Source organism: Alicyclobacillus shizuokensis NBRC 103103, assembly GCF_001552255.1.
Lineage (GTDB): Bacteria > Bacillota > Bacilli > Alicyclobacillales > Alicyclobacillaceae > Alicyclobacillus_G > Alicyclobacillus_G shizuokensis.
Genome location: NZ_BCQV01000034.1, coordinates 1 through 52,483, shown reverse-complemented (window position 1 = coordinate 52,483; position 52,483 = coordinate 1). Strand labels below are relative to the sequence as shown.

The 52,483-nt window shown below is 58.7% G+C and carries 52 protein-coding genes and 6 tRNA genes; 18 read left to right on the top strand and 40 right to left on the bottom strand.

Annotated features, from left to right (window positions below):
• Positions 1 to 293: 293 nt before the first annotated feature.
• The 6 genes from ASH01S_RS13180 to ASH01S_RS13150 all read right to left on the bottom strand — a co-directional run bounded on the left by ASH01S_RS13180 (position 294) and on the right by ASH01S_RS13150 (position 4,215).
• On the bottom strand, positions 294 to 1,331 hold the full coding sequence (locus tag ASH01S_RS13180; protein ID WP_067928918.1) for a zinc-dependent alcohol dehydrogenase family protein: 1,038 nt from the start codon (positions 1,329 to 1,331) through the stop codon (positions 294 to 296).
• Positions 1,332 to 1,941: 610 nt separating this feature from the next.
• Positions 1,942 to 2,018 (bottom strand) — tRNA-Arg (locus tag ASH01S_RS13170).
• A gap of 6 nt (positions 2,019 to 2,024) precedes the next feature.
• Positions 2,025 to 2,092 (bottom strand) — tRNA-Gly (locus ASH01S_RS13165).
• Positions 2,093 to 2,156: 64 nt separating this feature from the next.
• Positions 2,157 to 2,756 carry an RdgB/HAM1 family non-canonical purine NTP pyrophosphatase gene (rdgB, locus tag ASH01S_RS13160; protein ID WP_067928923.1) on the bottom strand — a complete coding sequence of 200 codons (600 nt, stop codon included), beginning with the start codon at positions 2,754 to 2,756 and terminating at the stop codon, positions 2,157 to 2,159.
• 90 nt (positions 2,757 to 2,846) lie between these two features.
• Positions 2,847 to 3,677, bottom strand: a complete 831-nt coding sequence (gene murI, locus ASH01S_RS13155) for a glutamate racemase (RefSeq protein WP_067928916.1) — start codon at positions 3,675 to 3,677, stop codon at positions 2,847 to 2,849.
• 100 nt (positions 3,678 to 3,777) lie between these two features.
• On the bottom strand, positions 3,778 to 4,215 hold the full coding sequence (locus tag ASH01S_RS13150; RefSeq protein ID WP_245629070.1) for a MarR family winged helix-turn-helix transcriptional regulator: 438 nt from the start codon (positions 4,213 to 4,215) through the stop codon (positions 3,778 to 3,780).
• 251 nt (positions 4,216 to 4,466) lie between these two features.
• Here ASH01S_RS13150 and ASH01S_RS13145 point away from each other — a divergent pair, with 251 nt between their 5' ends.
• Positions 4,467 to 4,694, top strand: a complete 228-nt coding sequence (locus tag ASH01S_RS13145; protein ID WP_026961157.1) for a helix-turn-helix domain-containing protein — start codon at positions 4,467 to 4,469, stop codon at positions 4,692 to 4,694.
• 132 nt (positions 4,695 to 4,826) lie between these two features.
• A complete protein-coding gene (locus ASH01S_RS13140) occupies positions 4,827 to 5,108 on the top strand; it encodes a DUF1292 domain-containing protein (RefSeq protein WP_157067134.1) in 282 nt (93 codons plus the stop codon).
• 98 nt (positions 5,109 to 5,206) lie between these two features.
• Here the strand turns inward: ASH01S_RS13140 and ASH01S_RS13135 are convergent, their stop codons facing one another.
• From ASH01S_RS13135 to gltX, 12 genes are all read right to left on the bottom strand, one after another.
• On the bottom strand, positions 5,207 to 6,190 hold the full coding sequence (locus ASH01S_RS13135) for an inorganic phosphate transporter (protein ID WP_067928914.1): 984 nt from the start codon (positions 6,188 to 6,190) through the stop codon (positions 5,207 to 5,209).
• Positions 6,191 to 6,201: 11 nt separating this feature from the next.
• Positions 6,202 to 6,813, bottom strand: coding sequence for a DUF47 domain-containing protein (locus ASH01S_RS13130; RefSeq protein WP_067928913.1), 612 nt, complete (start codon positions 6,811 to 6,813; stop codon positions 6,202 to 6,204).
• Between the two features lie 146 nt (positions 6,814 to 6,959).
• Positions 6,960 to 7,517, bottom strand: coding sequence for a hypothetical protein (locus ASH01S_RS13125; RefSeq protein ID WP_067928912.1), 558 nt, complete (start codon positions 7,515 to 7,517; stop codon positions 6,960 to 6,962).
• A gap of 93 nt (positions 7,518 to 7,610) precedes the next feature.
• A complete protein-coding gene (sdhB, locus tag ASH01S_RS13120; protein WP_067928911.1) occupies positions 7,611 to 8,396 on the bottom strand; it encodes a succinate dehydrogenase iron-sulfur subunit in 786 nt (261 codons plus the stop codon).
• Positions 8,396 to 10,153 carry a succinate dehydrogenase flavoprotein subunit gene (sdhA, locus tag ASH01S_RS13115; protein ID WP_067928910.1) on the bottom strand — a complete coding sequence of 586 codons (1,758 nt, stop codon included), beginning with the start codon at positions 10,151 to 10,153 and terminating at the stop codon, positions 8,396 to 8,398. The genes sdhB and sdhA overlap by 1 nt, the downstream gene beginning before the upstream one ends.
• 20 nt (positions 10,154 to 10,173) lie before the next feature.
• The gene (locus ASH01S_RS13110; protein WP_067928909.1) at positions 10,174 to 10,797 is read right to left on the bottom strand and encodes a succinate dehydrogenase cytochrome b558 subunit; all 624 of its coding nucleotides are present in this window, start codon (positions 10,795 to 10,797) and stop codon (positions 10,174 to 10,176) included.
• 162 nt (positions 10,798 to 10,959) lie between these two features.
• Positions 10,960 to 12,756 carry an excinuclease ABC subunit UvrC gene (gene uvrC, locus ASH01S_RS13105; protein WP_067928908.1) on the bottom strand — a complete coding sequence of 599 codons (1,797 nt, stop codon included), beginning with the start codon at positions 12,754 to 12,756 and terminating at the stop codon, positions 10,960 to 10,962.
• Positions 12,753 to 14,264, bottom strand: a complete 1,512-nt coding sequence (locus ASH01S_RS13100) for a hypothetical protein (protein ID WP_067928907.1) — start codon at positions 14,262 to 14,264, stop codon at positions 12,753 to 12,755. The genes uvrC and ASH01S_RS13100 overlap by 4 nt, the downstream gene beginning before the upstream one ends.
• A gap of 113 nt (positions 14,265 to 14,377) precedes the next feature.
• Positions 14,378 to 14,453: transfer RNA gene (locus tag ASH01S_RS13095), tRNA-Lys, on the bottom strand.
• A gap of 3 nt (positions 14,454 to 14,456) precedes the next feature.
• Positions 14,457 to 14,531 (bottom strand) — tRNA-Glu (locus ASH01S_RS13090).
• A gap of 1 nt (position 14,532) precedes the next feature.
• Positions 14,533 to 14,606, bottom strand: a tRNA-Gln gene (locus tag ASH01S_RS13085).
• Between the two features lie 192 nt (positions 14,607 to 14,798).
• On the bottom strand, positions 14,799 to 16,274 hold the full coding sequence (gltX, locus tag ASH01S_RS13080) for a glutamate--tRNA ligase (RefSeq protein WP_067928906.1): 1,476 nt from the start codon (positions 16,272 to 16,274) through the stop codon (positions 14,799 to 14,801).
• A 104-nt stretch (positions 16,275 to 16,378) separates the two neighbouring features.
• Between gltX and ASH01S_RS18965 the strand changes: the two genes are divergently transcribed.
• On the top strand, positions 16,379 to 16,717 hold the full coding sequence (locus tag ASH01S_RS18965; RefSeq protein WP_067928905.1) for a hypothetical protein: 339 nt from the start codon (positions 16,379 to 16,381) through the stop codon (positions 16,715 to 16,717).
• 148 nt (positions 16,718 to 16,865) lie between these two features.
• Positions 16,866 to 17,663, top strand: a complete 798-nt coding sequence (gene lgt, locus ASH01S_RS13070; RefSeq protein WP_067928904.1) for a prolipoprotein diacylglyceryl transferase — start codon at positions 16,866 to 16,868, stop codon at positions 17,661 to 17,663.
• A 110-nt stretch (positions 17,664 to 17,773) separates the two neighbouring features.
• On the opposite strand, the gene hisC is transcribed toward lgt, so the two are convergent.
• Positions 17,774 to 18,889, bottom strand: coding sequence for a histidinol-phosphate transaminase (hisC, locus tag ASH01S_RS13065; protein ID WP_067928903.1), 1,116 nt, complete (start codon positions 18,887 to 18,889; stop codon positions 17,774 to 17,776).
• A gap of 149 nt (positions 18,890 to 19,038) precedes the next feature.
• Between hisC and ilvA the strand changes: the two genes are divergently transcribed.
• A complete protein-coding gene (ilvA, locus tag ASH01S_RS13060; RefSeq protein WP_067928902.1) occupies positions 19,039 to 20,274 on the top strand; it encodes a threonine ammonia-lyase in 1,236 nt (411 codons plus the stop codon).
• Between the two features lie 64 nt (positions 20,275 to 20,338).
• Here ilvA and cax read toward each other — a convergent pair whose 3' ends face one another.
• Positions 20,339 to 21,400 carry a calcium/proton exchanger gene (cax, locus tag ASH01S_RS13055; protein ID WP_067928901.1) on the bottom strand — a complete coding sequence of 354 codons (1,062 nt, stop codon included), beginning with the start codon at positions 21,398 to 21,400 and terminating at the stop codon, positions 20,339 to 20,341.
• 170 nt (positions 21,401 to 21,570) lie between these two features.
• On the opposite strand from cax, the gene ASH01S_RS13050 reads away from it, so the two are divergent.
• Positions 21,571 to 22,062 carry an inorganic diphosphatase gene (locus ASH01S_RS13050; RefSeq protein WP_067928900.1) on the top strand — a complete coding sequence of 164 codons (492 nt, stop codon included), beginning with the start codon at positions 21,571 to 21,573 and terminating at the stop codon, positions 22,060 to 22,062.
• Positions 22,063 to 22,235: 173 nt separating this feature from the next.
• On the opposite strand, the gene ASH01S_RS13045 is transcribed toward ASH01S_RS13050, so the two are convergent.
• From ASH01S_RS13045 to ASH01S_RS13035, 3 genes are all read right to left on the bottom strand, one after another.
• Positions 22,236 to 22,517 (bottom strand): hypothetical protein, encoded by a 282-nt coding sequence (locus tag ASH01S_RS13045; protein WP_067928899.1) that lies wholly within the window; start codon positions 22,515 to 22,517, stop codon positions 22,236 to 22,238.
• A gap of 54 nt (positions 22,518 to 22,571) precedes the next feature.
• Positions 22,572 to 23,348, bottom strand: coding sequence for an enoyl-CoA hydratase/isomerase family protein (locus ASH01S_RS13040; protein ID WP_373278577.1), 777 nt, complete (start codon positions 23,346 to 23,348; stop codon positions 22,572 to 22,574).
• Positions 23,349 to 23,425: 77 nt separating this feature from the next.
• Positions 23,426 to 23,653 (bottom strand): hypothetical protein, encoded by a 228-nt coding sequence (locus ASH01S_RS13035; RefSeq protein ID WP_067928897.1) that lies wholly within the window; start codon positions 23,651 to 23,653, stop codon positions 23,426 to 23,428.
• A 578-nt stretch (positions 23,654 to 24,231) separates the two neighbouring features.
• Here ASH01S_RS13035 and ASH01S_RS13030 point away from each other — a divergent pair.
• Positions 24,232 to 25,608, top strand: a complete 1,377-nt coding sequence (locus ASH01S_RS13030; protein ID WP_067928896.1) for an LCP family protein — start codon at positions 24,232 to 24,234, stop codon at positions 25,606 to 25,608.
• Between the two features lie 97 nt (positions 25,609 to 25,705).
• On the opposite strand, the gene ASH01S_RS13025 is transcribed toward ASH01S_RS13030, so the two are convergent.
• From ASH01S_RS13025 to argJ, 4 genes are all read right to left on the bottom strand, one after another.
• Entirely contained in the window at positions 25,706 to 26,017 is a 312-nt protein-coding gene (locus ASH01S_RS13025; RefSeq protein WP_067928895.1) for a hypothetical protein, read from the bottom strand.
• A gap of 120 nt (positions 26,018 to 26,137) precedes the next feature.
• Complete coding sequence (locus ASH01S_RS13020) at positions 26,138 to 26,632, bottom strand: MarR family winged helix-turn-helix transcriptional regulator (RefSeq protein ID WP_067928894.1); 495 nt, start codon at positions 26,630 to 26,632, stop codon at positions 26,138 to 26,140.
• A 188-nt stretch (positions 26,633 to 26,820) separates the two neighbouring features.
• The gene (locus ASH01S_RS13015) at positions 26,821 to 27,792 is read right to left on the bottom strand and encodes a magnesium transporter CorA family protein (RefSeq protein ID WP_067928893.1); all 972 of its coding nucleotides are present in this window, start codon (positions 27,790 to 27,792) and stop codon (positions 26,821 to 26,823) included.
• 82 nt (positions 27,793 to 27,874) lie between these two features.
• Positions 27,875 to 29,095 (bottom strand): bifunctional glutamate N-acetyltransferase/amino-acid acetyltransferase ArgJ, encoded by a 1,221-nt coding sequence (argJ, locus tag ASH01S_RS13010; protein WP_067928892.1) that lies wholly within the window; start codon positions 29,093 to 29,095, stop codon positions 27,875 to 27,877.
• A gap of 200 nt (positions 29,096 to 29,295) precedes the next feature.
• Between argJ and ASH01S_RS13005 the strand changes: the two genes are divergently transcribed.
• The 7 genes from ASH01S_RS13005 to ASH01S_RS12975 all read left to right on the top strand — a co-directional run bounded on the left by ASH01S_RS13005 (position 29,296) and on the right by ASH01S_RS12975 (position 35,283).
• On the top strand, positions 29,296 to 30,045 hold the full coding sequence (locus tag ASH01S_RS13005) for a polysaccharide deacetylase family protein (protein ID WP_245629069.1): 750 nt from the start codon (positions 29,296 to 29,298) through the stop codon (positions 30,043 to 30,045).
• Between the two features lie 215 nt (positions 30,046 to 30,260).
• Positions 30,261 to 31,055: an enoyl-CoA hydratase/isomerase family protein gene (locus tag ASH01S_RS13000; RefSeq protein ID WP_067928891.1), complete on the top strand. Its 795-nt coding sequence runs from the start codon at positions 30,261 to 30,263 to the stop codon at positions 31,053 to 31,055.
• A gap of 43 nt (positions 31,056 to 31,098) precedes the next feature.
• Entirely contained in the window at positions 31,099 to 31,890 is a 792-nt protein-coding gene (locus ASH01S_RS12995) for an SDR family oxidoreductase (protein WP_067928890.1), read from the top strand.
• Complete coding sequence (locus ASH01S_RS12990; protein WP_067928889.1) at positions 31,887 to 32,684, top strand: SDR family oxidoreductase; 798 nt, start codon at positions 31,887 to 31,889, stop codon at positions 32,682 to 32,684. Before ASH01S_RS12995 ends, ASH01S_RS12990 begins: the two co-directional genes overlap by 4 nt.
• Before the next feature lie 92 nt (positions 32,685 to 32,776).
• Positions 32,777 to 33,640 carry a CoA transferase subunit A gene (locus ASH01S_RS12985; protein WP_217996328.1) on the top strand — a complete coding sequence of 288 codons (864 nt, stop codon included), beginning with the start codon at positions 32,777 to 32,779 and terminating at the stop codon, positions 33,638 to 33,640.
• A gap of 36 nt (positions 33,641 to 33,676) precedes the next feature.
• Positions 33,677 to 34,537: a CoA-transferase gene (locus ASH01S_RS12980; RefSeq protein ID WP_067928888.1), complete on the top strand. Its 861-nt coding sequence runs from the start codon at positions 33,677 to 33,679 to the stop codon at positions 34,535 to 34,537.
• The gene (locus tag ASH01S_RS12975; RefSeq protein ID WP_067928887.1) at positions 34,537 to 35,283 is read left to right on the top strand and encodes an SDR family NAD(P)-dependent oxidoreductase; all 747 of its coding nucleotides are present in this window, start codon (positions 34,537 to 34,539) and stop codon (positions 35,281 to 35,283) included. Before ASH01S_RS12980 ends, ASH01S_RS12975 begins: the two co-directional genes overlap by 1 nt.
• A 72-nt stretch (positions 35,284 to 35,355) precedes the next feature.
• Here the strand turns inward: ASH01S_RS12975 and ASH01S_RS12970 are convergent, their stop codons facing one another.
• The 5 genes from ASH01S_RS12970 to ASH01S_RS12950 all read right to left on the bottom strand — a co-directional run bounded on the left by ASH01S_RS12970 (position 35,356) and on the right by ASH01S_RS12950 (position 42,333).
• A complete protein-coding gene (locus ASH01S_RS12970; protein WP_245629068.1) occupies positions 35,356 to 36,615 on the bottom strand; it encodes a beta-ketoacyl-[acyl-carrier-protein] synthase family protein in 1,260 nt (419 codons plus the stop codon).
• 282 nt (positions 36,616 to 36,897) lie between these two features.
• A complete protein-coding gene (locus ASH01S_RS12965) occupies positions 36,898 to 37,431 on the bottom strand; it encodes a YceI family protein (protein ID WP_067928885.1) in 534 nt (177 codons plus the stop codon).
• Positions 37,432 to 37,583: 152 nt separating this feature from the next.
• Positions 37,584 to 40,799, bottom strand: coding sequence for an adenosylcobalamin-dependent ribonucleoside-diphosphate reductase (locus ASH01S_RS12960; RefSeq protein ID WP_067928884.1), 3,216 nt, complete (start codon positions 40,797 to 40,799; stop codon positions 37,584 to 37,586).
• 31 nt (positions 40,800 to 40,830) lie between these two features.
• Positions 40,831 to 41,331: a transcriptional regulator NrdR gene (gene nrdR / locus ASH01S_RS12955; protein ID WP_067928883.1), complete on the bottom strand. Its 501-nt coding sequence runs from the start codon at positions 41,329 to 41,331 to the stop codon at positions 40,831 to 40,833.
• Positions 41,332 to 41,535: 204 nt separating this feature from the next.
• Positions 41,536 to 42,333, bottom strand: a complete 798-nt coding sequence (locus tag ASH01S_RS12950; RefSeq protein ID WP_067928882.1) for an HAD-IIA family hydrolase — start codon at positions 42,331 to 42,333, stop codon at positions 41,536 to 41,538.
• A 183-nt stretch (positions 42,334 to 42,516) separates the two neighbouring features.
• Here ASH01S_RS12950 and ASH01S_RS12945 point away from each other — a divergent pair, with 183 nt between their 5' ends.
• Together ASH01S_RS12945 and ASH01S_RS12940 are read left to right on the top strand one after the other, a co-directional pair.
• Positions 42,517 to 43,377 carry an MBL fold metallo-hydrolase gene (locus ASH01S_RS12945; RefSeq protein ID WP_067928881.1) on the top strand — a complete coding sequence of 287 codons (861 nt, stop codon included), beginning with the start codon at positions 42,517 to 42,519 and terminating at the stop codon, positions 43,375 to 43,377.
• Between the two features lie 244 nt (positions 43,378 to 43,621).
• The gene (locus tag ASH01S_RS12940; protein ID WP_067928880.1) at positions 43,622 to 44,308 is read left to right on the top strand and encodes a hypothetical protein; all 687 of its coding nucleotides are present in this window, start codon (positions 43,622 to 43,624) and stop codon (positions 44,306 to 44,308) included.
• Here the strand turns inward: ASH01S_RS12940 and dapF are convergent.
• From dapF to ASH01S_RS12920, 4 genes are all read right to left on the bottom strand, one after another.
• Positions 44,270 to 45,190, bottom strand: coding sequence for a diaminopimelate epimerase (gene dapF, locus ASH01S_RS12935; protein ID WP_083517144.1), 921 nt, complete (start codon positions 45,188 to 45,190; stop codon positions 44,270 to 44,272). The genes ASH01S_RS12940 and dapF overlap by 39 nt on opposite strands.
• Positions 45,191 to 45,341: 151 nt before the next feature.
• Positions 45,342 to 45,761 (bottom strand): MaoC/PaaZ C-terminal domain-containing protein, encoded by a 420-nt coding sequence (locus ASH01S_RS12930; protein ID WP_306302865.1) that lies wholly within the window; start codon positions 45,759 to 45,761, stop codon positions 45,342 to 45,344.
• Positions 45,761 to 46,240, bottom strand: a complete 480-nt coding sequence (locus ASH01S_RS12925; RefSeq protein WP_245629067.1) for a MaoC family dehydratase N-terminal domain-containing protein — start codon at positions 46,238 to 46,240, stop codon at positions 45,761 to 45,763. Before ASH01S_RS12925 ends, ASH01S_RS12930 begins: the two co-directional genes overlap by 1 nt.
• A gap of 2 nt (positions 46,241 to 46,242) precedes the next feature.
• Positions 46,243 to 47,010: a beta-ketoacyl-ACP reductase gene (locus ASH01S_RS12920; protein ID WP_444541722.1), complete on the bottom strand. Its 768-nt coding sequence runs from the start codon at positions 47,008 to 47,010 to the stop codon at positions 46,243 to 46,245.
• Between the two features lie 194 nt (positions 47,011 to 47,204).
• Between ASH01S_RS12920 and ASH01S_RS12915 the strand changes: the two genes are divergently transcribed.
• Positions 47,205 to 48,044: a bifunctional 5,10-methylenetetrahydrofolate dehydrogenase/5,10-methenyltetrahydrofolate cyclohydrolase gene (locus ASH01S_RS12915; protein WP_067928873.1), complete on the top strand. Its 840-nt coding sequence runs from the start codon at positions 47,205 to 47,207 to the stop codon at positions 48,042 to 48,044.
• Between the two features lie 29 nt (positions 48,045 to 48,073).
• Here ASH01S_RS12915 and ASH01S_RS12910 read toward each other — a convergent pair whose 3' ends face one another.
• Entirely contained in the window at positions 48,074 to 48,451 is a 378-nt protein-coding gene (locus tag ASH01S_RS12910) for a DODA-type extradiol aromatic ring-opening family dioxygenase (RefSeq protein WP_067928871.1), read from the bottom strand.
• 178 nt (positions 48,452 to 48,629) lie between these two features.
• Between ASH01S_RS12910 and ASH01S_RS12905 the strand changes: the two genes are divergently transcribed.
• Positions 48,630 to 48,716: transfer RNA gene (locus ASH01S_RS12905), tRNA-Leu, on the top strand.
• A gap of 136 nt (positions 48,717 to 48,852) precedes the next feature.
• Here the strand turns inward: ASH01S_RS12905 and ASH01S_RS12900 are convergent.
• From ASH01S_RS12900 to ASH01S_RS12890, 3 genes are all read right to left on the bottom strand, one after another.
• Positions 48,853 to 49,758, bottom strand: a complete 906-nt coding sequence (locus ASH01S_RS12900; protein WP_245629066.1) for a glycosyl transferase family 2 — start codon at positions 49,756 to 49,758, stop codon at positions 48,853 to 48,855.
• 324 nt (positions 49,759 to 50,082) lie between these two features.
• Positions 50,083 to 50,562 (bottom strand): IS66 family transposase, encoded by a 480-nt coding sequence (locus ASH01S_RS19685; RefSeq protein ID WP_083517143.1) that lies wholly within the window; start codon positions 50,560 to 50,562, stop codon positions 50,083 to 50,085.
• Between the two features lie 403 nt (positions 50,563 to 50,965).
• The coding region (locus ASH01S_RS12890) for a glycosyltransferase family 4 protein (protein WP_067928868.1) at positions 50,966 to 52,483 on the bottom strand (1,518 nt) is incomplete at its 5' end.

The window sequence follows — 52,483 nt, the reverse complement described above, 5'->3', positions numbered from 1 at the left end:
AGGGTGGTCAGGCAGGTTTTCACGGGTTTCTTTGTGGACTCTATAGGATAAGCGTTCCCTGCCCCGTACTGCGTTTCGTTCCCAACTCGTTCCCAATTCATTATCGTCCCGATTGTATGAACGAAGTCACCGCAGGGTATGCACTGATGGTACAGTGCGTGACCATGAACCAATATATCACCTTCGTAAAGCTTAGGAATCGAACCCCACTAAGATTGAAAAGACCCCCTTCATGATGTTTGAAGGGGATCTGCATGGCATCTACTGTGCCACAACTCACCACGACTAAGATCTCATTGATACAGAATGACCTTCAGTGCATTCTCTTTCGCGGCGTTTCCGAAGACATCGTATGCCTTTATGATATCAGAGAGTGGAAAACGGTGGGTGATAAGCAGCTTGGGCTCAATCTTTCCGGCAGCTACGGTTTTCAGCAGCATCGGTGTCGAATTGGTATCCACGAGTCCAGTGGTTAAAGTGATATTGTGAATCCACAGTTTCTCGAGGTGGAGATCCACACTCTTTCCGTGCACGCCCACGTTGGCAATGCGGCCGCCCGCAGCCACAACCTCCTGGCAGAGCTCGAACGTGGCTGGTACCCCGACCGCTTCAATTGCAACGTCCACACCCCTGCCGTTCGTCAGGTCCAAAACAGCTTGCACAGCGTTGTCGCTGGAACTGTTAATGGTCTTCGTGGCACCAAACTTCCGCGCAACCTCCAGTCGATTGTCATCCAGGTCAATCGCGATGATTTCAGCGGGAGAATAGAACTGAGCCGTAAGGAGTGCCGCCAACCCGACAGGCCCGGTGCCGACAAGTGCCACAGTATCTCCCGGCTGGACTTTCCCCTTCAGGACACCTACCTCAAAACCAGTGGGCAGGATATCACTTAGCATCACGAGCGCCTCTTCATCGGCGCCGTCCGGTATCGGATACAGACTGGTGTCGGCATATGGAATGCGGACATACTCAGCCTGTGTTCCATCGATGAGATGGCCAAGAATCCATCCGCCGTCTTCACAATGCGAGTACATGCCTTTCCTACAGTTATCACACTTGGCGCAGGACGTAACGCAGGAAATCACAACCCTGTCTCCAGCCTTGAAGTTATGAACGCCAGATCCGACTTCCTCAATAATGCCGACGCCTTCATGGCCAAGCGTCCGGCCCTCGACGACCGCAGGCACATCACCTTTCAAGATGTGCAGGTCCGTACCGCATATGGTGGTCTTCGTGATTCTAACAATCGCATCGGTGGGCGATTGAATGGTTGGCATTGGTTTGTCCGTCCATTCCTTCTTTCCGGGACCACGATACACAAGCGCCTTCAAACCGACCCCTCCTTTTAGTTATAGAAATATTGGAAAAACCAGAATTTAATTTTTCAACATCCTTATTCTTAGGACTTTTATATTTTAACATTCAAGGGCAAGTCATCACAAGGCCATGGGTGTTACATCTTTTTCCAAGTAATAAGACGAGCTATTCTGCTGGGAATTCCCTATTCTCCTCTCGACCTTTCGATGTAACCTGTGGGTAAAGTTTTGTCGATCGAGACCTCGACAGGATATCGCAAGTCCGGTGTCATTGGCCACACCTCCGCCAATGACCATGGCGGCCACCCAGCATGACCTTCCCCACATCCGGCTGTATCACCTTAGATACACCACCGCCATGCTTTTACGCGAGGATGGGGCGGATTTGAAGGCCATCCGCCTACGGCATACCCGGCTATCGACAACCGCGGATTTTTATACCCATGAGTCGGAGTTGATGAGCCGAAAGACAGCGGACCGGCTTAAAAAGCTAAATCCGTTCGGCCGTTCCCAAAGCTCGTGATTTCGTTCCCAATCTGTTCCCAAGGATACTCAATCAGCCTGACACTCATTTTTAGGAAAAAGAAAAATCCCTTGCGGGACAAGGGATTTGGGGAGTTTGTACTGGCGTCTCAGGAGGGATTCGAACCCCCGACCCACAGCTTAGAAGGCTGTTGCTCTATCCAGCTGAGCTACTGAGACACGTGAAGCGGGTGATGGGCTCGAACCCACGCTCCCAGGTGGGAAGGCTGGAGTTCTGCTATGGAACTGCACCCTCGGGGTGCAGGCTAGATAACCTTTGATGACACGCAACAAGTTTACTGCAAGCAGGGGCACAGATCAAGAAACCATAGGGATGTGCGCCGCCAGCTCCAGCAACCTGTCGACCGCCCGCCTGCGATGAGAGTACTGATTCTTCTCCTCGACTGTCATATCGGCGAAGGTGCGTCCGAGTTCGGGCACCCAAAACAGCGGGTCATACCCGAACCCGTTGGCCCCATGGGGTTCCCTCAGGATGATGCCTCGAACGCGCCCCACCGCAGTCAGGCCCACGCACAACTCATGGTGCCAAAGCGCGAGGGCACACACGAACTCCGCTGTCCGCTGCGCATCCGGGATTTCCGCAAGTTCCCGCAACAGCTTCGCATTGTTGGCCGCGTCGTCGCCATGAACGCCGGCATAGCGGGCGGACATGACGCCCGGCCTACCATCGAGGGCGTCGACACACAGCCCAGAATCGTCGGCAAGCACCCACCCGCGGCAGTACGGGGCATAGTAGGCCGCCTTTTCCACCGCATTGCTCACAAGCTGCGTCCCCGTCTCCGGGGCTGGATCCAGCCCGTCCGGCAGTCCGCACACGGACGCGCCCAGGGGCGCCAGCAAACGCTCAAATTCAGCGACCTTGTGCGCATTTTTTGTGGCCACGAACACAGTTTCCATCACAATCCCCCGCATCACAGCCCACCGATGGTACCGATTGCCGCCCTTGACGCCAGCGGTTCTGACAACCGCAGACTCCCCCGCGTCCACCTAACGAGCGTGCAGGACCATCGGATCGACACACCGCACCCGCGCCCGATCCGCTGGCAGACCCAACCAGTCCTGCACCGCCACTTCCATCTTTTGTTCATCTCCGGTGGTGTAGAATTGATGAATGGGAGGGTCACCCGAAGGTCGCAACAGGCGCTGCCGCGCCAACACTCCACGAACCTCGCGCGCCGTCTCTGCCGCCGAAGAGATCAGCTGCACCTCAGGTCCTACGACCCGAGCAATCGGAGACGACAACAACGGATAGTGCGTACAGCCGAGGATTAAGGCATCGATATCGTACAGCAACAGGGGCAGCAACGACTCGCGTACTACCTGCTCCACATCGGCTCCGTCCCAACGCCCGGATTCCACCAGCGGGACGAACTGTGGACAAGCCAGGCTCACCACGTCGATGGACGAATCCAAGACGTGGACCGCATCAGCGTATGCGCCGCTGGCTATGGTGACAGCCGTGCCGATGACACCAATCCGACGCCGGCGCGGCGTGGCGCTGTTCACCGCCGCCCGCGCACCGGGTTGAATCACGCCCAACACCGGGATCGGCGAACGCTGCTGAAGCTCGGGCAATGCCACGGCCGTCGCCGTGTTACAGGCAACCACCAGCAGTTTGACCTGTTGAGACAACAAGAAATCCGCTATTTGAAGGCTGAACTCAAGCACCTCGTCCGGATCCCTATCTCCATAAGGACACCGAGCCGTATCACCGAAATACAGAATGGCTTCGTCCGGAAGGACGGACATGATCTCCGAAACGACTGTCAGTCCGCCAATTCCTGAATCAAATACTGCGATTGGCTGTTCAACGTGCACGTCCTCTCATCTCTCCCACCTGGATGCTGACAGCATATAACGTATTCAGCCGACCGCAGGAATGAAGCCCGTCTGCCCGCACCTTGCGGGATGGCTGCCCTCAGTGTGCCATATGGGTATAAAGCAGGTCGAGCACACGCAGGACCTCTCGCTTTTCCTCTGGACCCAAGGGCTCCAAAATGCGCGCTAGATACGCCCGGCGTGCATCCAGAACATCCTCAATCAATTGAGCTCCTGAGGATTGCATACACACTCGTACCACGCGTCGATCCACCCGGTCCCGCTGGCGAACCACAAATCCGGCGCGCTCCAAGCGGTCAACCAGGTCGGTCGTCGTGCTGTATGCCAGTCCCAAGCGAGTGCTCATCTCGCCAATGGTAAGCTCGCCTTCCTTATCCAAAATGAGGAGGGCATCAAATTGTGGAGGTGTTATCCCATACCGTTCCAATAAGGCTCGTCCACGTCGCCGAACAAGTGCGGATATCTGACGCAGTCTCTGTTCGATTTCGACGACGCAATCCGGCAGGGATGGGTTCACGTTCTACACCTCATTCGAGGGACAAATGTCCCATGCTCGCATGCATTTTAACACTCGCTCCGGCGGGCGTCAACGAGCTGTATCTCTGTCGATGCGCCCTTGTAGGATGCGACGAAGTCAGACGAAGCCAACCGATTTTGCGCCGGTTGCCCATGTTTTCACGCGCTCGCACGCGCGATCTCACCCCGACATACTATACCGTGACTGTATCCCGTACTTGTAGACCGACCGACAAGGAGGGATAGGGAGATATGTCCGGCGACCAAGATATGCGCACCAAGTCGCTTCTGACCAACCGCGAGCGGGAAGTGTTTGAGCTCCTTGTTCAGGACAAAACCACTAAGGAAATCGCCGCACAGTTATTCGTCAGCGAAAAGACGGTCCGAAATCACATCTCTAATGTCATGAAGAAGCTGAATGTCAAAGGCCGTTCGCAAGCTGTCGTTGAACTTGTGCGCCTGGGCGAAATCACCATCTGAGCAAGCGCATCGCCTCTACGCCGCTGGGTGGTAGAGGTTTCTCGCTGAGGTCGTGACTTGCTGGGATCTTGCTGGGATCGTGATCCGGCCTCCGTGCTTTGGTATGATGATATCAGGGAAGGTGAAGTCACGATGGCATGCAGCTGCGGTCACGACCATTGTTCTTGTCAGGAGTTGTCTGTCCTGTATCTGCAAGACGAGAACGGGCAGGCTCATCCCTTTTACGTGGGCGAATCGTTCGCTGTCCAGGAGCGTCAATATGTGCTCCTGCAAAGTGCGGAGGACGCGGATCAACTGGCTCTGCTGAAGGTCGTCTACGACGCTGCGGGCAACCCGTCGCTGTCTAATATTACCGATGAGTCTGAATGGAGCGCAATCGAAGCGGCTCTCGCTGCCGGTTCCACGGCCGGGTAAAGCGAAAAGGCGCCCACGCGGCGCCTTTTTTGGTTTCCAGAGATACTCCTGACGGTGCCTAGCAATCCTCTGCTGACCGAATCTCCCGCCGCGGTCTTCTACAGCACAAAGATTCGCGCCAACAGCGCGGCCAGTATACCGGTCGCAGGAATGGTGATGAACCAGGCGATGACAATCCGGATCGCCATACCCCAATTGACCTGGCGAAATCGTTTGGCAGCCCCGGTCCCCATGATGGCCGAAGAGATCACATGGGTTGTGCTCACCGGTTGTTTGCACAAGGTGGCTGTGAGGATGACCGTGGCCGAAGTCAAATCCGAGGCAAAGCCGTTGATGGGTTCCAGCTTAATGATTTTCGATCCGACCGTCTTGATGATGCGCCATCCCCCCGAAGCCGTCCCGGCAGCCATGGCGAAAGCGCTCAGCACCTTGACCCATAGCGGTACTTCCAGTTCACTTTGAAAGCCCCCGGCAACCAGCGCAAACGTGATGATCCCCATCGTCTTCTGAGCGTCGTTGGTGCCGTGGCTGAACGCCTGAAAGGCCGCCGAAAAGATCTGCAGGGTACGAAAGACACGATTGGCCTTGTGCGGGGACGTGCTTCCGAACAACCATTTCAATAGGGTCATCAGGATGTACCCAACTATCATCGCAGCAATCGGAGACAAAACCAGTGCCTCGATGACGCTGAGAAACCCCGCCCAATGCAGCGCGCGAAATCCGGCCGCGCCGACCACCGCCCCGCTCAAACCGCCAATCAGGGCGTGCGACGACGAGCTGGGGATGCCGAAGTACCAAGTCAAGAGGTTCCACGCAATGGCCGCGATCAAGGCCGCCAAGACAATCACCATACCATGCTGAAGGGTGAACGGATCGGCAATGTTCCCGCCAATCGTCTTGGCGACGCCGGTGAACACCAAGGCGCCGATAAAATTCATCGCTCCCGCCAGGACCACGGCCCGGCGCGGAGACAGGGCTCGCGTGGAAACCGTTGTCGCAATCGCATTCGCCGTATCGTGGAACCCGTTGCTGTAATCGAATACGACAGCGAGCACGACGATAAGTAATATGATGCCGGACATCTCGCACCTTCCTACGCGTTTTTCACGATCACGGAATCCAGCACATCGCCAACGTCCTCGCACTTGTCGGTTATACTCTCGAGGATTTCATAAATTTCCTTCAGTTTGATCAACTGAATGGCGTCGGTCGATTCGCTGAACAACGACCGCAAAGAGGTGCGCAGGAGGGCATCGCCTGTCTTCTCCAAGTGGTTGAGCCGCTGTGTATGCTCCCGCAGTTCCAACAACTTGCGGGCCTGCAGTTTGGACATCGCCGCCGCGATTTCATCTACGCTGTCCGCGATGTTTTGGGCAAACTCAAACATCACAGGAGTCGGCTGCGTGATTTGATACAAATCAAAACGAACCGTGCAGGCCTCCAATCCGTCCACAATGTCGTCCATGCGCAGCGCCAGCTCAAGATAGTCTTCACGGTCCAGAGGGGTAATGTAGGTTGCATTGATCAGGGACAACAATTCACTCGTCAAGTCATCCCCTTTTTCCTCCAGGCGCTTTACGTTGGCAGCCAGGAACTCGGGATGGGACAGGTCTTTGAGTCCCTCGCCAAACAGATTCGCTGCATCCTGCAGGTTCGTTGAGATGTCAACCAGGTATTGGACCAGTTGCTGGCTCCTCTTTGACACCGCTGGTTCTCCTCCTCCACAACCATTCACGTATGTATTCCAGAACCTGACATGCCGCCTCCCGGCTTATCCAGGTCCATGGCTAGTCTATCACGCCATCCGCCGAGATGACAGTCAAACAGCCGCAATTGGCGCCAAGCCCTACTCTAATTCGACAACCACGATCTCAATTGAGCCAGCAGCATCCGCTGTTCGTCCGGAGTCAACTCCTGCTTCATCTCTGAAAAGGCGGCCCGAAGGAGACGCACATCCTCCGCATCGAATGCAGTCCGCCCGTGGAAATGACGCCTCAGCCATGCGGCGTCCTGGGGCGTCAGGCGGCTGCTCAGGACCTGCGAAAAGATCTGTGCCGCCTTGTGCTCATCGGGCGTGGTCAGCGCCTCACCCAACCGTTTCCAATCTTCCGGACGCAGCGAGTGCATGAGTCGTTGCGCAATCCCCGACATGCCCTCCATCTCCTCCGGCTGCGTTTGCACCGAGGACGTGCTCGCCGGAGCCGCTGCCGGACCGCCCACAACCGAGAAGTGCTGCCGCAGGACGTTGCCGACACGATGGGACGACAACCACTGCTGGACGGATCGTCCGAGTGTGGCCAGATGCGCAAACTCGTCCCCAGTTCGCAGTGAGTTGAATAGTCCCAGCGTGGCTGTCAGCATCAATGCCACCAAGGCCACAATGACCGGAGCTTCGGAAGAACGTCTCATGCCGCCACCTCCAGCTTCAGTATGGCCTAGTGAAGGCGGCAGCAACCTCATGAAAAAACGCCCGCGAGCGGGCGTCCAAGCTCCAAAAAGGGGTTATTTCTTCAACCAAGCCCCGATGGCGTGATAGGTGACCTGGCGATTCATGGCGGCAATCGACGTGGTCAAGGGGATGCCCTTCGGGCAGACCTGCACGCAGTTCTGCGCGTTCCCGCATTCGTGAATGCCGCCTTCCTCCATCAACGCTTCCAGCCGGTCCGCCCGGTGCATGGCCCCAGTTGGATGTGCGTTGAACAGGCGCGCCTGCGAAATCGCAAAGGCCCCCATGAACGAGGTGCGCTCATTCACATTCGGGCAGGCCTCCACGCAGCAGCCGCAGGTAAAACAACGAGACAACTCATAAGCCCACTGCCGATCCCGCTCGTTCATCCGAGGTCCTGGCCCGAGATCGTAGGTCCCGTCAATCGGAATCCAAGCTTTCACCTTTTTCAGCGCCTCAAACATGCGGCTGCGATCTACCACCAGGTCCCGCACCACAGGAAACGTGCGCATCGGCTTCAAGCGAATGGGCTGCTCCAACTTATCGACCAAGGCCGTGCACGCCTGCCGCGGCTTACCGTTGATCACCATCGAACAGGCGCCGCAAATCTCCTCTAGGCAATTCATTTCCCAAGTTACCGGAGCCACACGCTTACCCGCCTTATTCACCGGGTTGCGCTGGATCTCCATCAAACAAGCAATGACATTCATTCCAGGCTGGTACGGTACTTCAAACTCCTCTGTGTAACTCGGAGAGTCGGGCCCGTCCTGCCGTTCAATGATCAAGTGCACCGTCTTTGTAGTCGCAGCCGTCTGCCGTTCTGCCGTCGCGCTCCCACTCATCAGGTGGTCTCCTCCTTCTTCACGGCATAGTTGCGCAGCCTCGGTTTGATGAGAGACACATCGACATCCTCATATTCAAATTTTGGGCCATCCGGCGTCCACTTGGCCTTCGTGGTCTTGAGCCAGTTCTCGTCGTCGCGTTCCGGAAACTCCGGCTTGTAATGAGCGCCGCGGCTCTCGTTCCGGTTGAGTGCTCCAAGGGTGATGGCACGGGCCAACTCAAACATGTTCCACAGTTGGCGCGTGAACGGAGCCATCTGGTTTTCCCACCGCGACGTGTCGGCCATGCCAATCCGCTTATAGCGTTCCATCAGTTCCTGAATCTTTTCATCCGTCCTCTTGAGCCGGTCATTGTAGCGAACAACCGTCACATTGTCCGTCATCAACTGGCCCAATTCCCTGTGCAGTTGATAAGGGTTTTCGTCTCCTTCCATCTTCAGCAGGCCCTCAAACTTATCCTGCTGCTGCTGGCGATACCGCTCAAATAAGGAAGCATCCAGATCAGCGCTGGATTTGGTGAGATTGCGTGCATAGTTGACCGCATTGGGACCTGCCACCATGCCACCGTAGATGCAGGACAGCAACGAATTGGCGCCCAAACGATTGGCCCCGTGATACTGGTACTCGCACTCGCCGCAGGCGAACAACCCGGGAATGTTGGTCTGCTGATTGATATCGACCCACATACCGCCCATGCTATAGTGCATCGCAGGGAAGATCCGCATCGGAACCTTCCTCGGGTCGTCACCGACGAATTTCTCGTAGATCTCCAGGATGTTGCCCAGCTTCACATTCAGTACGTCTGCCGGGATATGGGAGAGATCCAAATACACTTGATTTTTTCCGTCGACACCAAGCCCCATGTCGACACAGACCTTGAAAATGGCGCGAGTGGCCACGTCGCGCGGCACCAAATTTCCATACTCAGGGTACCACTCTTCCAGGAAATACCAGGGTTTTCCGTCCTTGTAGGTCCATACCCGTCCGCCCTCACCGCGGGCCGACTCGGACATTAAGCGCAGCTTGTCGTCCCCGGGGATGGCCGTCGGATGCACCTGAATCATCTCTGGGTTGGCGTAGTACACCCCTTGCTGATACAAGGCTGACAAAGCGGTACCGGTGTTGATCATCGAGTTGGTGCTCTTGCCGAACACCATGCCCAAGCCCCCGGTGGCCATAATGACCGCATCCGCACGAAAGGCATGGATCTCCATCGACCGCAGGTCCTGCGCAATGATGCCCCGGCACACACCCGCATCGTCCAGTACTGCGCATAGGAATTCCCATCCTTCGTACTTTCGCACGAGACCAGCAACCTCATGCCGGCGCACCTGTTCGTCCAACGCATACAACAGCTGTTGGCCCGTGGAAGCTCCGGCAAAGGCAGTGCGGTGATGCTTGGTTCCACCAAATCGACGAAAATCCAGTAGACCCTCGGGGGTGCGATTGAACATGACGCCCATGCGATCCATTAAATGGATGATGCCCGGCGCCGCTTCGCACATTCCCAAGACCTGGGTCTGATTGGCCAGGAAATCGCCGCCGTAAATCGTGTCGTCAAAGTGCTCCCACGGGCTGTCGCCTTCGCCTTTGGTGTTGACGGCTCCGTTGATACCCCCCTGCGCACATACGGAGTGGGAGCGTTTGACCGGGACGAGGGAGAATAGGTCCACCGGCATCCCGGCTTCGGCGCATTTTATCGTCGCCATCAGGCCGGCCAAACCGCCGCCGACCACGATGATCCGCTGATCACTCATAACGTTTTACCTCCTCCAGCCTACGCGGTTTGTGTCGTGAACGCAATCAAGGCATCAACGCCAACCGCAGCCAGCACGATGAAAACGACAAAGAACACGTAGGCCGACACCCGCTGCGCCCGCTGTCCGACCGTGATTCCCCAGTGGATGCAGAACGACCACAAACCATTGGAGAAGTGGAACGTCGCCGCCACGACCCCGATGATCATGAACCAGAAGTACGCTGGATTGTTGACCAACAGGTCGTGCACCATCTGAAAGGTTGGCGCTTTACCGGAAAACCGGGTTGTCCACAGGTGGAAGATAATGAAGACAAACGTGATGACACCACTAACCCGCTGCAGGACGAACATCACGTTGCGCCCCCAGGAGTACTGACCGGCGTTGTAGCCGGACGTGAACGCCACGTACAGGCCAAACACACCGTGGTACACCAGCGGCAGAAAGATAAAAATGAACTCAATGAAATGCAGGAACGGAATGTGCTGAATCGTGTACACCGCACTGTTGAACGTCTCCGGCCCCGAAGTAGCCATTGAGTTCGTAAACAGGTGCTCCAATAAGAACAGTCCGACTGGAATCACACCTGCCAGCGTATGTAATCGACGCAGAATGAATTCTGTGTGGGCGTTGGTAGTAGCCACGCCTGTGCCTCCCTTCAATTGCCGGTCCCCGACGGCGCCGATCGCGGGCCCGTGTGTCGCCACCGGAACAAAGCCATACATATGTAAGGGCAGTCGTAGCACGACTGCCTGGCCGATTGGCGACGGGTCTACAGCAAATTGTACTGGTTGCAACAGACAGCGTCAAGAAACGCCATCCTTTGCGCTGCCCGCATTGGCGAGGTGCGCCTGAATCTTCTTCGCTAATTTTTCTCCAATGCCGACTTCCCGCAGCGCGGCCAGGTCCGCTTCCTGGATGGCTTTCAAGGAGCCAAAGTGCTGCAGTAAACGGCGGCGGCGCTCCGGTCCAATCCCGGGGATCTCATCCAAGCGCGAAGCGAGCCCGGTCTTTTGGCGCCGTTGGCGGTGAAACGTGATGGCAAACCGGTGCACTTCGTCCTGAACCCGTTCCAACAGATAGAAGGCGCTGGAATGCCGGTCCATCGGAATGGGTTCATCTTCGTCGCGGAAGAACAGCTGGTGCGTGCGATGTCTGTCGTCCTTCGCCAGGCCGACCACCGGTAGCTCCAGATCCAGTTCGTTCTCCAAGACGTCGAGGGCCGCATGCAACTGCCCTTTGCCCCCATCAATCACAATCAGGTCGGGCAGCGGTAGCTTCTCCTTGAGCACCCGGGAGTAGCGCCGGCGAATAACCTCCCGCATCGATTCGTAATCGTCCGGACCTCGTACGGATCGGATCTTGTATTTACGGTACTCGCTGCGTGCCGGTTTGCCGTCGAGAAACACAACCATCGCCGCCACCGCATCCGCACCCTGCAAGTTGGAGTTGTCAAAGGCCTCGATGCGCCGCGGCTCCGGGATTCCCAGTTGCTCGCCCAACGAGATGACCGCCCCCAGCGTCCGATCCATGTCTTTTTCAAGCAGCTTCAGCCGCTCCAACAAGGCCAGGCGGGCATTTTCGCAAGCCAAGTCCACAAGCTGGCGCTTTTGCCCGCGCTTTGGGTGCAAACAGCGGGCGCCCAACCACTCGCTCAAAACGTCGCTGTTCGTGCCCTGGGGCAGCAGGACTTCCTTAGGAACATCCGCCTGCTCATAATAAAACTGTTCCACAAAGGACATGAAATCATCGGCCGGAACACCGTAATGTTTGAGGATGTTGACTGAGCGTTCAATCAGTTTCCCGGATCGCACATAAAACACCTGTACGCAGAGCAACCCTTTATCCGCGTAGTATCCAAACACATCCCTGTCCGCGTCGTCCAAGACGGACACTTTTTGCGGTTCCATGACCCGCTCAATATGGGCAATCAGGTCCCTCAACTCGGCCGCCCGCTCAAAATTTAATTGCTCCGCCTCACGCTCCATCCGCTCCCGCAATTCCTCCTGAACCGCTTTGTGACCTCCGTTCAAGAAACGCGTGATCTCGCGGACCAATTGGTCGTATTGAGCCGTCTCGACGGGAAACTCGCACGGTCCCAAGCACTGACCGATGTGGTAATACAGACACACTTTCGGTTTCAGTCGCTTGCATTTGCGAAGCGGGTACAATCTGTCCAACAGGCGGCGCGTCTCGGACGCCGATGTCGCATTGGGATAGGGACCAAAGTATTTCGCCTTGTCCTTTTTCACCCGTCGGACGATCTCCAGCCGTGGATGCTCTTCGTTGGTGATCTTGATGTATGGATAGGCTTTGTCATCCCGCAGCATGATGTTGTACTGCGGCGAGTGCTGTTTGATCAGGTTGCACTCAAGCACCAGCGCCTCGACCACATTGTCGGTAACAATGTACTCGAAATCGGCGATGTTGGACACCATGTGCTGCGTCTTCCGGTCATGAGAGCCGGTGAAGTACGAACGCACCCGGTTTTTCAACACCTTCGCCTTGCCGACGTAAATCACCCGACCAGCGCTGTCCTTCATGAGGTAAACGCCGGGCTTGTCTGGCAACAACTGCAATTTGTCGCGAATTTGATTGTTCATTTGACCTCAGCCACCACCAACTGCGGGACGTTGCCGACGTCCTGCAGCCAAATTAAGTTTCCGTTGCTCACGGCCAGCCCGTAGACTGAGCCGTCGAGGGTGAGCGCGGGCGATTGATCCACGCTCGATTTCTGGTTCATGGAGCCCATCAAAACCTGCTGCCGCCCCTGGCCCTGACGCGCGTCCGGCGTCGTCTCGACCCACCACATGCGTCCATCCTCGCCCTGCAGCGCCCAATGAGGTTGACCATCGGACGGAGGGCCCGCGAGGTCTGACACCTGGCCATTCCAATTCAGAAAATACCACGCCGAGTTGCCGGACGAGGTGGCATCCACCGCCTCGCTGATGACTCCCGTCTGGGTGACAACCGGATGGGCCAGCGGCATCCCAGGCGCCCGCAACTCCTTCCACAGAACCAGAGCGTGCCCTGGATACGTCCCCTCCAAGTTGTACACCTGGATGGGCAGGGCGACCGCAGCCCCTGCGCCGTTGGCCGTGGCCACGTTGTTCCCAACCTCGCCTTCCATCACCACACGTCCATGACCGGCTGCGACGGTGTAGCTGTCGGCCCCGCTGCCGCCCAGAGCCAATGTCTTGACCAGCGCGGACTGACCTGTGCTGAGATTCAGTGCGTATACCTGCAGCACACCCCCATCCGCGGTCTGTGCATCCCGCGGCTGCCACTCGACTGTGGCGATGGCCCATCGTTCATCGGCCGGTTGAAACGACCACGAGGCCACCAACCAGGCCGACTCGGTCAAACTTTTCGCCCCCGGTGAATGAAGCCGAATGCGACCGAACATGTCTTGGGCGCTGTCGAGGGCACGTCCGCTGTCGCGGTAGCGATACCCGTAAACGTCAATCTCACGAGTGCCCTTGGTGTCCGTGGTCTGCAGGCGAGGCAGAAACAACGCATTGCCGTTGGCAGCCGCATGGTCGAGGGAGACGCTGGTCCTCCCCAAGGCAAACTGAGCTTTCGTCGCGGTGGGTAGGTTGGACAGCACCGGCGGCAATGCCGGAGATTTGCTGTTACGATCCAGAGCGGCATGCGCCGGATGCAGCCAGATGTTTCCAAACTCGGCGGCCGCCACCGCCAAAACCCCAAACACGCCGGTGAGAACCAGGGCATAGCGTGTCCAGCGCGGTCCCTGCTGTCGTTGTCGCGCCCACTCGGCCACCGCTTGCGCCTTGAGCAGCTTCTGGGTTTGACACCGTAAGTTCTCATAGGAAGAATGTCCTTCCCAATAAGCCGGCACGAACGCCAATCTCTGCACTTCAGGCCTCCATGAGGACACCTGAGACATTAACCATTCCTGAGGCGCATCCTGCACCCTGTGGTCCCGTTTATGGTAAAGCGCGCGGAAGGCTGCCAGGAACACATGAACAAAACAATCGCGGGCTGCCGCCGCATCCTCGCACTTCTCCGTGCACGCCGTGAACACCGACTCCCCGTAATCCTCCAGCCACTGTTCAATCTGCCGGCGGCACGCGTTCAGCCTGGCGTCCATCGTCTCGCCCCCCTCCGCACGTCTGCTTTCATCATACCGCATCCGGATCGATACGGAGACGAAAATACCCCGCAGCCATAACAGCCACGGGGTTGCCTTGGACAAAGAAAGTATGGTGGGTCATGAAGGACTCGAACCTTCAACCTGCCGATTAAGAGTCGGATGCTCTACCAATTGAGCTAATGACCCCCATGGTGACCCTACGGGGATTCGAACCCCGATTACCGCCGTGAGAGGGCGGCGTCCTAACCATTAGACGATAGGGCCATGGCTGCCGGACTAGGACTCGAACCTAGACTAACTGATCCAGAGTCAGTCGTGCTACCATTACACCATCCGGCACCGCATGCCTTGCGGCGCTCTTCCTTTCGGAGGTCGACCGCCGACGTTTGCTAGTATACTGGGCTACAAAGCGCTTGTCAATACCGTGTTTCGATTGAGTGCCTCTGCGCTCGGCCGCCGCGGCCGCGGGGCCGGGGGCGCCCGATATGGCATGCCCCGGCGCACGCCGCCTGCGCAACCCGAATACCGTCGTTAAGGTTGATGCGATCGGATCCAGTCGGCCGCCCTGCGCATGCGTCGCTGGCACTCGGAAGCACCCAGGAGTGCCATCACGTCAAACAAGCCGGGTCCCACCGTCAGACCGGTGATCGCGAGGCGAGTGGGATGAATCAGCTGGCCGCCTTTGATGCCCCACTCCGCTATCAAGCGGCGATAGCACGACTCGACGTTGACGACGGTGAACGGCCTGACATCCTGCAACACAGCCGCCGCCGACTCAAGCCGCGTCGCCGTCTCGCTGTGCGCAAAGTGTTTTTTGGCGCCTTTTTCGTCGTAGTCATAATCCGCCGTGAAAAAGTACGCCATACTGTCGACCAGGTCGGGCAGACTGCGGGCGCGCGCTTGCACAGCCTGGATGACCGTGCGCAGCCAGGCCAACGCCTGCTCGTTCATGTCGGGACGAACCCAGTCGCGTTGCATGAGTTCCGGCCATACCCTGTGCAACACCTCATCGGGCGACAATCGACGCACGTACTGAGCGTTTATCCACTCCAGTTTCTTCACGTCATACACGGCCGCGTGCTTGGTCACCCGCGTCAAATCAAAACGGCGCAGTGCTTCCTCTCGGTCCAGGACCTCCACGTCGTCACCGGGGGCAAATCCGAGCAGCAGCAGATAGTTCACCAGCGCTTCCGGAAGAATGCCTTGTGCACGGTATTCTTCCACACTGGTGGCGCCATGCCGTTTGCTCAACTTGCTTCTGTCCGGGGCCAGAATCATTGGCACATGTGCGAACACGGGCACCGGCGCCGCCAACGCACGAAACAACGCGATATGCCTCGGCGTGTTGGAGAGATGCTCCTCTGCCCGAATGATGTGGGTAATATGCATCTCGCTGTCGTCGACACAACTGGCGAAGTGGTACGTGGGAGTATCGTCGGCCTTCCACACGATGAAGTCGTCCAGTTCGCTGTTGGCAAACACGACATCGCCCCGGATGAGGTCGTGCACCACCGTTTCTCCCGCAGAGGGAGTACGTAGGCGGTAGACATGCGGATCGCCCGCTGCCAACCGTCGCTGCCTCTCCTCTGGAGACAAGTCGCGGCACCTCCCCGTGTAGCGCGGTGCCAATCCCTGTTTCTGCATCTGTTCTCGGTCCTTGGCCAATTGTTCCTGTGTGCAAAAACATGGATAGACTTGGTCTGCAGCCAGCAAGCGCTCCAGGTGCTGGCGGTAGATGGCCAGCCGCTCGGACTGCCGATAGGGACCGTAGGGTCCCCCCGTGTCAGGACCCTCGTCCCAATCAATGCCCAGCCAGCGAAAACTGTCGAGAATCTGCCGGTACGAAGCCTCGGTGGAGCGCGCCCTGTCGGTGTCATCGATGCGTAGTACAAACACCCCTTGGTTCTGCCGTGCAAATAACCAGTTAAAGTACGCGGTACGGGCTCCTCCAATATGTAGAGCCCCGGTTGGGCTGGGCGCAAACCGCACCCGCACAGTCTCTGACATGAACATCCTTCCTCACTTGAAAGACTCCCCGCTAGCCGCGGATTCTGCGCCGCGGGTGGATAGGCCGACCGCCTCCATGAAACTATAACCACGAGGTGATACAGATGTCCACTTCCAGGACCCACGAGGACCAATTTGAGCGCAATCCAAATCGTTCCCAAACAGTGTCCCCATCGGGGGCCTACAACCCGGGCCCAGTCGAAGCGGCGGATACGGATGTGGTGGAAGCCTGGAGAAACGACCTGCAGTTGGAAGAGTTCCCCGACGGCGCGTACCTGGCCGCCACCCACCCGGAACGGCTCGGCAAGTCGACGCCTTGGCGCCCCGGCCAGCAGAGTGTATCCCATTTACGAGACCAAAATCCGGTCAGCAGTGATCGCAAGGTCGCCCGCAAGGAACCACCGGCCAACGCTCCCGAAGGCACCATCGAGGGCGAAAACTGAGACCCTGCAGACCTTGCGTGAAACCGGCGCGAAGCCTGTCGATTCTGGGGTGTGTTATAATGGGGACGCTGGACAGGCCAGCCGCAGATGGACCGCCCCTTGTTGACTGGGGCCGTCCGTCTCGACGCGCAAGGAGACGTGATGGAGTTTGCATCAATACTGGTTCTGGATTGGCAATTTTCCGGTACGCGCGTACAGCACCATCTTCGCGGCAGCGTTTTTGTTGGGTCTGGGGGCTGCCCTGTATTTTGCGCATGCGGACGGGCGTAAAGAGTACACCCCTCACATCTGGAATCTGGCCCCGCTGCTGTTGATCGCCGGATTGATTGGGTCCCGCTTTTGGCAGGTCTTTTTTTTCGACTGGGGCTATTATGCGCAGCATCCCGGCGAGATCATCGCGATTTGGCACGGAGGCTTGTCGATTCAAGGTGGATTTGTCGGCGCACTCGTCGCCGGGGCTTGGTACATATGGCGACACCGTCTTAACTTCTGGGTACTGGCCGATATCTTTGCGCCGGCGCTATTGCTTGGGCAAAGCATTGGCCGCGACGCCAACCTGATGAACGGCGACGCCTTTGGCGATCCGACCCACCGCGGGTTCGGACTGCTTTATCCTTCCTCCACTCTGGCCCACCAGACGTACGGCAACCAGCCTCTTTGGCCCGCCGAGGTTTGGGAGGGGCAGGCGGATATCATTTTGTTTGCGCTGATGCTCATTATGAAGCAGAGACGCTGGCCGCAGGGCTGGCTGTTTGCCTATTATTTGGTGGGCTACAATGCGGTGCGTTTCTTCCTCGAAATGTTGAGAGGGGATTCTCCTCGTTTCCTGTTTCACTGGGATGCGGCTCAGTGGACGGCTGCGCCGCTGGTCATCATCGGCGTCGGCTTGGCCATCTACCTGTACATCCGCGACCGACGTCGGGTGGCTGTGGAGCAGGACGCGTAGGCGACCACTCAGGGCCGGAGCGCTGCTCCACCGCAGGAACCAAGAACCGCTGGCAAAGCCAGCGGTTCTTGGCGCCGTCCGAACGGTGGCGGGCCACCCAATGAGACGGATTAGGGCGCCGTCTTCCGCGATTCCGCCAGTACAGCCTGCATGGCGTGATGGAAGGCCCGATTGTCCTCTTCCTTGCCAAACGTCACCCGAATGTACTCCTCCGCCCCGGAGAAGCCTGCCCGCACCAAAACCCCGTGCGCCATCAGCGCCCGCACCGTGGCCATGCCGTCGCCGGTGCGAATGAAGACGAAATTGGCCTCACTCGGCACCATCTCCAACCCCAAGTCAGCCGCCGCGAAACGAAAGAATTCCCGACAGCGGGCCGCATGCTCGCGCGACTTCTGTCGGTGTTCCTCATCCGCAAGCGCGGCCGCGGCCGCACGCTGAGCCATGCGATTGACATTGAACGGCTCCCTTACGCGATGGACAAAACGCCACACATCCGGATGCGCCAACCCATAGCCGATGCGCAGGCCGGCCAGACCATACAGCTTCGAAAATGTGTGCAGGATGATCACCCGCGGATCCACCAACAGCCGCGGCGTCTCGCGCACGCGGGCGGGGTTCTCAGAGTAATCGTTGTACGCCAGGTCGAACACCAACAGCACGTGCTCAGGCAGGGAGTCCAGCAGCCACTCGGCTTGCTCCGCCGTGAACAGGGTGCCCGTTGGGTTATTGGGAGAACAGACATACACGATTTTCGTATGGGGCCCGACGGCGGCTCGCAGTGCCTCCACATCGTACGTGAAATCCCTTTTCAGGGAGACGGTCACTTGCCGCGCCCCCATGATCGCCGCTCCAAACCCGTACTGGGAGAAGGAAGGTGTCGGCACCACCACCTCATCCCCAGGTTCCAAAAACGTCTCAGCCAAAAGTTTAATAATATCGTCCGATCCGTTTCCAGCCAACACATGCTCTTCTCCCACGCCATGGAACTGGGCGATAGCCTGGCGCAGAAAGCCGCTGCCTCCGTCCGGGTACAAATGCAGGCTACTGATCTCCGCTGCAATCGCCTGCAGGGCTTTCGGCGACGGTCCCAGGGCATTCTCATTCGCGTTCAGTTTGACGACGCGCTGCACACCGAACATCCGTTTGATATCATCATCCGTCAATCCCGGCACATACGGCTGGATCTTATCCAGCCCGGGTCGGACACGCTCTGCCACCTGCAACATCCTGCCGCCCCCTCGCCTCGGCGGCCTGTCGCGCCGCCGATTCCTCTGCTACAATAATATTCGATTCTATCACACCTGGAAAAACGACGACAATCTGCGCATGCCCAGCCGACAGCCGGGCAAGCGGTGGGAAAAAAGGGGCTGTCACCTTGCAGACCACACCACAGAATCACCAAGCGCCTGATCTCGCCCAGATTCAAGCCGCGCGAAGGCGGCTGTCCGGCGTCATCCAAACGACCCCAGTCGACCTCTCGCAGACCTTCTCGGAGATGTGCGGCAACCGCGTCTTTCTCAAGCTGGAAAATCTGCAAACAACCGGATCATTCAAGCTGCGCGGCGCCTACAACAAGATTGCCCTGCTAGCTGGTGAACAGCGTCGCCGCGGCGTTATTGCGGCCTCGGCCGGGAACCACGCGCAAGGAGTGGCGTATGCCGCTCGAGCACACAACGTCCCTTGCACCATCGTCATGCCCGAATCAGCCAGCCTAGCCAAGGTGGCCGCCACCCGCCGCTACGGCGCGGAGGTGGTATTGGCGGGAGCCACCTACGACGAGGCGTACGTCCGCGCCTGCGAATTGCAGTCCCTGCGGGGCGCCACATTCGTTCACGCCTTTGACGATGCGGCCGTGATAGCCGGCCAGGGGACGATTGCGCTGGAGGTGCTCGAGCAGGTTCCCAGCGCTTCCGCTATCGTGGTTCCGATTGGAGGCGGCGGACTTGCGGCCGGCATCGCGGTGGCGGTCAAGTCGTTGCGACCCGATATCCGTGTCATCGGGGTTGAGGCGGCCTCCGCACCGGCCTTTCGGGCATCCCTGGACGCCGGCAGGCGCACGACGGTACAGGTGGCGCCCACGATTGCGGACGGGATCGCAGTCGCGGAACCCGGGCGCCTTCCCTACAGGCTGGTCGCTCGGTTGTTGGATGACGTGATCACCGTCGAAGAGGAACAGATTGCCCGCTGCATGGTGTTACTCCTGGAGCGCTCCAAGGTCGTGGCAGAGGGCGCCGCCGCGGCCGCGGTGGCCGCCGTCGCCTACAGCAAGCTGCCGACGGACATGGGAGATACCGTGGTCATTGTGTCGGGGGGAAACGTGGACGTGACTATGCTCTCGCGCATCATAGAACATGGACTGGTCGAGTCCGGCCGGTTTGTGCGGCTGTCCGTGACGCTCGCAGACAAGCCTGGCGCGCTGCGCAGCCTGTTGGACGTGTTTGCCGGTCTAGGGGCCAACGTGCTGAGCATTCATCACCACCGTGTCGGTACGCGCATCGCGCTCGGCCAGACAGAGGTTGACATCGACCTGGAGACGCGGGACCAGACGCACATCGAGGCGATACTGAAATCGTTGCATGAACATGGGTACCTGCCGAAGCAGATGAGCTGAGCTAGGCCCGGCACGCGCCCCCGTACCGGCCTCAACGGTCGGGCCCACGTGCACGGGCCGCCCTTCAGGGGCTTGGCAACGAGTAGAACCCGACCGCCATGATGACGTACGCAGACAACGCCAACGCCCCTTCCAGCCAGTTCGATTCCCCGTCCATCATGAGAATAGCAATGAGGAGCGCTCCGGCTCCCAGACAGGCCAACTCCGGCCAACTGAACACCAAGTACATGGGATGACCCAGAAGAAGGCTGGCAGCAAACAGGACCGGCGCCACAAACATGGCTACCTGCAGACTGCTGCCCACCGCAATCTCGAGCGAGAGGTCCATCCGGTTTTTCCACGCCATGAGTACGGCCGAGGCGTGCTCGGCGGCGTTGCCGACAATCGCCACGACAATGACACCGAGGAACAGTTCGCTCCAGCCAAACGTATGGCCGACCTCTTTCACGGTGTCCACCAGCCACTCGCTCTCAAAGCTGACCAAAATGGTAGTCAGGAACAAGATCAACACGGCCGGCCACAGCCGCCACGGCTCGTCCTCCTCTGAATTGGCCGCAACCGTGTTGATGGACTCAAATAGGTCCCGGTGCGTGATCAGCGAGAAGTACAGCCCACCTATGTACAGTACGAACAATGTGGCGGCGACGACGCTCGACAAAAGGATATGCGAGCCGCGGGTGCCCGTGGCAAAAATCGCCGGTACGATGTACGCCACGCCGATGCTCGCCACCAACATCGAGGAGTTGCTGCGGGCCGCCCGAATGTTAAACCGCTGAATCGGGTGGCGAATACCGCCGACAAAGAAGCTGACACCCAATACGAACAACAAGTTGCCCAGGATGGACCCCGTGATGGACGCTTTGACCAAATCCACCAGCCCGTCCTTAATGGCCATTACACCGATGATAAGTTCCACCGCGTTCCCAAACGTGGCCGACAACAGCCCGCCCAGGCGTGGACCGGCATGGGCGGCGATGGACTCGGTTGACCTGCCCATGATGCCGGCCAAGGGAATGATGCTCAAACACGAAAGCAGGAAAACCCAGATGGCGGCCGCGTGCACATAATGCACAACGGCACTCGCCCCGACGAGGACGGCCGTGACTGGCCAGATCCATTTGTTCAATTTTCCGCAACCCCCTGATTACGTGGATGCACAGACGCTCCGGGCGCCCGCCGATCTCGCACACTCGTCCCGCTTCAGTTTCCACCTCGCATACAATCCATTATAATGGATTGGTAAAGAGAATCGGCGGGCGCCGCTTGTGCACGCCCCCGGCAAGGGAGGTAAACCTGATGGCCAACGAAACTTTTCAAGTCGATGTTCTGATCGAGATTCCCAGAGGCAGCCAAAACAAGTATGAATTCGACAAAAAGGCCGGCGTTTTCCGGCTTGACCGCGTTCTGTACTCCCCAATGCATTATCCGGCTGATTACGGATACATACAAAACACCCTGGCCGAAGATGGCGATCCGCTCGATGCCCTCGTCTTGGTCAGCAATCCCACCTTCCCAGGCTGCGTGATTGAGACGCGCGTGGTAGGTGTGCTGCTGATGGCGGATGACAAGGGCCCGGACGAAAAGCTCATCGGCGTCGCCACACAGGACCCGCGCTTCGCGCAGGTGCAAAGCTTGGAAGACATCCCTCCGCACATCCTGAAAGAAATCGCCCACTTCTTCCAAGTGTACAAGGACCTGGAGGGCAAGGAGACCCACATCGAGGGGTGGAAGGGTACGGACGACGCGCAACGCATTCTCCAAGAAGCGTTGGCCCGCTACGGAAAGTAACAGCCAAAGACTCGTTCGGACATGTCTGGACCCGGCTGCTTGTGGACCCAACCTCAAACGGGGTGGGTCCCGCACCGAATGCTGAAAAAAGGACGACGCGAGACAGCTCGTCTTTTTTTTTTTCACAGCATGGCCCAGGTGGGATACGCTCATGCCTACAGATGCAGGGGGCATTAGGAAAAAAGTGGGTAGCCGCGCTTTTTCAGCCCGTGTACGAGCCAGGCAGCGAGCAGGCTGCCCAGCCAGCCCACGGCAAACAATCCCCATTCGGTTGCTGCCATGCGCCCCCCCGTTCTCAGCAGCACATACACCGTTACCAACCCATATAGGAACAAGGACACCCACCAGCGGCGCAAAACCATGTTGAGGAATGCACCGACTCCAAACGAGCTCACGATTGCCAGTAACCCGAGCAGAAACCAAGCACCCAGCGCAAATGCGGCGGGACTGCCCATATTCTCACTCCCCTGCCGTGCGAGGCGATGTGTCCACACAGCCCTGTCGTCGGCCTATCGGTGACGAAAAGCCGGTTTTCGCTTTTCGATAAAGGCCGTGATCCCTTCCCGGGCATCCTCTGTTTCAAAGACTTGGCCAAACAATTTGGCCTCCAGACGCAAACCGGTCTCCAGGCTACCATCCAATCCTTGGTCAATCGCCATCTTGGCCAGCCGCAGGGAGGCCTGACTCCGTTCCCGAAACACCTGCAAAAACTCCACCGCCCGAGCGCAGGCCTGGCCACGCGGGACAACCTGATTGACCAATCCTATTTGCAGGGCTGTATCGGCACCAATCGCCTGACCCGTCAAGATCAATTCCTTGGCCCGTGACGGCCCGATAAGTCTGGGCAGGCGCTGCGTCCCGCCTGCGCCGGGGAATACCCCCAGCTTGACCTCCGGGAACCCCAGCTCGACATGTTGCTCGGCAATGCGAAAATCGCACGCCAAGGCCAGTTCCAACCCGCCCCCGAGGGTGACACCGTTGAGCGCGGCCACGGTGGGCTTGCCCAACCGAGAGAGCTGATTCATCGTGTCGTCGAACTGCAGCGCCATGGCCTCGGCGATGCCCTGCTCCATATACCGCGGAAACTCTTTAATGTCCGCGCCAGCCATGAAGGCCCGCTCACCCTGCCCCGTCACGACCACGGCAAACACATCTTCTGCCACCGCAACCTGCGCTACCGCCGCACGGATTTTGTCGCTCATCTCCGTGCTCAGCACGTTGAGCGGCGGGTTATCCAGCGTCAACACCGCCACACCGTCTCTCGTTTCCATATGTACCCGAGCCACTCTGATCTCCCCTCCCTGATCTGTATGCCGCGCGCATCTCTCCCCAAAGCGCCAAAAAAGACGAAGGTACCGACCGCTCAATACCGCTTCCATTCGTCGGGGTCCGGCTGCTCCGGGTGTCGGATTCTGCGCAGCAGCCGCACCGCATAGCGAATAGCTAGTACCATCGCGCACACCCCGACAATGGCAGCCCCGATACGGGTCATCAACGCCATCATGTGAAACATTCGCCCCAACGTTCGACACAGCTCCCAGCCACCAATGGCGAAGGCAGCAAACATCCAATCGGGCAAAAAAGGATTCAAGAGCATCCTCCCCACACAGTGACCCATCCGAGTAACCGTACCCTAGCATTGCCCACATTATAACACGGATAGGGCGAGGCCAAGCGGTCTGTCGACTGGCGGCGCGCTCTCCACATCCACACTGGTTTGCATGAATGCCAGTTCCTTCTATATAATCATGGGCGAGGTGAGTGAGAATGGCCCATCACGGACATGTGCACACTTGTCCGAACTGCAACCACACATGGTTCCGGGAAGAGAAAATTGTTCAACTCGACGCCAGCGTCGTCATTCAATCATCCTCACCTGTCGAGGGACGGACCACCAATGTGACGTATCGATACGTCTGCGCGAACTGTAATCAGGTCCTGGACGAGCCTTGGAAAGGACACCACGATTGACAGGAACCGAAGCAATGTCCGACGGTATTGGACCGTCGGACCAGTTCTAGGTAGCGCACCGACGTCATTGCTGCATCATGGGGTTCGTATTTGAGGACATATTATCATAATACTCAATTTTTTATGTCGTGTATCATATGGATTGGATACGGTTTCGACAATACTCGACTTTGGTCATGTTGGGAGAGTGACTGAATTATGGCAGGCCGTCCACGGCGGCACAATTCCCCCCATTCCACCGGCCGGGGCGGGACCGGTCGGTGGAAACGCGCAATCGTCCTCGTCACTGCGGCGGCCTGCGTCGGTGTGGCCGGCGGGGCGTATTACGCGCTGCACCGGCCGTTAAAAACTGTTCCCGCCCCGAGCGCTTCGAAATACACGGACGTGGCGGAACAACCGAAAATTCCTGCAGATCCGGATAGAACCAACATCTTGCTCATCGGTTCCGATACGCGCCCGGGTGAGGTGGATGGCAACACCGACGTGTTGATTTTATGCAGCATCGACCGAGCTCATCATCGAATTGAAATGCTCTCCATCCCGCGGGATACGAAGATCACCTTTCCCGACGGCATGCAAGGCAAGATCAACGAAGCTCTTTCGCTCGGTGGACCCGCCCTGACGGAACGAATGGTCAGTGAACTGTTAGACGTTCATATTGACAATTATGCGCTCACCCACTTCGGTGGTCTGGTGAAAATCATCGACACGTTGGGCGGCATCCGAATTGATGTCCCGGAGCGCATGTACTACCGTACGGGCGACAAAGAATACGGTGTCATCAATCTCCAACCTGGGGTTCAAACCCTCAGCGGCGCCCAAGCCCTGGGTTTTGTCCGTTTCCGCCACGACCGACTCGGCGACATCGGGCGCACTCAGCGACAGCAAGAGTTCTTGAAGGCACTCTCCCATAAGCTCATGGATCCGGCCAATATCGTGCGTCTGCCGCAGTTGATTCGGGAGTTTTGGGGGACCATTGACACCGACATGAGCTTGGCCCAAGTGATACACCTGGCCACCCAGGCGACAAGTTTCAAGCAGTACCCGATAGTCACCGAAACCTTGCCGGGGTCGTTCCACAACCCGGATCCCAACATCCCCCATGACGCTAGCTATTGGATTGTCAATCCGGCGGAAGCTCGCTATGCCGCCAAGCACCTGCTGGACGACGGAACACATGTCGCGAACCCGGTGCAAGACCCGTACATCACAGAGCATTGGAGCCCAGCGGACGGGATGGGCGCAAAAGCCCGCATTCGCTCAGCCACAACAACCGCCGACACACAGCAGCAAAATGACAACACAACCTCGACTAGCGCAAATTCCGCTGTTTCCGGCGACAGCACAAACGCGACGGGAGGAGCCCCTCCGTCTCCAGGGGCGGTCAAAATGGTGGTCACCGGACAGACTATCAATGTTCGTTCGGGACCGGGAACCAACTATGCGGTGGTGGCGTCAGCCACAGCCGGAGAAATGGTCTGGAAACTCGAGGAGTTCAACGGATGGGACAAGATTCAACTGCCCGAAGGGGCCATTGGCTACGTGGCAAGCTGGTTGTTGCAACCAAGCCCGTGATAAGAACCACGAAGGAGACCGTACTCTCCAAGCTGTGCCACCACCGCTTTCTTGGCACGCCACACCAGTCGCAATGTCGCGGTCAGGGCCTGCATCCTCACGGCCACCAGACCCCGTGATACACCTGCATGCCCCATGGGTCCAGCCATTGTGGGTGAACCACCGGAAGCGGATACCAAGGCCCCCCCACAGGATAGGCAGCGGCGGCCTGAGCCTTGGCGAGGGACTCGGCTCGCGCCCACCGGGCGGCTGTCCCGCCCCGGCGATGGGGTTCATAAGCGTGGGCGCGTAGCCACCAAGGCATCAGCTCCACGGGCTGCCCGTACCAGTACGGATAACTCCAGGTAGGTGCCCATTCATTGGGTTCCGGCGTGGGCCCGGCGCCCCAGCCCGGATGAACCTCACACATTCCCCGCGCCCCCCGTCCATCGCGACGAGCGATGGGTCAGTCTCCCTATAGTCTATGTCGGGAAACGGCCATCGGGTTACCCGAACCCATGCACTCCGGCCAAAACATATCCGGCGCACATCACGTGCATGGATGATCCGGCGTCTCCGAGCGTACACTATCTTGTTCCAGCTCATGCTCCTTCACGGCATCTCCTATCAAATCGACCACACGTTGCAGGATGCGGAGCAGCGTTGCCGCGTCATCGGGCCCCAGTTGCTCCAAGATACTGCGCCACTTTTGAATGCGAACGGATCGGATATGTTCGAGCTTCTGCTTGCCTTGGTTTGTTATGGCGATGTATACCACGCGTCGATCTTCCTCAGACCGCGTCCTGTCGACAAAGCCCGACTTCACCAACTCGTCGCATACCTGGGTGATAGCGCCTGGGCTCAACCCGACGACACGGGCCAAATCCGAAGCCTTGGCTCGGCCACACGCGTCCAGATAGCGCAAGATGAACATTTCGCTGGTCGTCAAACCGAACTTTTTCACCTGCGACTGTACATGCGCTATCTGCTGAAACCGAGACATGATGTCTTCGAACTGGCGAATCCAGTGTGCCCCCGCATCCATTTGTGTTCACCACTCCCACACTTTCTCGCCATATATTTTAGCAACCAAACAATCCCGGAAGCAACTCTGCTACGTCCCTGCAGCGACAGAACCCACAAAAAAGACCGACTCCAGACACCAGGAGCCGGGAGCGACTATTTCAAGTATGGCAGTCAGCGAAAACGTGATACCCTCAAAGTGAACACGAGCTAGATCCACTTCCGCCGCCGGAACGCGCGAATCATGATCCAGATAATGACCAGGAGCCCGGCTGTCACGATTACGGTTGACAGCCAGCGCCTTTGAAACGGAATCGGTACGTTCATGCCGAAGTAGCCCGTGATCAGCGTCAGGGTAGCGGTCACCGTGGTAATGACCGTTAACACCCGCATCGTCTCGTTGGTTTTTGCCGAAACCAAAGACGAATACGTGTCCAACGCGCCTGAAACCAAGTCGCCAAATACCTCGATGGAGTCTGAGATCCGTTCGAGATGGTCCGTGAGGTCCATATAGTAAGGAATGTTTTCTTCCTTCACCGCGAACGAGTACGCCGAACCCACGTTTTGAAAGATTCGCTTCTTGGGCTGCACCACCCGACGAATCAGCACAATGGTTCGTTTTAGAGACAGAAACTCCTCGGTGATCTCCATGGCCGGGTGCTCATACATCTCATCTTCCAACTCGTCGATACGAGCGGAGATCCGCTCCATGATTGGAAAGTACTCATCGGTTATGCCGTCGACAATCGAGTACAGCAGAAAATCCGGTCCTTTGTTCATGTGGAACGAATCCCGCAGCGACTGAGCGGCAATCCGGCCGATAGGCTGAACAGGATGCCGATGCACGGTGACGATGTAGTTTTTCGCCAAGAATACATTGAGTTCTTCCGTGGTAACCTCGCGTTCACTCTCTTCATCGTACTTTAGGGCATGAAACGTAAAAAAATAATATTCATCATACCGATCCACCTTGGACCGCGGCGAATCGTGCAGACAGTCCTCAATGGCCAGGGGATGGAAATCAAACTTGGCGGCCACCCACTTCAGTTCGTCCAGGGTGCAGTTGTAGAGGTCTATCCATAACAGGCTGTTTTCATCGGCGAGCAAATCCTGCAGGCGCGAAAGGTCCACATCATGATACATTCGTTGATCTTGATGGTTGTAAAAATAAGTCTTGATCATGGACCTCGCCTCCTCGCATTGCTGCCATTTCGACATTATATTCTGCCTTATTGGTTGCCGTCAAACCTCAAGACCGGGCCGATCACGTGCGATAATCGGCGTTGATGCGTACGTAGTCATAGGTCAAATCGCACCCCCAGGCGACAGCCATGCCGTCTCCCGCGTTCAGGGCCACGCACACCTGCACCTCGTCGGCGCTCAACACCCGTCTGGCCTCCGTTTCCGAGAAGGACACCGGTTCTCCGTTCTCCAACAACAGAATCTGGCCATATGGGCTCACAAAATCCACACGCACCCGCTGCGGGTCGAATTGCACCCCGCTGTAGCCGAGAGCCGCCAGCACCCGTCCCCAGTTGGCGTCGCGACCGAACATCGCGGACTTCACCAGATTCGAGGACACCACCGATTTGGCCAAACGGCGCGCCGCCTCAGTATCCTGGGCGCCGACAACCTTGACCTCCAGCAGCTTGGTGGCTCCCTCCCCATCGCGGGCAATCTGCTTCGCCAACGATACCATGACCGCTGTCAACGCTCGCGAAAATTGCGCATAGGCATCCGATTCTCGAGCAATTTCCACCCCGGATGCGCCGTTGGCCAGGACAAACACACTGTCATTGGTGCTGGTGTCGCCGTCGATGGAGAGCATGTTGAAGGAAGCATCGACCCCGTCCGCCAGGGCTGTCTGCAGCACATCGGGCGCCACCTCTGCATCCGTGGTAAGAACAGCCAACATCGTGGCCATGTTGGGGTGAATCATCCCCGACCCCTTGGCCATCCCCCCGATAGTCACAACCCTGCCCCGCAGCGGAAAACGGATGGCCGCCTGCTTCATCACGGTGTCTGTCGTACGAATAGCGTCCGCCGCCCGGGCATCTGCGGCCGGTCCCCGCGCCAAGGCAGCACCCAAACGGCCCATTCCATCCAACACTAAATCCATGGGCAGGGGCACGCCAATCACGCCGGTCGAGGCCACCAATACGTCCTCAGGCTGTATGGACAGGAGACGGGCCGCTGTTGCCGCCATCGCCCGGACGTCGGCATCGCCTTGCCGTCCCGTGCAGGCGTTCGCGTTACCGCTGTTCAGCAGCACAGCACGCGCGCGGCCACGCCTGTGGACGATGGAGCGGGACCAATGAACGGGAGCGGCTTGCACAACGTTAGTCGTAAACACGCCTGCTGCGCTCGCGTCTGCCTCGCTCAAGACCACAGCCAGGTCATCTGCTCCCGAAGCCTTGACTCCCGCCCGCGCAGCCGCGGCCAAGAACCCCTGCGGCGCCGTCACGCCGCCATGTATCCATTCCATGTGTTTGTGCACCCACCATTCCCGAGATGTTTCAGAACTATGATTCGGCGTCCACTACGACCTGCGTCGCACACACGTGTATAGGTTACTACCTCAGACCATTACCGGTCGAGAGAAAAATTGTAGTTCGGATAAAAAAGTGTGGAACCTCACCAGATCATCGCCCGTATCTTAAAGACGATAAAAGGGGGGGGGTGCAATTGTTCACAGTCGACGGATGGGTATGGAACCGTCAGCAACCCGCACCGCATAGACACGGCGCAGAGAGTTCAAGCGAACGCCCTCCGAGGTCGCAGCACATTGACTGGCACAGCCGATACCCCAATCTGGTCATTCTGCACGGTCCCAACCAGCGCCGGACAGTGGCCCTGACCTTTGATGACGGACCCGACAACGAATGGACGCCACGCATCTTGTCTGTGTTGTCCGACTTGAAGGTGAAGGCGACGTTCTGTTGTGTCGGGCAGCGAGTGGAAGCCTCCCCCGATGTCCTGCAACGAATCGTCCGCGAGGGACACGTGGTGGCCAACCACAGCTATCATCACCCTAACCTGACCAAGCTGCCCAGAGAGCGCATTCGCAGCGAAATCACCACAACCAACGAGACCATCATGCGCACAGTCAACCTTAACCCGCGATTTCTGCGCCCTCCCTATGGGGCCATCAATCGCACCGTGATCGACGTGATTCAGCAACTAGACATGAAACTGCTGCTCTGGAACGTCGACAGTCTCGATTGGTCGGGGTTAACCAGCGCCCAGGTGGCCAGCAACGTGTTGTCGCATATTGCACCCGAAGCCATCGTTCTTATGCACTCAGCCGGCGGACGGGGAGAAAGCTTACAGGACACAGTGGACGCCTTGCCTCATATCGTTCAAGTGCTGCGTCGAGAAGGTTATACGTTTTCCACGATTCCCGAGCTGCTCGGGGAGCCCGCCTACCACACCTGACCCAGCGGCCCGGCCGCGGATTCGGCTGAGACATCAGCCGGTCCATCCTCGGCGAACACACGGTCCAAAGCGCTGGTCGCTCCCCGACGCTCGGGTTGTCCATGGGCTCGGCTTTTATAATAAAATAGGAATGGTTCCCCGAGCCCCTCGAACACGTTCGCTCGGCATGGGGACAAGCTGTTGGTTGGACGTCTGTCATGTTGGGGAGGTTGCGAATGGATTATCAGGAAATTCAATATCAGGTCGATGGCGCTGTCGCCACCGTGACCCTGAACCGTCCAGACGCTCTGAACGCGCTGACGCAAACCATGCGCCGCGAGTTGCTGCACGCGTTGGACCGGGTGGCCAAAGACCCGAATATTCGGGCTGTGCTCATAACGGGAGCCGGACGCGCCTTTTGCGTCGGCCAGGATGTGCGGGAACTGGCCGATTATTACGAGACCAACGGTCCCGAGTTGGGGCGCGTCGTCGAGGAGGGGTACATACCGATTGTTCGGCGCCTGCGCTCGTTACCTCAACCCACTGTGGCTCTGGTCAACGGCGCGGCTGTCGGCGGCGGCCTGGCGTTGGTGTTGGCCGCAGACTTTCGCATCCTGCACAGCAAATCGAATCTTTCGCCGGTGTTCGTGAAAGTGGGGCTCGCCCCCGACACGGCGGTCACCTTCCTGCTCGCCCGTGCCATCGGCCACGCCCGTGCGCTGTCCCTCACGCTGCGCGGCAGCGCCCTGACGCCTGAGGAAGCCGTTGCCCTGGGGCTCGCGGCCAAAGTCAACGCCTCTCTGGATGAGGCGTGGGAAGAGGCGCGCACCCTGCTCGCCGAGCTAGCGGCTGGTCCGACTCGGGCGTACGCGGAAATCCGCCGCCTGTACGACCTGGCAGTGGCCCATTCCTTGGAAGAAACCGTGGTATTTGAACGGGAAGCCCAAGACCGGCTCGCGAAGACACAAGATCACCAAGAGGCGGTCAGGGCGTTTCTGGAAAAACGTGAACCCCACTTCACAGGTCAATGAAGCGTCACCCAGCGGGAGAACACATCGGAAAGGGGAAACTCATATGCACAAACCCATGTTGCCCAATGACACGTTCCGTGGCCAGACCGCCGTCATCACCGGCGGCGGCACGGGCATCGGTTTCGCCATCGCCAAATATCTTTCGAACCTGGGAGCGCGCGTGGCCCTGGCCAGTCGCAATCCCGAACACCTGGAGAAGGCCGTGGCGGAAATCCAGAGCGCCGGGGGCGAAGCGTTCGCCGTACCGACCGACGTCCGCGATCCGGAGCAGGTCGAACACTTGATGAACACAGCGGTGGAGAAAACCGGCCGGCTGGACATGCTCGTCAACTCCGCGGCCGGGAACTTCATCGTGGACAGCGAGAAGCTCTCCGTCAACGGCTGGAACGCCGTTGTGGGGTCCGTGCTCAATGGCACCTTTTACTGCACGCGGGCGGCCGGTCTCAAGATGATCGAGTCGAAAAACGGCGGCCGCATCCTCTCCATCGTCGCCAGCTACGCGTGGACAGGGGGCCCGCGGACCGTGCACTCGGTGGCAGCCAAGGCGGGAGTGGTCGCCATGACGCGCACCCTGGCTGTCGAGTGGGCGCACTACGGCATCCGTGTGAACGCCGTTTGCCCGGGTCCGACCGACACCGAAGGCGCACGCCCATTGTGGGCCGATCCGGCCGACGAAGCGCGTCTGAAAGCCAAGATCCCAGTTGGCCGCTTTGCCGATCCGTCCGAAATCGCCAACGCTGCCACCTATCTGCTCTCTCCCTACGCGGATTTTGTCAACGGCGAGGTGTTCGTGATTGACGGTGGAGAATGGCTTGGAAAGGGTTTGACCTCATGAACGACCTGCTGGCTGGAAAGATTGCCCTGATCACTGGGAGTTCACGCGGCATTGGCCGCGCCTCTGCTGTCGCTATGGCGCAGGCGGGTGCGGACGTGGTGGTGCATTACAATCGACAGGCCGACCTGGCACAGGAGGTTGTGCGAGAGATTCAATCCCTGGGCCGGCGCAGCGTAGCGGTCCAGGCCGATTTGGAATCCAGCGAGGATATCGAGCGGATGTTTCAGGTGGTCGGCGAAACCTACGGCCGGCTCGACATCTTCATGGCCAACGCCGCCGCCACCGCGTTCAAGCCGGTGCTGCAGATGAAGCCGCACCACATCGACCGGACCTATCGTCTGTTGATCAACGCGCTCGTAACCTCCGTCCAACTGGCGGTACCGCTCATGCAGGGTCGGGACGGCCGCATCATCACCGTGACCGGGCACGGTACCGACTTCACCCTGCCGCTGTACGGATCCATCGGCTCGGCCAAGGCGGCCGTGGAGACCCTGACTCGCTACCTGTCCTATGAACTGGGGCCGCGCGGCATCACCTGCAACGCGTTGGCTCCAGGCGTGGTGGCAACCGATTCCGCCCGCTACTACATGGGCGATTCGTACGCGCAGTTTGAGCGCGAGGTCAGTCGACACACCCCGCTCGGCCGGTTGGCCACACCTAAGGACGTGGCCGACGTCGCCGTCTTTTTGGCCAGCGACCTGTCCCGATTCATCACCGGTCAGGTGATACGAGTAGACGGTGGACTGACCCATACCTCGGGGCCGTTTGAGACCACCAAAGACTTGCGCCCGTAACCGGCTGCTCGACGGCCTATGGCTGTTGCAGGCCAGACCTGTCACGTCCCTGCAACAGCCGGCATTTCAGTGTGCCAAGGAAGGTGATCAGATTGGACAAGCGGATGACCGTTGACCAGGTGGTGGCCGACATTCCGAATGGCTCCACCGTGGCCATCGGCGGCTCGTCACTCTCCCGCAAGCCGATGGCCTTGATACGAGCACTCGCGCGCAGCTCCGTGAAAGACCTGCGCCTTATCGTCGATGTCGGCGGGCCGGATGTGGACCTGCTGATTGGCACGGGATCTGTATCCGAAGTCATTTACGCGTTCGTCGGCTTTGAGGTTTTGGGGCTCGCCCCCCACTTTCGCCGCGCCCGTCAACAACAGGCGCTCCGTTTCGAGGAGTGGACCGAATACACCGTGATGGCCGGGCTGGATGCCACCATCAAGCGGGTTCCCTTCCTCCCCACCCACGCGGGGCTGGCTACCGACGTGCTGTCGGTCAACACCTCCTTCCGGCGCTTCAAAGACCCGTTCCACGGCGAGGAGTTGGTCGCGGTGCCCGCCCTCAAGCCGGACGTCGCTCTCATCCATGTGAATTACGCGGACGCCAAAGGCAACGGCGTGATCCTTGGCGATGGCCACGTGGATGTGCTTTGCGCGAAGGCGGCGCGCCGGACGTATATGTCGTGCGAGCGCATCATCTCCTCCGACGAGCTGCAGCGTTACGGGCGCGACGTCCAGATCCTGCGCGTGCATACCACCGGCGTCGTCGAGCTCCCGTGGGGCGCGCATCCCACCGGCTGCGCACCCGACTACCGAGCGGACCTGCGCCACCTGCAGGACTACCTGAGGTACTCGGCCAACGACGATGCGTGGCGCGCGTATGCGGATCAATACATCTACACGGATCAATCCCGCTACCTTGAACGGCAGGGCGGCGTCGAGGCACTGCTCGCCCGCTTGAAGGTTTGAGATCAAGGGCACACCCTCCCGGAAAGGAGAATCACGATGCCACTGGATGAGAGGTACGCATTGGACGAGTTCCTCATCACCACCATGGCACGCCAATTCAGCGGCGAAGTCATGGTCAGTTCGGTCACGGCCTTCGGGGCATTGTCCGCACTGTTGGCCAAGGCGCGCTACGCGCCCGACCTGGCCGTTTTGGCCACGCCGGAATCAGGGATGGAGGTCACGCCGATGCCCACGCTCAGTTTGGGTCAGTTTCTCACCGACGCACAGCGCGGCATCCCCTTGACCATGGAGGAGATTTTCGACGCCATCTTCACCGACCGTTTTCGCATCTGGATCAATCCGGCACAGATTGACCGGCACGGGAACACGAACATCAGCGTGATCGGCGACTGGCACCAGCCCAAGGTGGCAATGGTCGGTTCGCGCGGTATCCCGGAGGATACGAGCCACCTGTCGCAGATCTTTTACTACGTGCTGACGCACAGCCGGCGCACGGTCGTGGAACAGGTCGATTTTCGCAGCGGCGCCGGCACGGGACCGGATCGGGATGCTACGCTGGGAGAGCATGGCGCCCCGAGCGTCCTGGTAACCGACCTGGGCGTGTTCGACTTCACCGGTCCCGACGGCACGATGGCCGTCCGCTCCCTGCATCCCGGGGTCACGTTGGAGGAAGTGCAGGAGAAGAGCGGTTTTGAGATCCATGCTCCCAGCTCCATACCGGTGACAGAACCCCCGACTGAGGAAGACGTGCAAATTATCCGCGATGCCGATCCGCTCGAGGTCCGCAAGCTGGAGCTTCTCTCTGGGCCCGAAGCCGCCGAGCGGTTTGTCAGCATCTACGAAAGGGAGCGCCAGGCACTGCATGCCGCCTGGCCGCGATTGGGGAAACTCGGCTGATGGCAAGGAAGAAACGGGTTCTCATCACCGGAGGAGCCCAGGGCATCGGCTTTGCGGCCGCCGAGTTGTTCCTGGAACGGGGATACGAAGTCGCCATCTGGGCCTTGCACGCGGACAGCGTGCAGAAGGCGGTCTCGGCCCTCGGTGGACGGGTCTTCGGACAGACCGTCGATGTCGGCAGTGAAGAGCAGGTCAAGACAGCCTATCAGCAACTGGCGGCGGGGTTCGGCACCGTCGACATTTTGGTGAACAACGCCGGCTACACCCTGACGTCCCGGTTCCTTGACGAGGACGCCGACTACTGGAGACGCGTTGTCGATACCAACCTGTGGGGTGTCATCTACACAACGCGGGCGGTATTGGGCGATATGGTGGCAGCCGAATCTGGTAGCATCGTGAACGTGGTGTCCGATGCCGGGCGCGTTGGCATGGCGGGCGAAGCGGTATACGCGGCCAGCAAAGGCGGTGTGGTGGCGTTTTCCAAATCCATTGCCCAAGAGACAGCGCGATACCGCGTTCGAGTCAACTGCGTCTCCCCTGGTCCCACGCGCACGCGCATCCTGGCGGTCAACAGCGAAGATGAAGACGCACAGAAGCTGATTGACAAGATGATACGCCGCATTCCCCTGCGGAAGATTGCCGAGCCACGGGACGTGGCGGAAGCTATCGTGTTCTTGGCCAGCGGTGCAGCCTCTCAGATCACGGGACAGGTGCTCTCCGTCTCCGGCGGATTGACCATGGTGTGAAGTTGAACCGCAATCGGCCAGATCAAGCCAGCGGGGCAGGCGTATGCCCTGCCCCGCTTCTCGCTCTCACCTTTATTCCTCGTACCGTTTCCATAACAAAACGCCATTCTGACCACCGAACCCAAACGAATTGCTCAGCGCGTAGCGGATAGCCTGCGGGCGCGCCTCCTGAACCAGACACTTGGGTGTCCCGGGCTCGGGATGGTCACAGTGCAGGTTCGGCGGCAGCCATCCCGTTTCCAAGGCCTTCACGCAGGCCAAACTCTCCACGCCTCCCGCCGCTCCCAGCAGGTGGCCAATGGAACCTTTGATGGAGCTGACCGCGATATGGTCGAGTGCTTCGCCGAACAGTGCCGACAGCGCCTTAATCTCGGCCGTATCCCCCGCCTTGGTGGAAGTGGCATGGGCATTGATGTAATCAATGTCTGCCGGTTGCACCCCCGCCTGCGCCAGGGCCATCCGCATCGCCGCCATCGCCCCGATTCCTTCCGGATGCGGGGCAATCTGGTGGAAGGCATCGTTCGATGTGCCGTACCCGACCAACTCCGCGTAGATGTGCGCCCCACGCGCCAACGCCCGCTCCAAAGGCTCCAAGACCAAGATGGCCGCGCCTTCTCCCATCACCATGCCCGAGCGGTCGATGTCGAACGGGCGCGACCAACGCGAATGGTCGTCCGGGCCGTGGCTCACCAGCGCCCCCGAAGCGCGCAGGCCCGCGAGCAGTGTGGAGGCAAAGAGACAATCGCTGCCTCCCGCCAAGGCCACATCCACGCGGCCGCTTTGAATCCAACTGGCCGCCTCGCCAATCGAATTGGCCGAGGAGGCGCAGGCCGTTGTGTAGGTGAGCACAGGCCCTTGAATATTGAAATGAATCGCTACCGAGCTGCCGGCCGCGTTCGGGATGGACTTGGAAACCAACCGCGGCTCCACGCGTGCCAGTGCGTCCCTCGCCAGCTCCGTAGCGGCATCGTCCATGTTGCGAATGGAACCAAAGCTCGTACCCATGAAAACCCCGGTCCTGTCCGGACTCGTCCCGGGATTCCAGCCCTCATCGGCAGTCAAACCTGCGTCACGCACCGCCTCCATGGCCGCCACCAACGCCATCTGACTGAACCGAGCTGTATCCCGGACCGTCTTCCGGGAGAGAAAGTCAGATGGCTCGAAATCCGGTACGTCGGCCACCACAGGTGCCCAGGGCGCAAGCACCGGGTCCTTTGTGGTGCGCACTGCGGAGCGATTCTGGATGATTCCGTTCCAAAAGGGTTCAACTCCCACTCCATGCGGCGTGACAGCCCCCAGTCCCGTTACCACTATCCTAGCCGATGATGTCAACGTATAACTCCCCTTACAATGACGAACCGTCATGATCAACGTCTCTGAAGTGTCGTGCCTCGCCTGACCAAACAGCGCACAACATCCTCATTATACACCATCCTCGGTTCACGAGGCGGACGCAGCGCCGGCTCCCCTCCTCTGACCCAGCCCCAGCAAAAAAAAAGGGAGCAGTTCATCTGCCCCCCTGGTAGTCAACCCGTCGGACCGTCAGACAGGTGATTGATCGACGGCCTGCGACATCAGGCGCGACGTGGTCCTTCGGCTGTGAAGCCGAAACCCTCAGGCCTGTTTGGACGCTTCCAATTCAATGGAAACCTGCACATCGTTGCCGACCAAGACGCCGCCCGTCTCCAGCGCAGCATTCCACTTTAGACCATACTCTTCACGGTTGATGGTTCCATGTCCACTGAAGCCCACCTTGATGTTGCCCCAGGGGTCCTTCCCCTGACCTTCGTAGGTGACCAGGAACGTCTCCGGACGGGTGACACCGCGAATCGTCAGATCGCCCGTCACTTCGTATTCGCCCTCACTCTTCTTGACGATGCGCGTCGACTGGAAGGTGATCTTCGGATGGTTTTCAGCATCAAAGAAGTCAGCCGACACCAAGTGCTTATCGCGGTCCTGATTGCGGGTGTCCACGCTGTTCACGTCAATCTCGAAGCGAACGCTGGCCGTGGTCAGGTCGTCGGGGTCTGCTTGAATCTCCGCCGAAAACCGTTGAAAGGTCCCTTTCACCTTTGAAACCATCATGTGACGAACGGAAAAATCGATGCTGCTGTGGTCCACATCCACCGTCCATCGATCCAACGCCATGTACGCTCCCTCCCAGTCCACCGGATTTAACTTACAGAGCGTTATCAGCTTAACTATGTAAAGCTGTCTCGCCCTATAGTATGAATGGCCTTACGGCCAGTGTCAAGATGATGTTGCCACATTCATGCGACTCCTCGACTCCGCCGCAGGCGTCAGCACTTACTGTATCCGCACGCCTCACACTCGTAGCAGCCGCCAGTGCGGACCAACGACAGCTGGTGACAGTTTGGACACAGGTCCTTGGCTACACTGTACGAGCGCAGCGGCAAGGCAGCGGCTCCCTCGGACGTGGCCGTTTCCTGTCCCGACGCCCATTCGGCAAATCCACGGCGACGCATCGGGAACGTCTCCGCGTGTTCAATCAACGCCTTGGCAATCGCATCCGGCACGGACGTGATGCGGCGGTCGCCAAACCCGACGGAATTATATCCGCCAATCCCCGAAAAATGCTTGACCAATTCGGCCTCTTTGTTGGGGTTGTTGGAGTCGCGCAGGTACAAGGTGATGGCGCGGCCCAGCGCTTCATTGGCGGCATACACATCGCTGCCCGCCTTGCCGATATTCACGAAAATCTCCAGCGCCACGTGTTCGTCCGGATCGTCGTTGATGGTGATGTACGCTTTGCCGAGCGGCGTCTCCTTTTTATAGGTGGCGCCGTACAGCACATCAGGACGGCGGCGTTTGACGTAGCCAACCGTTGCCGGTGCGGGCGCAGCTGGCTTTGCGCCCTGCCCGTCGCCGCCCACCGACGCGGGCGCCGCCTCTGCTCCCTCGCCCCCTACTGAGGCTTTGGCAGATTCGTCGGTCTTCAACGACAGCACCTGCTCCGAGCGGGAACCGTCGCGATAAATGGTCACACCCTTGCAGCCGAGTTCGTAGGCCAGGTCGTACAGCCGCTTGGTATCCTCGACGGTGTAGGAGTTGGGCGCATTGCAGGTTTTGGAGATGGAACTGTCAATCCACTTTTGCAGCGCGGCCTGTACCCGCACATGCTCCTCAGGCGTCAGGTCCATGGCCGTCACGAAGTAGTCGGGCAGTTCTTGGGCCTGCGGATGGGTCGCGAAGTACTCCTGCACGATGGCGGCGTTCTCCTCGAACATTCCGAGCCGCGAGTTGCGGAAGTAGGACCAAGCATAATACGGTTCGCACCCAGTCGAACAGCCGACCATGGTGCCCGTGGTGCCGGTAGGCGCAATGGTCATGGTTGTCACGTTCCGCACCCCGTGCCGCCGCACTGCCTCGGCCACATGCGGACGCTCCGCCGCCATTTGCCGCATGTACCCGGACTGCAGGAATTTCTCGGCGTCAAACCGTTCAAACGGCCCGTTCTCCTTGGCCAACTCCACCGACTCCAGATAACACCACTCCGCCATGAAGCCCAGCACCACGTCAATCAGCCGCACCGACTCTTCCGATCCGTAGCGCACACCGCAATACAGCAGCAGATCGTGCAGCCCCATAATGCCAAGGCCCACGCGCCGTTCGCTCATCTGGTTGCGACGGTTCTCGGCAAACGGGTAGTACGTCGCGTCGATGACAGCGTCCTGGAACCGCAGGCCGGACCGGACCACATCCTCCAATTCCTCCCAACGGATGTGATGGAGGAAAAACTCCGCTCGTTCGCGGTCAAAGTGCCGCAAAAGGGCCTGCCGAACGGCTTCCTCCTTGACCGGATCCTGAAACTCCACCCGTTCCCCTGAATCCGCGAATCCGGCGGCGAACTTGCTCAACACCACGGCTCCCAGGTTGCAGATGCCGTAAGCCGGCAGCGGCTGTTCCCCGCAGGGGTTGGTGGCAACCAATGGATTATAATACCAAGAATTGGACATTTTATTCGCGCGGCCCAGAAAGACCACGCCCGGCTCCGCCGACTTCCAGGCCGAGGTCACCAACTCATCCCACAGCTGGCGGGCGGTGAGGGTATCGTGCACAACAAACTCGCGGCCGTTCTGCTCCCACCGGTCAAAATCCCCGTCAAAGTCGTTGACGTCCTGTTCCCGCACGAAACCAATCGGCCACGGCTCATCCGCCTCCTTGGCGGCCATGAAGCGCTCCGATACACCGACCGAGATGTTGGCCCCCGTGATGACGCCGTCCACCTGCTTGCAGCGAATGAACTTGAGGATGTCAGCATGGCGGTCGGCCAGGATCAACATCAACGCCCCGCGGCGGGACCCGCCCTGCAGGGTCAGCTGGCAGCCGACGCTCATGATCTCCCCGACGCCCACCGGGCCAAACCCGTCGCCAAACACCTGATTGCCCTTGTCGTACAACTGGCCCCACGAATAGGCCCCGGAGCTCCTCCCGTTGACACCGCGCACATAACTGTAACGGGGGCGCAACGAGGACAAGATAATGGAAACCGTCTTCCCCTCCTGCATCCGTTCCCACATGTCGGCGAGGGTCTCCGCAATGGTGCTGCGTTGGTCGCCGGGATAGAGCACGGCGCCGATGATGTCCGATAACACCAGGGCGCCGCTGGCCAAGATCTTTTCGTACAGGTCCTTGGCTGACACTGGCTCGGAACGAATCACCGGGCGGCCTTCCGCCAGCCAATCCTCAATGCGCCCGTTCCACAGATCGTCATACCCGTCGACACTGGTGTCCGGAAAGACAAACTGCCACTTCGCGTCCTCTTCCACAGCACGCAGGAAGCTGCGGTTGACGCGCACGACCTTGGTGCTGTGCGGGTAGGACGCCTCAAGAAACTCCGGCAGGTCCGCGTGCCATACGTCTAGAACCAGATTGAGATATTTGTTGCGCGGCTCCGAGGACACCGGCACCAGGCTCCCCTGAGGCGGTATGCGCGACAGGTTCATACCGACGCCACCGCTACGCGCCTGAATTTCCAGGGTTTGACCGAACGATTCCGCGTAATCGCGCAGAGTTGGCCCGACGCTGGGAATCACAAAGCAGTTGTAGCTGGTTGTCTGCATGCCGGACCCCAGTGACGCGTTCACACGCCCGCCCGGAACGTACCGCCAGCGGCTCTGCAGCTGATAAAACTTTTCCTCCCAATAGGCAGGATCCTTGGTCACCTCCGCGGCGCCCCGGGCCACTCGTCGCCACATCTGCCGGGGAGCGGTCTCCAACAGCACGTCCACCTGATGGAACGGCAGCACCTCGCGCACCCCGTCCTTCAGCTCCACCGTGACCGAGCGATCGGCCTCATTCACATGGACCACGCGCGCCAATTCGTGATAGGCGCGCTTTTTGTCCAGTACCGCGACCACAAGCGCTCCAAGACCCAAGGATTTCTTGGTCACATCCTTGAGCAGGTACCTGTCTGCCACAATCCGTTCCCCTGTGGGGCTCAGGGCATCCTCGGCAGTAAACGGAAGCATGCTTTGTTCGAGAGTGTGGCTCATTCGTTCAACCCCCGGTATGTATTTTTTCAAGTTACGGCCCCTCAGAGCCATCGGTGCGTCCGCCTTGCAGTGACCTGTCGCTCAACAGACCCAACACTTCCTGGGCCAGCGTTTCCACGTCCCGAAACTGCCGGTACACGCTGGCAAAACGGACATAGGCGACGCCGTCCAGCTGCCGCAGTTCCTCCATCACGCGTTCCCCGATGACCGAGGAGGGGACCTCGCGTTCGTACTCCAGACGCAGACCGCGCTCGATGCGGTGCACCACGTCTTCCACCGCATCCGCCGGAATCGGGCGCTTTTCGCACGCCTTCATCAAACCGCGGTAGAGCTTGTCCGCTGAGAATTCTTCACGCTTTGCATCCTTCTTGATCACCATCAACGGACGCTGCTCGACCCGCTCATAGGTGGTGAAGCGACGGGCACAGGCCGGATTGGTGCACTCGCGGCGGCGGCGAATGGTGCACCCGTCCTCACCGGCCCGCGACTCAATTACACGCGAATTATCGCAACCGCAGTAGGGACATCGCATCTCTCTCCCTCCCGTCGGCGCCAGGGCGGTCCACCGAATCGCCGAAGCGAGACTCCATATCTAGTGGATGATGAGTTGTCAATACCGATTATACCCACTATATATACGGCAGGCAACCTGTTTGTCCAAAACCCCTGTCAAGCCGCGCCAGGAGCGGTTTGCCCAGTGCCACCCCCGCCTTGGCCCCGCGACCGGCTCACCCCGTTACCGGACGTCGGCGACCGAAGAAAACACGTAATCGGGTGGCGGAGCAGCTTGCTCGCCCCCGTACTGGACGCCGCTTTGCACCCACACCGTGGTCAATCCGGACACTCGCCCGGCCTCGATATCGGTGCGTAGGTTGTCGCCAATGATGAACGCATCGGAGCGGGCGACACCGTAGCGGGACAACGCGTAATCAATGAATTCGGGAGAAGGTTTGCCGATAATGACGGCGTCCACACCACTGGCCTCGGCAATCATGCGCCCAACGGCCCCGTTGCCGGGATAGAACCGGCTGCCCACCGGCAGTCGCACATCGGGATTGGTGAGAACAAACCAGCCCAGTTCCATGGCGAGCAGGGAGAACGCGGCATAGTCCAGGTATCCCGCCCGCCGATCAAGCCCGAGCACCAGCCCATCCACTTCGGGCAAGGCGCCTTCCTGCCACCCGCGTAGGCATACCCCGGTCAGCCCGACGGCCGCCAACGCCTCCGCAACCCCGGCCTCCCCCAGATAACCGACGCGGCCGTGGCCAACCCGGCGCAGCACATAATCGGCGCTCGCTTCGCTGGAGGTCACCACCTCTTCTGGTCTTGCCGCGATGCCCATGCGGTTGAGCTTGTCCGCTGTTTGCTGCGGCGTGCGGACAGAGTTGTTGGTCAAGAAAACGGGCTGAATCCGGCGTTCCCGCAGGCGCTCAACGAACGCCGCCGCTCCCTCAATCACCTCGTCCCCGCGGTACACCGTGCCGTCCAAATCAATCAGCGCAGCCCGCCAAGGGCGGGTGAGTAGCGATGCCATCGCGCCATCCCTCCATCCTGCTCTCCAACCTACTGTCGGCCCGTTTGCGGGCGCTTCAGCCACCACGCTACTTTACCTCAGTTTGCACGTGCATGGCTATGCGCCTGGGAGTTGCTTCGAGCGCCGGAAGCGTTTACGGTATAGATTGAGATACGCTCGTACTTCTGGTGAGGAGGGAGTCCGTTGCCCGTTCAAGAATCCAATCCGGTCCCGGTGCGTGTATCGGAGCACGTCTGGCAAGTGCCATTTCCGACTCCCACCCTGCCGCCCCTTGATCATACCAACACGTACGTAATCGCGACCGGCGACGACTGCCTACTGGTGGACCTGGGCACAACCGAGGAGCGTCACCTGTCGTGGCTGACACAATTCCTGCGCAACCTGGGCGTCCAACGCCTGCAGATCATCGCCACCCACCACCATGTGGATCACACCGCGGGTTTGCCCCGGCTGGCGGCCCAGTGGCAAGTTCCCATCCACCTCCACCCATTGGACCATCCGCCCGCCCGACAAGCGCTCGGCGTGCCCCCGGAGTTGCTTCAGCCTACGCCGGCGCAGCTCCAACTCGCGGAACTGTCTGTCATCATCCGCCATCAGCCCGGTCACACACACGGCCACCTGCATGTCGAAGTCCCGGCGGATGGAGTGATCTTGGTCGGAGACCACCTGTCCGGCGCGGGGACGGTATGGATTGGACCGCCGGACGGGCACATGGACGACTACCTGACCGCGCTCACAGCCATCGCGCAGAGCGGCTGCTCCGTCGCGGGCCCCGGACACGGTCCGACGCTGGACGCGCGTGCAGCCGCCCTGCAGACGAAAGAACGGCGGCTTCGGCGCGAGGCGGAGATTCTCTCTTTGGTCTCCCAAAGGCCGCTCGGTATTCGAGAACTGCGGCAACGGATCTACGGCGATTCGCTGCCTGCCGGCGTGGAAAGGGTCGCGCGACGAACACTGCTGGCGCACGTGCAACGGCTTCTGGATGCGGGCAAAGTGCGGGCCGTGTGGCAGGAGGGGCGCTTCCTGTATAGTACGGAACCCTAACCGAAGGGCTGGAGCCGGGTCCCATCTCCCTCCTGAAGGCGTCTGCCAACTGAACCACGGAGTGGGTATCCCACGGTATGAGCAGGTTCTTTGCAAACCAGACGGCGGGAAAGGTTGCTGTGTGACACAATCTTCAGGCCGCGACAGCCGATGAATCGGGTAATCCCGCTGTCACCTCGCTCCATGCTATGCTGCACGGAGAGACAGCGGGTGGACCGAGCGGGATGAAAGGAGGAGAAGCCCGGTGCTGGGAGATGCTTGCTTGGCCTATTGGAAGGACCTCATCCGCTTACTGAGCCGGCCCCGCTCTGTGCTCGACCACCTGTCGCAGCCACTGGCGACCGCTGTCCTCCGCTGCCGCTGGGCCACCGCCTGGTCCGTCGGGGTCACCGCCCTCGCCAGTTGGATTGTCCATCCAGACTGGCCCACCCAAGCCGCCAGGCTGGTCAGTGGACGCCCAATGCCCCCAGCCCTCGCCAACCTCGGTGTTTTCTTGGCTGCCCTGCTGTGCATCCCCATCGCGTACGGTGGCCTGCGTCTGTATACGCTCATCCACCACGTCGTGGCCGTCAACGTGTGCCGAACCGCCGGCATCCGATTGAAACTTCTGAATCTTGAGACTGCGCTCCTCCCCCTGACGGTTTTGTTTGCCATCGGATGGGTGGGCGCAGCATGGCATCCGTGGCTGGGCCAGGCGTGGCTCGCGGCCGTGTCTGCGCTGGCCCTGTGGCTGCTGGGGGAAGGGCACAACGCCATCTTCGTGCGGCGCCGGCGCAAACGCCTGGGACGCCTGGGAGGGATTGGGCTCTGGTTGACGGCGGCGGTGTTGACGCTTTTCATACTCGCCGTCGGCGCCGCCGCCATCGCCATCACAATCTCGGTCATCAGCTTCTTAGTCCTGCTCCCCCTGCGCGCCGGCCACAACCGTTGAGCCGGCCGCCGACACTGCCGGCCCGGCGTCCTCGCGCCTCGGCCAAACAAAGTCCCCCGACATCACCTCGACCGCCTCGCCGGTCATCCACACCCGGCCCTCATCGTCCACCTGGATATCTAAATCGCCACCCTCCAGGTGCACTACGACGCGAGGACACAACCAGCCTTCACGCACCCCGGCGGCGACACTTGCGCAGGCCCCGGTGCCGCACGCCAGGGTGATGCCGGAACCGCGCTCCCAAACCCGAAAGTCTAGTTCCCTGTCGCTCCGCGGGGTGACAAATTCCACATTGACCCGGTGGGCAAAGTCTGGGTGGCCCTCGATGTGGGGTCCCACCTCCGCCAGTGGCACTGCCGCCGCCTGCGCAGAACGGATGACAAAGTGCGGGTTGCCCATCGACACCAACGTCCCGCTGAACGTACCGACCGGCGTCGAAACCGACGCGCGGGACGGTTCCGCAGCCTCCACCTCACCGCGAAAGCCCACCGCCTCAGCCCCAAACCTCGGCCGTCCCATGTCTATCGTCACGCGCTCCACCCGTCCTCCGCGGACCCAGACGCGGGCCATCACCACGCCCGTCTTCACTTCTATCGGGAACTCCTCGGCTTCGGTGTACCCGTGCTCATACGCATATTTGGCCACGCATCGCAAGCCGTTGCCGCACGTCTCGGACTCCGATCCGTCCGCGTTCCACATCCGCATCCGCACCGTCGCACGCTCGGACGGGCCGATGAGAATCAGGCCGTCCGACCCGATGCCGCGCCGTACATCACTCACCGCACGCGCTAACGCAGGCAGATCGACAGCCGCCATCGACTCCTGAAACTCGTCTATGTAGATGTAATTGTTGCCCAACGCATGCATCTTGGTAAAACGCATCCTCGCTGCCCCCCTGCCTACGCTTCCTATCCGAGTATACCAAATTTCCCGGCAGCGGACAGACGCTGTTGACGACACGGTCCCAGGGACACCGGCGCCCAAAGGGCTCCCCGTTACCAACTAGGCTGCCCCAGTGCCCACCCCGGCACGCCTAGGTGGCATGCGGAACGCGGAACACCGCCTTCCCCTGCACCACCGTACGGTCGGAGGCTACGGCGGCGGACACGTCGCACTCCGCAATCTCCCATGCGTCGCGGATCTCCACGCGTTCAATCCGTCCCTGGCACGTCACCACATCCCCGGGACGCACCATATCCGTAAAGCGCACCGAAAACTGGAGCAAGTCGCCGGCTTCGCCGATAACCTGCGTGAGCATTTCCCCGACAAAGGCCATGGTCAGCATCCCGTGGGCAATGACACCGCCCAGGCCCACTGCCTGGGCGAACTGGTCGACGGTGTGAATCGGATTGAAATCGCCGGAAGCGTCCGCGTATTGGACAAGTTGAATCCGCGTCACCGGCGGCATGCTCACGGGCCCTATCGTCTCACCACGCGCAAACCTGGTCCCCATCATTCCTCCCCCTGTCCCCTGCGAATCAGGGTGGAACGGGAACGCTCCAACAGTTCTCCACCCTCGCTCAAGACCCGATAGGTAAACACGACCAACGTCATCGCTCCCGAACGGCCCTGCTTTTCGACGACATCGGTCAGTTCCATGGAGCAATAGACCGTATCCCCAGCCAGAATCGGCCGGAAATACTCGTACGCCTGTTCACCGTGCAACAACCCGTCACGGGGAAAATCAAGCCCGGGTATCGATCCGTAGTCGAAAGTGCGACTGAACGTCGGCGGCGCCAATAAGCGGCCGTAGCGGCTGCGCTGAGCGTACTCCTCGTCCAGATAAAGAGGATTGTTCGATCCGATGGCCCGCGCAAACTTGCGTATGGCCCGTTTCTCCACCTCGTTTCTTACCGGATCCGATGATTTCCCAAGAAACGGGCGCAGCCTGTCGGCCCCCATGTCCATCTCCTCCTCGTCCCCACGGTACACGCTCATCCCTGCGGGCGCGCGCCGTTGATGTAGATCACCTGGCCCGAGACGTAGCTCGCCTCATCGCTGACCAAAAACGCCACCACATTCGCCACATCCTCCGGCTTCCCCGCACGGCGCAGCGGAATCCGCTCGATGGCAGCCCGCTCAAACTCCTCAAAGCTCATGCCGACGCGTTCCGCCGCTGCGCGCGTCATATCAGTCACAATGAACCCCGGCGCCACGGCGTTGACATTGATGTTGAACGGCCCCAGTTCGATCGCCAAGGTGCGTGTAAACCCCTGCAGGCCCGCTTTGGCGGTCGCATAGTTGGCCTGTCCCCGATTGCCGAGGGCCGAGGTGCTGCTCGTGTTGACAATCTTACCGTAGCGCTGCTCAACCATGTAGCGCTGCGCGGCGCGGCTGCACAGGAACGCGCCTTTGAGATGGACGTTCATGACCATATCCCAATCGTCCTCGCTCATCCGAAACAACAGGTTGTCGCGGATGATACCGGCGTTGTTGACGAGAATGTCGAGCCGGCCCCAACGAGCCACTACCTGCTGCATCGCGGCTTCCACCTGCTGTGCGTCGCGGACATCGCACCCAACCGCCAGCGCATGGCCGCCGGCAGCTGAAATAGCGTTCACCGTGTCTTGGCAGGCTTCTTTGCGCAGGTCCAACACCGCCACCTTCGCACCGTCCGCCGCCAGGCGCTTCGCGGTGGCCGCGCCGATACCACGGGCCGCGCCGGTCACCACCGCCACCCTGTCCTGTAGACGCCCCAACACACTCTCCCCCTCATCCTGGACTCTATGACATAAATGAAACTACATATATGAAACAATATTCCAAATCGAACGCCACGATTTCATGGTAGCGAACCGATGAAAACGATGTCAACCGTGCGCCTGGCGATCCCGCCCGTGATTCGGTACGATAGCTGGGTAACGTCCCTGCACCAGCAGAAATGGAGTCGATGTCCATGCCAGAAGCAACCATACTCTATGGAAAACCGGTCGTGGAACAGATTCACGCCCAAATCCGACAACGCGTGACGGCCCTGACCGCTCGCGGTGTCACCCCGTGTCTGGCCACTGTTCTGGTCGGCGATGACCCAGCTTCGGCGACCTATGTACGCATGAAGAGCAACGCCTGCAGGCGGCTGGGGCTGCGCTCCGTGCCCATCCACCTGCCGTCCAACACAAGCAGTCAATCCCTCGTCGACACCATCCAGCGTCTGAATGCGGATCCCCAGATTCACGGCATCCTGCTGCAGCATCCGGTGCCCGACAGCATCGATGAGCGCGTGGCCTTCGACGCCATTCGATTGGATAAAGATGTCGACGGAGTAACAAGCGCCGGCTTCGGCCTCGCCGCCTTTGGCCGACCGGCGCATCGCGCCTGCACTCCGCAGGCCATCCTCCACATTCTGGACTTCTATCAAGTTCCGTTGACAGGCCGGCACGCCGTTGTATTGGGCCGCAGCGCCATACTGGGCAAACCTATCGCAGCTATGTTGCTCAACCGCGACTGCACCGTCACCATCTGCCACTCACGAAGCCAGGATATCCCGGCTATCGTCCGGCAGGCCGACGTGGTCATTGCCGCAGTCGGACGACCGCGTTTCCTGCAGGGTGACTGGCTGAAGCCAGGCGCCATCGTCATCGACGCCGGCTATAATGAAGGCAATGTGGGGGACGCCGACTTTGCCTCCTGTGTCGAGGTCGCCGGGGCCATCACGCCGGTCCCGGGTGGTGTGGGGCCCGTCACCATCGCCACTTTACTGCTGCACACGGTCGCCGCAGCCGAGCAGCAAGCCTGATCCCGCGACAGGATGGTAAGCTGCGCACATCATGCCGTAATACGTGGGTACCTGATACGACACCAGCTGCCCGCGCAACGGAAGCCGTTGGTGGATGCCAACAGGATGGCCAACTGCCAAGGGCTGTCCCGCTTTGCCGCATCCACCAAAAACTTCGGGATATCGAGCAGGCCCTCCAGGCGCCCCTCTCTCACCAACCGAGCGATGGTCGCATCGAATTCCGCCGCAGCCGGGTCGTACCCGTACGGCCCGTCCCCATCGTACGTATGCGCTTGGTCGCCGCTGGCGATAAACGCCACCCGCTTCGGGCTGGCTGCCGCCAGCTCAGCCAGGACCATACCGAAGTCAATCAGGGACTGCAGCCCCAGGTCCCGTGTCGGCGTGACGATGACCACACGCGGCGTCAATCGATACTCTCATCTTCACTTTATCATCGCCGCCTCGATGCGGCCTGGGCGCCTAGATGCTTGTCCTTTTGCCGCCCTGCGTTTTTGTCCAATAGAGCTTGCATCCGGAGTAAAGGCCTGATATAATGCTTCCTGTGACCAGTTGAGCCAATCGATGGCCAAGCACAACTCAGTTCATGCGGTCGTGGCGGAATTGGCAGACGCGCAAGATTCAGGTTCTTGTGGGCGCAAGCTCGTGGAGGTTCAAGTCCTCTCGACCGCACCAAAGCTAAGGCTGCGCGAGATGGCGCAGTTTTTCGTTTTCGTGATAACGGGGAACTGACTTCGAATTGAAGGTTTCTCAGCTATACGCGTGATTTTCAACACGGCTGTGAATAACCAGGCCCGTGCGTCGGAATTCATCATTTCGCCTTCACTTGATTAATGTAATTTATGGTCTCGTATTTCCCAAGTGCTCCGTGTCCCCCGAGTGCCGGAAGGATCGCAGGCCCTGGCTGCTTGTCATAATACAAGTCCACGATGACTTTATTTACAACACACCCGTCTTCCATGAACTGCAGATCGGAAAGAAAGGGAATAACATGGTTTGTCATATCATACTCGCACGCAGCGTTCTGTAAATAGTAAATTTTAGGAACATACTTTATGTGATTATAAAATTTTATAACATTTATGCGCTCCGGAAATACCTTCAGGACCTCCTGGATAGACAGACTCGGATAAGAGAGGTTAAAGACATTTTGAACAGGTATTTCAAGCCATTTTGTCAAACAGGTTTGAGGACAATTCACAAGAGCCGTCGAGTCTCTGATGTATCCAGCCAATATTAGAGACATGAATCCGCCACCAGAAGACCCGTAGAATAGCACGTTCTGCTGGTTAACCCCTATTTTTCCTATGAGTTTTGTCAAAATCGTTGCAATATCTTTCAGATAAAATCTGTCCCAAGTTCCTTGGCCCCACCCCAAAGGAATATCCCCTAAATACAGAGTCGGATCATTATAGTAGATCATCGAATCCTCGAAATCATAAATCCAGGAATGTCTCTGGAAATATGGAAGATTCACCTTGGTTACCATGGCACCGGAACTAAATACAAGTAAGTTGGGGGAGTTCACATTGATTTTTATTAAGAACTCGAATTTCACCCCATTCCAATTTACGGTGAGCACAAAAGGGATAGCGATGGGCAAGTCAAGAGTGCTCAATAGATCATAATCAACAGTTATTTTTTGGTATTGGTCGATCCCGTTGTCCACAATGTTTCTTTCCCTTCTCATTTTTATTTGAATGGATTGTTCTTTCATCTGCCATCTGCGCATCAGCCGTCATGTTTGGGTCTGAATCGCGCTGCCTTCGTTCATCACTCCTCTTGTCGTGTCACAATCAAAGTACGAGTGTACAATGAGAAGTGCTTGGACGAAGACTGTGGTCTTGTAACCAATTGTTAACTTGTTGGACATGTGTCTTTAAGGAACCGAGCGGGAAACGAAGCCCAAGAAATTTGCGGATCCTCATGCAAACCGCTGTCCCACATTACCCATTGGAGAGGACAGATGCCTACTTGGCTAGACACGCTACACCGTGAACGGTGAATGCCACCACCTTGCATCCCATCGGCAAGGGAATTGTTATGGCCAATTTTCGGATCGAGACGGACATCCTCCGTCAGGATGGTTGACCGGGGATCCACGGCATTGAGTTCCGCTGAGACCCCAAGGTCGACGTTTGAGAACTGTCAAACAGGTCATGCAAGTACACCAGCGATTGGGGTCCATTCTCCTTCGCGGCTTCCACAATGTTCTGTCCAAGGACTCTCTTGGGCAGAATTTGCTCCCCTTGCGTTGAAAGCCTTGCCAAAAGGCCCCCACAACCGCAAGATTCTCCGGGAATTGCTGCGGATGTTCCGTGAACCGCGTCTCTTCGGAATCGTAAGCAACGATGGACTGCCCATCCCGTCCAGTCGAATGCAGCCACGCATGCGCCTTCGTCTGTGCTGCCTGTTCGGGCTCCTGAAGCACTTGCATCGTCGTCCCATCCGCATGCAAATCACGCCGCCGGAGGAACTGTTCATTGCATAGGCGACTGCCGAAGAAATTCGAATCGTTCATCTAACGGGCAACCCACCACTCGATGCGGCCGGTGCCGATTTGTTGGTGATGCATCCTTTCGCTTACGCCCAGCCTGTCAAGTAGGTGCACGGACGAAAGACGGAGGTCAAAGATGCCGAATGGGTTATGCGATACCTTCACCGTCTCCCGTTGAGGGGAAGTCATATTGCCCCTCGGGAACAGCGAGAACTTCGGGAACCCATCCGGCACCGTAAATCGCCGATTTGACAACGGGCCGTCGATGGAGGTGATCAGATACAGGAATCTGTACTCGATTCGAACGTAGATAATATCTCCCTATATAAGTGTTACAGGCCCAGTAGTGGCTAGAGCCCGATACGTGGAGATCCTGAAGCAGCCAGCGCGTCAAGGGGAAGGCGAAAGTCCAGGCCCACACCTGATGTCAGAATCCATTTTTCCATTTGGCTAAAGCCTGGACATAAGCTGCATCAGGAATCGAATAGTCAATCGGCACACTCCGTAAAATAGTGCTCCATTTCTGGTCATCGAATTTCGAGTAATCCAACTCAAATTTAAATAAACTCGAAGCCGCGTCATCGAGCCCTGACCTGGTCTTTACCAATCCATACTTACCTATCATATCTGATTCTTCAGTAAAATAGTGAGGTGTTAATCTTTTCTTTTCGATTGTCTGGTAGTATATGTGCATCGTCTTTTCAAATAGCGTTTCTGAGGAATATTGCACCTTGCCCCTGTCAGCCGCCTTGGCTGCCAATTTGAGCCGGAGTCCCGGATTATCCATTAACTCCGATATACTCTCCGCCAGTTGAACACTGTTTCCCGTTTCGAAGATCAAACCGGTCTCTCTGTGTCTTACGACTTCAGGTATGCCGCCGGCGTCTGAGGCCACACAAGGCTTACCCGCGATTTGTGCTTCCATAAGCGTGTACGGATGCATATCCTGTTTGGACGCAAGTACGATTATATTTGATAGTTTCAGCAAAGCCGGCACATCCCACCTTGCTCCGAAAAATACAATGTTCTCATGCACGCCCAGCCGCTTTGCTTGCAGTTCCAATTCATATCTCAAATTTCCATCTCCTATGAACCAACAGACGAAGTCGTTTCGTTTGTCCTTCAGTATTCTTAATGCGTCGATCAGCGTTTTGTGATCTTTTTCCGGCACAAGTCGAGCGGGGCAAGCAATCACAATTTTGCCGGGATTTTTTTGCTCCTCTTTCAAGTGCGGGTATGGTTCATGCTTTAACTGTTTTAAGAAAGGAGCCAAATTCATTCCATAAGGAATCACGTTGATCTTCTCGGCTGGAATTCCGTAATGAGTACTCAACTGGATTTTCTGCCAATTGGTTGGAACAATCGTCGCATCCGTCGATAGGTGTCCATAATACTCTTCTGTTACAGCGTATTTCCAATTGATACTATCTTTGTCCGTGATTTCGCCAGAATTGATATATTCGGTAGCCAGAATCCCGTGTATCGTTGCGACAAGGGGGATGTCTTTCGGCTTTACTCTCCATAAGGCACGTGTAGACAGGATATCGTGAGTATGGATTAAATCATAACCATTCAAATTGAGGAGAGCTGCCGCCACTTCAAAAGTATAACGTTCAATCTCCCTCCAACGAATTCGCGGGTCGACATACGGCAATTCATTTTCGTAGTACCGGAATACTTGATGATCAATGACGTCCTTGATCGAGAGGCGTTCGGAATGATGGTTCACGGTTTTGTCGATCTCGGCACCCGTTAAATCCCATCCAAAATCATTCTGGATGTAATTGAACTTGTAAATTTTATTCATACCAGGATGATGGGCTAATATGTCAACATGATGTCCATGTTCCTCAAGTTCCTCCTTCAATGTATAGACATAGCGGCTCAGTCCCCCGTAGTGAGGGAGTTCAAAATAGCAGGCAAACAGAATTTTCAACAATACCCC

Coding starts and splice junctions, on each gene's coding strand:
- ASH01S_RS12990 (WP_067928889.1), top strand. CDS start 31,887: ATGAACGACCTGCTGGCTGGAAAGATTGCCCTGATCACTGGGAGTTCA.
- ASH01S_RS13140 (WP_157067134.1), top strand. CDS start 4,827: ATGGCATGCAGCTGCGGTCACGACCATTGTTCTTGTCAGGAGTTGTCT.
- sdhB (WP_067928911.1), bottom strand. CDS start 8,396: ATGAGTGGGAGCGCGACGGCAGAACGGCAGACGGCTGCGACTACAAAG.
- ASH01S_RS12980 (WP_067928888.1), top strand. CDS start 33,677: ATGCCACTGGATGAGAGGTACGCATTGGACGAGTTCCTCATCACCACC.
- ASH01S_RS13135 (WP_067928914.1), bottom strand. CDS start 6,190: ATGTCCGGCATCATATTACTTATCGTCGTGCTCGCTGTCGTATTCGAT.
- ASH01S_RS12965 (WP_067928885.1), bottom strand. CDS start 37,431: ATGGCGTTGGATCGATGGACGGTGGATGTGGACCACAGCAGCATCGAT.
- ASH01S_RS12915 (WP_067928873.1), top strand. CDS start 47,205: ATGCCAGAAGCAACCATACTCTATGGAAAACCGGTCGTGGAACAGATT.
- ASH01S_RS12975 (WP_067928887.1), top strand. CDS start 34,537: ATGGCAAGGAAGAAACGGGTTCTCATCACCGGAGGAGCCCAGGGCATC.
- ASH01S_RS13100 (WP_067928907.1), bottom strand. CDS start 14,264: ATGGACGCCAGGCTGAACGCGTGCCGCCGGCAGATTGAACAGTGGCTG.
- rdgB (WP_067928923.1), bottom strand. CDS start 2,756: ATGGAAACTGTGTTCGTGGCCACAAAAAATGCGCACAAGGTCGCTGAA.
- ASH01S_RS13025 (WP_067928895.1), bottom strand. CDS start 26,017: ATGTGTGAGGTTCATCCGGGCTGGGGCGCCGGGCCCACGCCGGAACCC.
- ASH01S_RS13030 (WP_067928896.1), top strand. CDS start 24,232: ATGGCAGGCCGTCCACGGCGGCACAATTCCCCCCATTCCACCGGCCGG.
- ASH01S_RS12930 (WP_306302865.1), bottom strand. CDS start 45,761: ATGGGGACCAGGTTTGCGCGTGGTGAGACGATAGGGCCCGTGAGCATG.
- nrdR (WP_067928883.1), bottom strand. CDS start 41,331: ATGCGATGTCCCTACTGCGGTTGCGATAATTCGCGTGTAATTGAGTCG.
- uvrC (WP_067928908.1), bottom strand. CDS start 12,756: ATGAACAATCAAATTCGCGACAAATTGCAGTTGTTGCCAGACAAGCCC.
- ASH01S_RS13145 (WP_026961157.1), top strand. CDS start 4,467: ATGTCCGGCGACCAAGATATGCGCACCAAGTCGCTTCTGACCAACCGC.
- gltX (WP_067928906.1), bottom strand. CDS start 16,274: ATGTCAGAGACTGTGCGGGTGCGGTTTGCGCCCAGCCCAACCGGGGCT.
- sdhA (WP_067928910.1), bottom strand. CDS start 10,153: ATGAGTGATCAGCGGATCATCGTGGTCGGCGGCGGTTTGGCCGGCCTG.
- ASH01S_RS13000 (WP_067928891.1), top strand. CDS start 30,261: ATGGATTATCAGGAAATTCAATATCAGGTCGATGGCGCTGTCGCCACC.
- ASH01S_RS13050 (WP_067928900.1), top strand. CDS start 21,571: ATGGCCAACGAAACTTTTCAAGTCGATGTTCTGATCGAGATTCCCAGA.
- hisC (WP_067928903.1), bottom strand. CDS start 18,889: ATGTTGCAGGTGGCAGAGCGTGTCCGACCCGGGCTGGATAAGATCCAG.
- ASH01S_RS12995 (WP_067928890.1), top strand. CDS start 31,099: ATGCACAAACCCATGTTGCCCAATGACACGTTCCGTGGCCAGACCGCC.
- ASH01S_RS18965 (WP_067928905.1), top strand. CDS start 16,379: ATGTCCACTTCCAGGACCCACGAGGACCAATTTGAGCGCAATCCAAAT.
- ASH01S_RS19685 (WP_083517143.1), bottom strand. CDS start 50,562: ATGAACGATTCGAATTTCTTCGGCAGTCGCCTATGCAATGAACAGTTC.
- ASH01S_RS13020 (WP_067928894.1), bottom strand. CDS start 26,632: ATGGATGCGGGGGCACACTGGATTCGCCAGTTCGAAGACATCATGTCT.
- dapF (WP_083517144.1), bottom strand. CDS start 45,190: ATGCGTTTTACCAAGATGCATGCGTTGGGCAACAATTACATCTACATA.
- ASH01S_RS12960 (WP_067928884.1), bottom strand. CDS start 40,799: ATGAGCCACACTCTCGAACAAAGCATGCTTCCGTTTACTGCCGAGGAT.
- ASH01S_RS13045 (WP_067928899.1), bottom strand. CDS start 22,517: ATGGGCAGTCCCGCCGCATTTGCGCTGGGTGCTTGGTTTCTGCTCGGG.
- ASH01S_RS12950 (WP_067928882.1), bottom strand. CDS start 42,333: ATGGCATCGCTACTCACCCGCCCTTGGCGGGCTGCGCTGATTGATTTG.
- ASH01S_RS12900 (WP_245629066.1), bottom strand. CDS start 49,758: ATGAAAGAACAATCCATTCAAATAAAAATGAGAAGGGAAAGAAACATT.
- argJ (WP_067928892.1), bottom strand. CDS start 29,095: ATGGAATGGATACATGGCGGCGTGACGGCGCCGCAGGGGTTCTTGGCC.
- ASH01S_RS13015 (WP_067928893.1), bottom strand. CDS start 27,792: ATGATCAAGACTTATTTTTACAACCATCAAGATCAACGAATGTATCAT.
- ASH01S_RS13125 (WP_067928912.1), bottom strand. CDS start 7,517: ATGAGACGTTCTTCCGAAGCTCCGGTCATTGTGGCCTTGGTGGCATTG.